This is a genomic window from Burkholderia dolosa (genome assembly GCF_902499135.1).
In the GTDB taxonomy this organism is placed as follows: Bacteria; Pseudomonadota; Gammaproteobacteria; order Burkholderiales; family Burkholderiaceae; genus Burkholderia; species Burkholderia dolosa.
On sequence record NZ_CABVPR010000020.1, the window covers coordinates 1 to 56,091 of the forward strand.

Genomic DNA, 56,091 nt, shown 5'->3' on the forward strand with positions numbered 1-56,091 from the left:
CGAGCCGCGCGTCGCGCTCGGGCTCGCGCTCGCGGGCATCGCGCACGCGGCGCTCGACGTTTCGGACGGCCTCGCCGGCGATCTTCGGCACATCCTGACGCGCTCGAACGTGCGCGCGGAAATCGATGCGGACGCCGTGCCGCGCTCCGCCGCGCTCGCGACGCTGCCGCCCGACGTGCAGCGCCGCTGCACGCTCGCGGGCGGCGACGACTACGAACTGTGCTTCACCGCGCCCGCGGCCGCGCGCGCGGCCGTCGAAGCGGCCGGCGCGAAGGCCGGCGTGCCGGTCACGCGAGTCGGTACAATACGCAGCCTGTCCTCGCCGTCGGAGCAGCCCGCGATCGCGTGGCGCGACGCCGCCGGCGCGCCCCTCGCTCTGACGTTGCAGGGTTTCGACCACTTCCATGACTGATCCGACGCCCGCGCAGACCGCCGCCGAACCGCACGCCGCGCGCCCCGTACCGGCGCGCGCGAGCGCACGCTTCATGCTGTCGCATCCGGCGCACATCGTGTCGCTCGGCTTCGGCAGCGGGCTCGCGCCGTTCATGCCCGGCACGTTCGGCTCGCTGCTCGGCTGGCTGACGTTCGTCGCGCTGAACCGCTACCTGACCGTGCCCGAATGGTGGGCGCTGATCGCGGTCGGATTCGTCGCCGGCATGTGGGTCACCGGTTTCACCGCACGCAAGATGGGCGCGGCCGATCCCGGCCCGATCGTCTGGGACGAGATCGTCGCGATCTGGCTCGTGATGCTGTTCGTCACGCCGGCAACGTTCGTCGGCCAGCTATGGGCGTTCGTCGTGTTCCGCTTCTTCGACATGCTGAAGCCGCCGCCGATCCGGCATTTCGAGCGCCGGCTCACAGGCGGGCTCGGCATCATGGTCGACGATCTGATCGCCGCGTTCATGACGCTGCTCGTGATCGCGCTGTGGCGCTCCGCCGCCGGCTGACCGTTTCCCGACTTCCGTTTCCCGATCCGCATGCCAACCGATTCCGTCGTCCATCAGCTTGCGATCCGCGCAGGCAACAAGCTGCGTGACGAGCACCTGATGCTCGCCACCGCCGAATCCTGCACCGGCGGGATGATCGCCGCGGCGATCACCGACATCTCCGGCAGCAGCCAGTGGTTCGAGCGCGGCTTCGTCACGTATTCGAACCAGGCGAAGAGCGAGATGATCGGCGTGCCGCCCGATCTGATCGAAAAGCACGGCGCGGTCAGCGAACCGGTCGTGCGCGCGATGGCCGAAGGCGCGCTGCGCAACAGCCGCGCGCAGGTCGCGCTGTCCGTCACCGGCATCGCAGGGCCGGGAGGCGGCAGCGAGCACAAGCCGGTCGGCACCGTGTCGTTCGCGTGGAGCAACCGGCTGCATACCGACGCCGAGACGCTCGTGTTCAAGGGCGATCGCGAGCAGATCCGCACGCAAGCGGCCGCGCACGCGCTGCGCGGGCTGCTGAAGCTGCTCGACGAACGCGAAGGCTAACGGCCGGCCCGCGCGGCTTACTGGATCGCGTCGGGCTTCACGACGATCCAGTTCTTGTCGGCCGTCACCGGCAGCCCGAGCGACTCCTGCTTCGCGGCCGATTCGTCGGACCACGCGCGGATCTGCGTCATCTGCTTGTCCTTCTTGTTCACCCACACGCGCACGCCGCCGCGCGCGACGTCGGTCGCGTTCAGCAGCATGTAGCCGTCGGACGCCGGCGTGTCGCCCGCGACGAGCACCGGCTTCTTCCACTGGTCGATCCAGCCGACGATCGAGCCGAGCTTGCCTTCGTACCACGTCATCGGGTTCATCAGGAACGGCGTGATCACGAGCTTGCGGTTCGCGGCTTCGTCGTACTTGCCGGCCTTGATCTGCAGCCGCGACGTGGTCAGCGCGCCGGTCGCCGGATCGCGCAGCAGCGTCGTCACGCCGATCACGTTCTGCGGCTTCACGTTGTAGCCGTACTTCGGATCGGCCAGCACGAGCCGCGCGAGCTCCTCGTGCGCGGCCGTCATCACGTACACGTCGATCCCGTTCTCGCGCAGCGCGTTGTACAGCTCCTGCATTCCGCGGAAGAAGCGCGGCGGATTCACGGTGCCGTCGACGACCTTGTCGCCGTGCCAGTAGCGGATCGGAATCGGCTTGCCGTCGGCGAGCATCGCGTCGACGTGGCGCTTCAGCTCCGCGAGCGACAGCCCGGCGAACGCCTGCGCGATCCACGGATAGCAGACGAGGTCGTCGATCTCGCAGAGCCGGTAGTAGTAGCTCGTCAGCGATTCCTTGTAGTCGGCCGAATCCTTGAACGGAATCAGCTTCAGCGACGCGTCGAGCGTGTCGCGCGTCAGCACGCCGCGGTTCTCCAGATACGGCAGCAGCGATTCCTCGAGGTCGTAGCGGTAGGTCGTGTTGTCGGCGTCGAATACCGCGTAGTCGCCGCGATGCGCGTGTGCGGCGATCATCGCATTCAGCGCCTTCGCGCTGTCGGCCGGCCAGTGCGCGAGATCCGCCGCGTGCGCGAAGCTCATGCACAGCGACGCGGCGAGCGCGGTCAGTAGACGTCGGGACAGCTTGGGCATGGCGTCGCTCCTTTTCTCGGCTTGCCGGTGACGGATCGGTGACGGATCGGTGACAAGCGGCAGCATCGCGCGATTGCCGCGCGGCCATGCAGACGAAAGCGACGGGAACTTGTTCGCGCGCGCCAACCGCGGCGGGCGTCGGAGGAGCGGCGCGCCCGCGGACGCGGGCTGCGGAAATCGGCCGCCCGCGCGGGCGGCCGTCATGCTTCAGCGATGCGCGTTGATCGCGTCGCGCGTCTTCTGCGCGGCGAGCGCCGCGGCTTCGGCGAAATCGTCGCCGTTGCTCGCGTACAGGATCGCGCGCGACGAGTTGATCATCATTCCGGTGCCGTCGGCCGTGCGGCCCGCGTGCACGGTCGCCTGCACGTCGCCGCCCTGCGCGCCGATGCCCGGAATCAGCAGCGGCATGTCGCCGACGATCCCGCGCACGATCTCGATCTCCTTCGGGAACGTCGCGCCGACCACGAGCGCGAGCTGGCCGCTCTTCGCGTTCCACCGGTTCGCCGCGAGATCGGCGACGACCTGGTACAGCGGGCGGCCCGGCTGGCCGGCCGCGTTCGTTTCGAGGAACTGCAGGTCGGAGCCGCCGGGGTTCGACGTGCGGCACAGCACGATCACGCCCTTGCCTTCATGTTCGAAGTACGGCTCGACCGAGTCGAAGCCCATGTACGGGTTCACCGTCACCGCATCTGCGCGATAGCGCTCGAACGCCTCGCGTGCGTACTGCTCGGCCGTGCTGCCGATGTCGCCGCGCTTCGCGTCGAGGATCACCGGCAGGCCCGGATGCTGCAGATGGATGTGCGCGATCAGCCGCTCGAGCTGCTCTTCCGCGCGATGCGCGGCGAAATACGCGATCTGCGGCTTGAACGCGCTCGCGTATTGCGCGGTCGCATCGACGATCTGCCGGCAGAATTCGAAGATCGCGTCCGGCTGGCCGTCGAACTGCACGGGAAAGCGCGACGGCTCGGGATCGAGGCCGACGCACAGCAGCGAATTCGTGCGCTGCCAGGCGGCGCGCAGCGATTCGATGAAAGTAAGCGGGGAAGACATGGCGGATACTCGCGGCAAACCGTTGATAGGCCGCGTATTTTACCCGCGTCGGCGCTTCGCCTCGCGTGCGGCGGCTTCGCTGCGCGCACCGGCGCGCTCGACGGTGAACGCGAAGCGCCGCGTGAGCCGCTCGCCCGGCGCGAGCAGCGTCATCCCGTTGGCGGCCGCGCCGCCCGGCAGATTCACCGCGTTGATCGGATGATCGACCGGCTCGAAGCAGAAGAAATCCTCGCCCGGCGGCGTATACAGCACGTACGCATCGGCATCGGCCGCGACCGTCAGCGTGAGCCCGCGGCGCGGCCAGCTCACCGTCGCACGGCCGCCCCAGCCGGTGAACGCATGATTGACGAGCGTCGCCGGCAGCGGATACGCGACGCCGAACTGCCACGCGGGCGGCACGCTCACGTGCCGCACCGGCAGGAAATCGGCGCCCGACAGCCACAAGCCGTCCGCCGCAGCCGCCAGCTCGGTCGCATCGTCGCGCACGACGAACGGATGCACGCCGAGCCCGAACGGCAGCCGCGCGCGGCCCGCATTCTCGATCGTCAGCACGATCGACAGCGTCGTGTCGTCGAGCTCGAACGACTGAATCGCGCGGAACGCGTACGGCGCGCCGCTCGCGCGATCGAGCGACAGCTGCAGCGTCGTGTCGGTCGCATCGTCCACCTGCCACCGCGCGAGCCAGCCGTCGCCGTGGATCGGCAGCGCTTCGTCGCGGCGATTGCGCGGCACCGCGATGCTGCGCCCGTCGCATTCGAAGCGGCCGCCGCCGATCCGGTTCGAGTAAGGCAGCAGCGGATAGCACGCGAGCGCGTTCGGGTCCGTCGCAGTCTCCGGATGCTCGCAGCGGCGAAACACCGGCACGAGCGCGCCGTTGTCGCCGCGCCAGTCGAAGCGCGCGATGCCGCCGCCCAGATGCGGCAGCACGTCGAGCCGCAGCGACGCGTTCGACAGCGTGACGGCCGCCGCATGCGCGGCGCCGACGCCCTGCGCGAGCGCGGCGGTCTGCGGGCCGGGACTGACCGGCTGCGCGGCCGCCGCGAGACGCGCGCGGCGAGACTGGGTCGTGGACGACGATGCGCGCGAGGACGTGGCGGTCATGATCGGCTCCCTTCCTTCGTCGAAGAAACGATGCAATCGGCGCGAACGCTCAGGCCCACCCGCCGTCGACGATCACGTCCTGAGCGGTGATCATCCGGCTGTCGTCGGCCGCGAGGAACAGCGCCATCCGCGCGAGATCGGCGGGCAGCAGCTCGGCGTCGAGGCACTGGCCGGCCTTGATCGCCGCGCGGCCCGCGTCGTCGAGCCACAATCGGCGCTGCTTGTCGGTCATCACCCAGCCGGGCACCAGCGAGTTCACGCGGATGCCGAACGGCCCGAGGTCGCGCGCGAGACCGCGCGTGAGCCCCTGCACGGCCGCCTTCGCCATCACGTACACCGGATAGCCGCCGTTCTTCAGCATCCAGCTGATCGAACCGAGGTTGATGATCGAGCCGCCGCCGCGCTGCTTCATGTCGTCGATCACCGCCTGCGCGGCGAAGAACTGGTGGCGCAGGTTCACCGCGATGCCGGCGTCGAACGACGCGGGCGTCACGTCGGTGATCGCATGGCGCACGTCGTTCGCCGCGTTGTTCACCAGCACCGCGATCGCGCCGATCCGTGCGCGCGCCGCATCGATCGCGCCGCGCAGCGCGTCGATGTCGGTCAGGTCGCACGGGATGAACAGCGGCGCGTGACGCGATTGCGCGAGCCGTTCGGCGAGCGCGCGGCCCGCGTCGACGTCGAGATCGACGAACGCGACGCGCGCGCCCTGCTGCGCGAAGTGCTCGACGAACGACGCGCCGATGCCGGTCGCGCCGCCCGTGATCAGCACCGCGCGATCCTCGAGGCTCGGATAGCGCGCAAAGCGCGCGTGCGGATCCTGCGCGGAAGTGTCGATGGTCATGCGGTTCGTCTCCGTGGAATCGGTCAGTCGCGTACGCCGCGGTTCTTCAGCTGGTCGAGCAGCACGGCAGCGAGCAGGATCGCGCCGCGCACGAGGTACTGGTAGAACGCGTCGATGTTCAGCAGGTTCATCACGTTCTCGACGGTGCCCATGATCAGCACGCCGATCACGACGCCGGAGATCGTCGCGCGGCCGCCCATCAGCGACACGCCGCCGAGCACGCACGCGGAGATCACGTTCAGCTCGAAGCCCTGCGCGGCGTTCGGCTGGCCGGACGTGATCCGCGATGCGAGGATCACGCCGGCGAGCGCGGTCACCGCACCCTGGATCAGGAAGATGTACACGCGCGTGCGTTCGACGTTGATCCCCGCGAGGCGCGATGCCTCCGGGTTGCCGCCGATCGCGAGCGTGTTGCGGCCGTACACGGTCTGGTTCAGCAGCACGCCGAACACGATGAAGCACAGCAGCGTGACCCAGATCGGCAGCGATACGCCGAACAGCGACAGCCCGCCGAGCGCGATGAACGTGTCGGACGACACGCCGACCGCCTGCCCCTTCGACACGATGAAGCCGAGCCCGCGCACGATCTCCATCGTCGCGAGCGTCGTGATCAGCGCGTTGATCCGCAGGTACGCGATCACCGCGCCGTTCACGAAGCCGATCACCGCGCCGGCGGCGACCGCCGCGACGATCGCGACGAACGTGTTGTCGGTCGCGTTGAGCACCATCGCGCACAGCACGCCGGCGAACGCGACGGTCGAGCCGATCGACAGGTCGAAGTCGCGCGACGCGAGACAGAACATCATCGTGCACGCGACCATCCCGATCTGCGAGATCGACAGCGCGAGGCCGAGCATGTTGTCGATCGAGAAGAAGTGATCGACCGTCAGCGACATCGTGATGAACATCACCGCGAAGATCGCGATCAGGCTGTATTCGGTGAGCTGCTGCCACCACTTCTGACGGTCGCTCGGCTGTGGAACCAGCGCGTCGGCCGACTGCTTCACGGCTGCGCCGGCAAGGTTTTCCCGGACTTGCATGGTATGTCTCCTGCTCCTGCATCGCGCGGCCCGCGCCGCGCTCGTTCGATTCGAATCGCGTATCCCGCGTCAGGCCGCTTGCGCGACGCTCGTCTGCGGCAACGCGAGGTTCAGCACCGCATGCTCGTTCGCCTGCTCGCGCGGCAGTTCGCCCGCGATGCGGCCTTCGCGCATCACGACGATGCGGTCGGACACGCCGAGCACCTCCGGCAATTCCGACGACACCATCACGATCGCGCAGCCGCGCTCCGCGAGCCGGTAGATCACGTCGTAGATCTCGTGCTTCGCGCCGACGTCGATTCCGCGCGTCGGCTCGTCGAGAATCACGACCTTCAGGTCGGGCTCCGCGAGCCAGCGCGACAGGATCGCCTTCTGCTGGTTGCCGCCCGACAGGAAGCGGATCTTCTGCCGCCGGTTCGGCGTCTTGATCTTCAGCCGCTGGATGAAGCGGTCGGCCGTTTCGGTTTCCACCTTGCGGTCGATGAACAGCCCCGCGCGCAGCGAATGACGGCGGCAGCTGATGTTGATGTTCTCCGCGACCGACGCCATCGCGATGATCCCTTCTTCCTTGCGGTCCTCCGGGCACAGCACGATCCCGTGGCGGATCGCGTCGCCGGTGCGCTTCACGTCGATGCGCGCGCCGTCGAGCGTCAGCACGCCCGCGCGCTTGCGATCGGCGCCGTACACGAGCCGCATCAGCTCGCTGCGCCCGGCGCCGACGAGGCCGAAGAAGCCGACGATTTCGCCGGCGCGCACCGAGAAGCTCGCCGGCTCGCGCAGCGCCGGGCCGTCGATGCCTTCCGCGGAAAACCGCACGTCGCCGAGCGGACGCGGCGCGTAATGGTAGATGTCGGCGATCTCGCGCCCGACCATCTCCGCGACGAGCCGCTCGCGCGGCACGTCGGCCAGCGACGCATGCGACGCGATCTTGCGCCCGTCGCGAAAGATCGTGCACGCATCGCACAGCCGGTAGATCTCGTCCATCCGGTGCGAAATGTAGATCAGCGCGCGGCCTTGCGCGCGCAAGTCGTCGACGAGCTTGAACAGCACCTCGGTCTCGCGGTGCGACAGCGAGCTCGTCGGTTCGTCGAGCGCGATCACGCGCGCGTTGCGCATCAGCGCCTTGCAGATCTCGACCATCTGCCGCTGCGCGATCGACAGCCGGCCGAGCCGCGCGTCGGGGTCGAGATCGACGCCCATCGTGCCGAGCCATTCGCGCACGTGACGCTTCGCGTCGCGCTTCCTGACCCAGCCGAACGCGTTCGGCAGCCGCCCGAGCAGCAGGTTCTCCGCGACCGTCAGGTCCGGCACGTACTGCAGTTCCTGGTGAATCACCGCGATGCCGGCCGCGATCGACGCCGCCGCATTCGCGAAATGCACGGGCCGGCCGTCGACCAGCACGCTGCCCGCATCGGGCTGGTATTCGCCGCCGAGAATCTTCAGCAGCGTCGACTTGCCCGCGCCGTTCTCGCCCATCAGGCCGTGCACCTGGCCCGCATGCACGTCGAACGAAATGCCGTCGAGCGCGCGCACGCCGGGAAATACCTTGCCGATATTGTCAAAACGCAGTGCCGCTGACACGTCGCCTCTCCACTTCCAGAATCCGATCGACCGCCGGCTGCCGCCGCGTTGCCGCGGCAGCCGCGCGGGCCGCTTACTTCGACGCGAGCCCCATCTCCTCGCGCACCTTCGTCACGTTGTCGCGCGTCGCCAGCATGCCGGTGGTCAGCGTCAGCGGCGGCGGCGCCTTGCCTTGCGTGATCCATGTGTACATCAGCTCGGAGGTTTCCTCGCCGTGGCGCTTCGGGCTGATGATCACGGTGCCGAAGAAGCCCGTCGGTTGCGGCTTCTTGAACTCGTTGAGCGCCGAATCGGAGCCGCCGATGCCGATGCCGATCATGTCGGCCGCCTTGAAGCCGCGCCCTTCGGCCGCGCGCACCGCGCCGAGCACGGCCTCGTCGTTCAGGCCGTATGCGACCCAGTGCTTGAACTGCGGGTTCTTCGTGAGCGCGATGTTCGCCGCGTTGAACGCGTTCTCGGTGTCGGTCTTCGCCTGCGGCGCCGCGATCACGTTCGCCTTCGGAAAGCCCGCGGCCACCAGCGCGTCGGTCGCGCCCGTCGTGCGGTCGTGCGCGGTCGGCAGCTGCTCGTACGTGATGTCGATCGCGCCGACTTCCTTCATGTTCCAGCCGCGCTTCTTGATCTCGGCCGCGATGCCGTCGCCGACCTGCTTGCCGATGTTGTACGCGGAGATCCCCATGTGCGGCACCGACTCGATCGGCTTGCCCGCGCCGTCGACGAGGCGATCGTCGACCGTCATCATCTTCAGGTTGTGCGACTTCGCCTTCGCGACGATGCCCGGCCCGAGCTTCACGTCCGGCGTGCAGATGATGAAGCCCTGCGCCTTCTGCGCGGCGAGGTTGTCGATCGCGCTCATCACCTTCTCGCCGGACGGCGCGCCGATCTTCACGAGCGTGAAGCCCTTGTCCTTCGCGGCGATCTCGGCGAACTTCCACTCGTCCTGGAACCACGGTTCTTCCGGCTGCTTCACCAGAAAGCCGATCTTGACCGGATCGGCCGCGTGCGCGACCGGGCTCCCCATCACCACCGCGGCCGCGGCGGCCAGCGTTACGAACGTTCTGCGTTTCATCTCCAGTGTCTCCTTGTTTTCATCGAACAGGATGCAAGCCGCTTGTTGGTTTCGACGCGGCGTGCGCGCGGCCGTCGCACGTGCGGTCTTTCGAATCGTTACGTCGATCGTGTCAGTCGTGATACAGCGCCGCGCGCCCGCCGTCGACGGTGATGCACGCGGCATTGATGAACGGCGCCTCGTCGGACGCGAGGAACACGGCCGTCATCGCGACTTCGTCGGGCCGGCCGATCCGCTTCATCGGCTGCAGCGCGAGCGTCTCGGCGCGCGCAGCGTCCGGATCGGGCTGCGCGTCCCACCAGTCGTGCGTGAGCTGCGTCTCGATGTAGCCGGGCGCGATCGCGTTCACGCGCACGTTGCGCGCCGCGTACTCGATGCCGAGCGCGCGCGTGAGGCCGAGCACGCCGTGCTTCGCGACCGGGTACGGAAAGCAGCCCGGAATGATGCGGAACGCATGCGTCGACGCGATGTTCACGATGCTGCCGCGGCCGCGCTCGACCATTCCCGGCAGCGCCGCGCGGCAGCCGTGCCATACGCCGTCGAGATCCACCGCGAAGCAGCGGCGCCAGTCTTCGTCGGTCATCGTCAGCGGATCGGCGAACACGTTGATGCCGGCGTTGTTCACGAGCACGTCGAGCGGGCCGAACGCCGCTTCGGTCTGCGCGAGCGCGTCGCGCACCGCGTCCTGCCGCGTGACGTCCGCCTGCACCGGCAGCACGCGGGCGCCGTCGATCGCGCCCGCGATCTCGGCTGCCGTGCGCTGCGCGTGCGGGAAGTCGACGTCGGCAAGCGCGACCGCCGCGCCTTCGCGTGCGAACGCGAGCGCGATCGCCGCGCCGATTCCGCGGCCCGCGCCCGTCACCATCGCGACCTTGCCGGCAAGACGGTCCATCATGCGGCTCCGTCGCGCGCCGCGCGCAGGCCGGCCACGAACGCGCGCGCATTCGCGGCGGTCGTGTCGGCGGACTGGCCGGGCCGGTACAGCGCCGAACCGAGGCCGAAGCCGTTCGCGCCGGCCGCGAGGAACGGCTGCATGTTGTCCGGCGCGATCCCGCCGACCGGAATCAGCGGCACCGCGCGGTCGATCACCGCGCGCCACGCCTTCACGACCGGCACGCCGAGCTGCTCGGCCGGGAACATCTTCAGCACGTCGGCACCGTTCGTCAGCGCCGCGAACGCCTCGGTCGGCGTCGCGACGCCCGGCGCGCTCGCAAGCCCGCGCTCGCGCGCGCGGCGAATCACCGCCGCGTCGCTGTGCGGCATCACGATCAGCGCGCCGCCCGCGTCCTCGACACGGTCGACGAATTCCGCACGCAGCACGGTGCCGGCGCCGACGATCATGTCGTCGGGCAGCGCGCGGCGCAGCGCCGCGATGCTGTCGAACGGCTCCGGCGAGTTGAGCGGCACTTCGACGATCCGGAAGCCGGCTTCGTAAAGCGCGTGGCCATGATCGACCGCTTCGGCCGGCGTGATCCCGCGCAGGATCGCGACCAGCGGGCACGCGTCGAGCGCGCGCATCAGCGCGGCGTGCGGCGAGTACGGGGCGGGCAGCGTAAGGTCGGACGGCATGAAAGGGTTCCTCCGCAATCGGTTCATTGGTCGGCGCAGACGGGCTCGCCGTCCGCGCGCACGAGTCCGGCGCGCGACGCGATCTGCCACAGTCCGCGCTCGGTCGCATGCGCGACGATGCGCGCATGCGTGCAGCCGAAGACGCGCAGCGCATCGACGTAGCGCGCGCACAGCGCACCGTCGCCGATCAGCAGCAGCGGCTGATTCGCGAGCGCGACGCCGCGCTCGGCGAGCATCGCGTCGAGCGCGTTCAGTTCGTGGCCGATCAGCAGCCCGGACAGGTAGTCGCCCTGCGCGTCCGGCGTGAGCCGGTCGGTCAGCCCGAGCGTGCGCGTGCTGAAGATCGTCGCGAGCAGCCCGGTGCGCTGCGCGCCGCGCGCGACCGACACGCCGCGCTCGAATGCCGCGCGATCGGGCGACGCGCCGGCACGCATCGTGCGGCCGAGGATCGTGTGGTCGCGCAGTGCGGCGAACAGCTCGCCGGTCATGAAGGTCTGAAACCGCTCGATCAGGCCGCCCTTCACCCACGCCCACTTCGCATGCGTGCCCGGCAGCCCGATGAGGATCCCCGAAGAATCGGCATCGAGCGTGGCGTCGCCTGCGAGCGCGCCGAAGATCTGCGTTTCCTCGCCGCGCATCACGTCGGGCAGCTCGCCCGTCGCGATCACGCCGGGCACGATCGACACCGTCGTGCCGCGCGCGGTCGTCACCGTGACGAGGCCCGCGACGAGCGCGTCGGCGCCGGCCGGCACCGCGACGTACGGTGCCTCCCGCCAGCCCTGCGCGCTGCCGACCATCCCGGCCGCGAGCACCGGCACGCCGGGCGCACGATCGAGCCAGTCGCCGCAGGCGTCCTCGAACACCGCGTCGAACGCGCGCGCGCCGCCGGCCGGCACGTGCATCACGCCGGCCGCGCGGCCGCGCGTGTCGATGAGCGCGCCGTGCGCGTCGTACAGATACGCACGCAACGACGTCGTGCCCCAGTCGAGCGCGATCAGCGCCGGGGCGGCCGTGCTGGCTTCCGGAGCGGGCCGGGTCGGATTCGTCATCGTTTGATCCTGCGGGTACCCTGCGGCGGGCTCCAGCCCAGTTCCGCGGAAATGGCTCGCGCCTCGCGCTGCACGAGCGGAATCAGTTCGTCCATCCGGTCGCGCGGCATGTACGGAATCGTGCTCGCGACCGACACGGCCGCGACGATCGCGCCCGACGCGTCGCGGATCGGTGCAGCCACGCAGCGGATCGACGCCTCGTTCTCCTCGAGGTCGAACGTATAGCCGCCGGCCGCGTAATGCGCCATGCGCTGCAGGAACGCGTTCGTTTCGGGCCGGTTGTCCGGCTTGAAGTTGACGCCGGCCAGCGCGCGCCGCGCCGCCTCGAACAGCGAGCGCCACAGCTCGGGATCGAGGTCGAGCATCATCGCCTTGCCGATGCCGGTCGACGCAAGCGGCATCCGGTGGCCGACGCGCGAGCGCATCTCGAGGCCGCGTGTGCCGGGAATCTTGTCGATGTACAGCACGTCGTCGCCGTCGCGCACGCCGAGATGGATCGTGTCGAGCGTCGCTTCCGCGAGCGCTTCGAGATGCGGGCGGGCGACCGCCGTCAGCGGCATCTGCTCGAGCGCGATCGTGCCGAGCTCGATCAGCTTCGGGCCGAGCAGGTAGCCGCCCTGCACCTGACGCAGGTAGCGCGCCTGCACGAGGCTGCTGACGAGCCGGTGCGTCGTGCTGCGCGTCGTGCCGAGCGCGGCGCCGATCGAGCGCATGTCGCGCGCGCCGTTCGCGATCGCTTCCAGAATCGCGAGACCGCGCAGCAGCGTCTGCGTGCCGGCCTGCTGCGCGGCCAGATCGAGCGGCGTGCTCGTCGCGCCGATGCTGTCGGTCAGCGACGCGGTATCGTCCGGCGTCGCACGCCGGCCGTCGAGGGCGAGGGAATCGGGCATCTTGGTCATGGGCGGATGGCTTCAACGGAATCGGTGAAACCGCTCGCGCGCGGCCGGAACCGCGTCCGGCGTCGCGACGAGGCGGCAGTCGATGCACCGAGGAAGGCGCCCGGCGAACTTCATGGAATGTGTCTCCGTGTGCGTCGGGCGCCGCGCGATGCGTGGGTCCGAAGCTGTCGATGTGCTTCGGATTGTAGGAGCGCATGCACGCGTCTCCAATATTTGAAGGCGTTGTCCAGATATTGAGAAGAAATGCGGTAGGCGGCCGGCGCCGCGGCCCGCGCGACGTGCGCGGGGGCGGAGCCCGCGTTGCCGCAGGTTCCGCCCCCGTCGAGCGCCGCACGCGCTTACTGCCGGTTCGCGCTGCGCGCCTGCATGTAGCGCTGCACGTCGGCGAACGACACGCGGCCGCTGCCGCTCGCGTCGATCTGCCGGAAGTGGTTCGCGACGTAGCCAAGGCCGGCCGCGCGCGCCTGCGCCTCGGTGATCGAACCGGTGTTCTGCGTGTCGGCCGCGCCGAACTGCCGCGCGAGCTTGCGCACCACCTGCGCGTGCAGCGCGGCGCCGGTCGTCTGCGTGCCGGCGGTCGGCTTGCGCGCGGCCGGCGGCACGTACGGATCGCCGAGCTGCGCCTGGCGCGCGCGTGCCGGCGTGTCGGCGGCGCTGGCCTGCGCGAACGCGGAAACGGAGACGGCAATGCCCGCGCACGCGAGCGCCGCGGCAAAGGCGAGGAAACGTTTCGTCATATCAGGCTCCAGTCTGGAATGAGGCGTCGACGGCCGGCGACGCGCCGCACGCGCGTCGGGCTCGCATGCATCAGTGCGCGGCCGCGTTGTAGAAGGTCACGAGATCGGCCTTCTCCTGCGGACGCGACGTATCGTCGAGATACACCATGTGTCCGCCCTGATAGTCCTTGATCGTCAGGTTCGGTTGCGAGCCGAGCCGCGCGAGGTCGAGCTCGGTCTGATAGAACGGCGTCGCGATGTCGTGATACCCGTTCAGCGACAGCACTTTCAGCGACGGATTCAGCGTCAGCGCCGCCGCGAGATCGGGAATCGTGTCGGGCATCGACAGCCCGTCGTGCGTCCAGTCCCACGTCTGGATCGCGTTGCTGCTGACCGAATAGGCCGACTGCGCGCTGTACTTCAGCACGTTCGGCAGGTAGCTGCCGATCGTGTCGGTGAACGGCTTCGTGATGAACGTGCTCGACGGGTCGCCGTCCGCCGCGAGCGGGCTCGATATCGGCACGTTCACGCGCGCGTCGTAGCGGCCGATCAGCGTGCCCGGAATCAGCGACACCTGGAAGCTGTTGTCGAAGAACGTCGGCACCACGTTGAAGTCGGCGTTCCACAGCGCCGGCTTCACGCCCGTCGCGTTCGCCATCGTCGTCACGAGGCTCGGCGACGGCGGCGTATGGCTCGCCAGATATGCGTTCACCGCAGGCGCGTAGCTGCCCGACGTGAGCGCGCGCATCTGGTCTGCATACTGCGGCAGGTTCGACGGATTCGGATTGTCGAGCTGGTAGTACGCGCCGACCGTGCCGTACGACGGCACGAAGCCCGCGCAGCTGACCGGGCTCGCGCCGTTGTTCGAGTTGCCGACGTAGTCGCTCGCCATGTCGCAGTTCGTGTTGTAGTTCAGGATCGACGACTGCAGCACGATGCCGGCCAGATTCACGCCGGCCGTCTCGAGCAGGTTCGCGAGCACGTCGGTGCGCGGCGTGCCGTACGACTCGCCGAACAGGTATTTCGGCGAAGCGTTGCGCTGGTTCGCGTTCAGATAGCGGACCACGAAATCGCGGAATGCGCCGGCGTCCTGATCGACGCCCCAGAACGTCTGGTTCGTGTTCGGCGCGATCGCCTCCGAATACCCGGTGCCGATCGCGTCGACGAACACGAGGTCGGTCGTATCGAGCAGGCTTTCCGCGTTGTCGACGAACGGAAACGACGCCGTGCCGGCAATCGGATCGCCGGTCTGGATCCGCTTCGGCCCGAACGAACCGAGATGCAGCCAGACCGATGCCGAGCCCGGCCCGCCGTTGTACAGGAACGTGACGGGCCGCTTCGCGGCCGGCTGGTTGTCGGCGGTATAGGCGACGTAGAAGAACGACGCTTCGGGCGCGCCCGTTTGCGGATCGCGCGCGACGAGATGGCCGGCCGTCGCCGTGTAGCGGATCGTCTGCCCGTTCAGCGTGATCTGGTGATGCGTGACGGCGGCTTTTTCGACCGCGGCGGACGGATCGAGCGACGCGGTCGCGCTCGACGAATAACGGTTGGGATCGTTGTACGGCCTGTCGGTCTGGCCGCCCGGATCGGCCGAATCCGCGACGCTTGCCGGAGCCGACGACGTCACGTCGTCGTTGCAGGCCGCGAGAATCAGCGAAGAAAACACCACCCCCAACAACAGCTTCGCTTTGTTAGCTGGCATCGTTGCGTTCCTTCTCTCGATGTTGTCGTGTCGAGCAGGCCTGATGAGCCGCCCCCCGCCCCGATCGGCCGATGAGCCGAGGCGCCGGCCAATATACGCGAGCGGGTCGGCTTTGAAAAATTTGGAAATATTCGCGCGGCACGCGGTGCGGCGCACACCTTTCACGCGGGCTTCGAATCGCGAAACGTCGTATTTCGCGTGCCTTTCAATTGCTTTCTTGTTTAGTTTTCGAAACTAAAAATACGCGATCGCGACGTCATGCCGGCGAACAAAGCCGCGCGGCCGGCGGCATTGCTCAGCGAAGCGAAATAGACGATTTCGTCTAAAGGATCGGGCGCTTGATGCGCGCGACACGCGCGCGCTGCGCCGCACCAAGCGGCGTGCCGGCGGAGAAACGGACGATACGGCAGCGTGGCCGCGCCGCTCACTGCGACTGCGGAAGCTCGGCCGTACCCATCCGGCGCGCGATCACGGCCGCGCGCTGCGCCTGATACGCGGAGCCGCGATGCGCGTCGAACCACCGCGGCTTCGGCAGCATCACCGCGAGGCGCGCCGATTGCCACGCGCCGAGCCGGCTCGCGGGCACCTTGTAGTAATAGCGGGCGGCCGCCTCGGCGCCGTACACGCCGCGCCCCCACTCGACCGAGTTCAGATAGATCTCGAAGATCCGCTCCTTGTCGAGCACGGTTTCGAGCATCCACGTGATGATCAGCTCCTGCCCCTTGCGGATGTAGCTCTTCTCGCGGGACAGGAACAGGTTGCGCGCGAGCTGCTGCGTGATCGTCGAGCCGCCCGCGACGATCCGCCCGCGCGCCTTGTTCTTCTCCCACGCCTGCAGGATCGCGTCGACGTCGTAGCCGTTGTTGGTCGCGAAAGTCGCGTCTTCCGACGCGATGATCGCGCGCTTCAGATTCCGCGAGATCTGGTCGTACGGCACCCACTGATGCTGAATCCGCGCGGGCGGCTCCGCGCGCGACAGCCACCACGCGTCGGTGCGCATGAACGCGGTCGAAGCCGGGTTCACGAACGACCACAGCGCGATCTGCACGAGATAGAACAGCTGCGTCGCGAGCCATGCGCCCGCGAACACCGCGGCAGCGTACGCGAGCCAGCGCGTTGCGCCGACCGCCTGCGTACGCCGCGTGCCGCTCACCGCCGCCACGTGCCGCGCTCCGTTCAGCCCGCCGCGAGCGCGCGGCGCAGCGCCGCGAGCACCGGCGCGCCGTCCGGCCGCACGCCGCGCCAGATATAGAACGATTCGGCCGCCTGCTCGACGAGCATCCCGAGCCCGTCGGCCGTGCGCGCGCCGAGCGACGCCGCGTGCTGCATGAACACGGTCGGCTGGGCGCCGTACATCATGTCGTACGCGAGCGTGTGCGGGCCGAACGCCGCCGCGTCGCATTCGGGCAATGCCGCATCGAGGCTGCCGGCCGTCGCATTGACGATCACGTCGTACGGCTGCGCGCGCACCTCGGTCGGGCCGCCGCCCGACAGCACACAGCCCGCGTCGTGCGCGGCCTGCATGAACTGTCCGACGAGCGTCTCCGCCTTGCTCGCGGTGCGGTTCACGATCGTGATCGACAGCGGCGCGCGCTCGAGCATCGGCAGCACGACGCCGCGTGCGGCGCCGCCCGCGCCGAGCAGCAGGATGCGCGCGCCGGCGAGCGACACGCCGAGATTCGTTTCGATGTCGCGCACGAGGCCGGCGCCGTCGGTGTTGTCGCCGTGGATGCGGCCGTCGGCGTCGATGCGCAGCGTGTTCACCGCGCCGGCCGCCGCCGCGCGCGGCGACAGCGTGTCGGCGAGCGCATGCGCGTCCAGCTTGAACGGCACCGTCACGTTCGCGCCGCGCCCGCCTTCGGCGACGAACGCGCGCACGGCCGCGTCGAAGCCGTCGAGCGGCGCGAGCCGGTGCTCGTATACGATCGGCTCGCCGGTCTGCGCGGCGAACTGCGCATGGATGAACGGCGACTTGCTGTGCGCCACCGGGTTGCCGAACACCACGTAGCGGTCGGCGCCGCTCGTCGACGCGGCCACGCTCACGATGCGCGCCCCTCGCCGCCAGCGCCGTCCGCGCCGTTCGCGCCGCGGTCGCCTTCAGCGCCTTCGCCGGCGGACGCGCCGTCCGCTTCGGCAAGCGCTTCCGCTTCGGTCTCGGCCGTTTCGTCTTCCGCGTCGATCAGCGTGCCGTCGCGATCGTCGGCGCCTTCGGCATCGTCTTCGTCGTCGGACGCGTCGCCGCCCGTCACGGCCGGCGCGTCGAGCACGTTCAGCAGCCGCACCGACGCCTCGATCGTCAACTCGTCGAGCGACATCACCTCGAGCAGCACGTGCGTGCCGCGCGCATGCACGCCGAGCGCCGGCACGTGCAGCAGCAGCGGGATCTCTTCGAGGCGCACGAGATCGCCCTTCACGACGGTCGCGACGACCTGCTTCTTCTGCTCCTGCGCGAGCCAGCGCAGGCACCAGAAATATTCCATCCGGCGCTGATGGTCGGCGTACGCGCTGTACGTGTCGTCGAAGCCCTGCACGACCGCGTACAGGTCCGCGTCCTTCGGCTTGAACGGCGCGGCGAGCTTCGCGGTGACGCCGTGCTGCACGCACGCGAGCAGCTGCCACTGGTTCACGAGGTCGACGTAGCGGCGCAGCGGCGACGTGCTCCACGCGTACTGCGCGACGCCGAGCCCCTCGTGCGGTGCGGCGGTCGTCTGCATCCGCGTGCGCTTCGGCCCCGGCGCGCCGAAGCCGCGCTGCGTGCGGTAGATGCCGGGCACCGTGTGGTCGTGCAGGAACGCGCCCCACGTCGAGTTCGCGAGAATCGCGAGCTCGGACACGATCAGGTCGAGCGGCGAACCGCGGCGGCGCGGCGTGATCGTCACGTGCTCGCCTTCGACGTAGAAGTTGTAGTCGGTGTTGCGCTGCACTTCGCGCTTCAGCCCATAGCCGGCGCGCGCCTGCTGGCGCTTCTCGAACAGCGCCTGCGCGAGCGGCCACAGCACCGCGATGTCGTCCTTGTGCGGATAGTCGCCGGTGCCGGCCGCGAGCGTCTCTTCCGTGACGAGCTCGTCGAGCGTGTTGTGGCGCAGGTTGTTCTTCACGAACACGAGCTCGGCGCGCGTCTCGTTCGCGACGATCTCCTGCGTGTCGCGGTCGACGATGATGTACAGCGACAGCGCCGGCCGGTAGTCGCCTTCCTTCAGCGTGAACACGTCGACGACGTTGTCCGGCAGCATCGTGATCTTGTCGCCCGGCATGTAGACGGTCGACAGGCGTGTGCGCGCGATCGCGTCGATCGCGTCGCCGCGCGCGATGCCGAGCGCCGGCGCCGCGATGTGCACGCCGACCCGCACGCGGCCGTCGGTCAGATGCTCGACCGAGAACGCATCGTCGATTTCGGTCGTCGTGATGTCGTCGATCGAGAACGCGTCGACGTTCGCGCGCGGCAGATCGTCCGGCAGGCTGCCGACCGTGACCGGCGGAAAGCCGGTGCCGTGCGGGAAGAATTCCGCGAGAAAGCGCGCCTCGTGCAGCGCACGCGCGGACGGAATCCCGCCGCAATCGAGCATCAGCCGGGCGGGCGACACGCCGCGCGCGCCGGCCGCGGCCTCCAGCGCCTTGTATTCGATCGAATTCTTGTCCGGCCGCGTGAGCAGCCCGATCACCTTGCCGGCGAACGCTTCCGGCAGCTTGCCGGCCTTCAGCTCCTCTTCATACTGCGCCTGCACCAGCGCCTGCTGGCGCTTGCGCTCGAGCGACGCGAGCGCCATCTTCAGCTGCTCTTCCGGCGCACGCTGGTACTGACCGCGCCCCTTGCGGCGGAAATAGACGGGCGAGCCATGCAGCCGCAGCACGAGCGCCGCGCGCTGGACCGGGCCGGACGCCGCGCCGTAGTACTCGTCGGCCAGCGCCGTATACGCGAATTCCTCGGTCGGCGCGCATTCCCACAGGAAATCCAGGTCGATCTGCTGCGCGGCCGCATCGGCCTCCTGCATCAGTTCGCCCGCGGCCGGCTTCTCGAATTCGATCAGCACGTCCTTCGCGCGGACCTTCGCGCGCCGCCCGCCGGGCAGCTCGACCTGAAACGCGTCGCCCTGGCGCGACAGCACGCTGCCCGCCTTGAAACTGCCCGATTCCTCGAAGAAAACGTTCACTCAGTACTCTCGTTCAGAACTGCCGGGCGCCGCGTCGGCGGCGCCGCATGATGATGGGAATTCGTTCGGCACACGGCCGGCTTATGTCGCTTTACCGTCGCAAAACGCGAGAACGTCGTCGACATAGTCGGCAAATTCGCTGATTCCGTGATCGCTGCCTTCGATCACGCGCGTTTTTGCACCCGGGTAATGCGCGAGCATCTCGCGGTAGTCGAGCACCTCGTCGCCGGTCGCCGCGAACAGATAGTAGCGTTCGGGACGCGTGATCGCCGGCACGCGCAGCGCATCGAGTTCGTGCAGATGACGACGCTCGACGACGATCGTACCGCCGCCGTGCCACAGCGGCTGTTCGCCGAGATACCGTTCGAGATCGCGCTGCGGAACGATGGCCGGATTCAGCAGCACCGCCTTCCAGCCGTGCCGCTCCGCGAGCCACGTCGCGTAATAGCCGCCGAGCGAGCTGCCGACGACCGTCACGTCGGTCGCGCCGGCGACTTCGGCCTGCGCGACGGCGATCGCGTCGAGCGGCGACACCGACAGCGACGGGCAGCGCCATTCGTCCGAGCGGCCGAGTTCGGCCATGCGCGCGGCGAGCAGCCGCGCCTTCTGCGACTCCGGCGACGACCGGAAGCCGTGCAGATACAGGATCACGCGCGGCTCCCGAGCGCGTCGAGCAGCTTCTGATGGACGCCGCCGAAGCCGCCGTTGCTCATCACGAGCACGTGATCGCCGGGGCGCGCGGCTTTGACGACGGCCTTCACGAGCAAATGGAGATCGTCGAACGCGCGCGCCTTGGCGCCGAGCGGCGCGAGCGCGTCGGCGAGGTTCCATCCGAGCGCGTCGCGGCCGGTCGGCGCGCCGTAGCCGAACACGAGGTCGGCGTCGGTGAGGCTCGCCGGCAGCTGGGCCTTCATCACGCCGAGCTTCATCGTGTTCGAGCGCGGCTCGAGTACCGCGAGGATGCGGGAATTTTGCCGGCCGATGCGCGCACGAAGGCCGGCGATCGTGGTTTCGATCGCGGTCGGGTGATGCGCGAAGTCGTCGTAGACCGTCACGCCGTCGATGCTGCCGCGCACTTCCATGCGCCGCTTCACGTTGCGGAACGACGCGAGCGACGCGGCCGCCTGCGCGGGCGGCACGCCAACGTGGCGCGCGGCGGCGATCGCCGCGAGCGCGTTCATCCGGTTGTGCTCGCCCTGCACCTGCCACGCGACTTCCCCAACCCGCTCGGCCTGCCGATACACGGCGAAGCGCTCGTCGACCGGCACGCCGTCTTCCGCCGGGAGCGCCTGCCAGCCGCCGTCGACGCCGAAGCGCTCGACTTCGCTCCAGCAGCCGCGGGCGAGCACGCGCTCGAGCGCGCCGGCGCGACCGTTCGTGACGATCCGCCCGACGCCCGGCACGGTGCGCACCAGATGATGGAATTGCGTCTCGATCGCCGCGAGATCGGGGAAGATGTCGGCGTGATCGAATTCGAGATTGTTGAGCACCGCGGTGCGCGGCCGGTAATGGACGAACTTCGAGCGCTTGTCGAAGAACGCGGTGTCGTATTCGTCCGCTTCGATCACGAAGAAGCTCGAATCCGTGAGCCGCGCCGATATGCCGAAGTTCAGCGGCACGCCGCCGATCAGGAAACCCGGATTCAGGCCGGCGTCCTCGAGCAGCCACGCGAGCATCGACGACGTGGTCGTCTTGCCGTGCGTGCCGGCGACCGCGAGCACCCATTTGCCGGCCAGCACGTGTTCGCCGAGCCACTGCGGACCGGAGACGTACGGCAACCCGCGATCGAGGATCGCCTCCATCAGCGGATTGCCGCGCGTGACGACGTTGCCGACGACGAACAGGTCCGGCTTCAGGTCGATCTGGTCGGCGCTGTAGCCCTCGATCAGCGTGATGCCCTGCGCTTCGAGCTGCGTGCTCATCGGCGGATAGACGCCCGCGTCGCAACCCGTCACCGTGTGGCCTGCCTCGCGCGCGAGCACGGCGAGTCCGCCCATGAAGGTGCCGCAGATGCCAAGAATGTGGATGTGCATAGATGAATGCTTTCGCGCCGCCGGGCGCCGTCGATTCGGAAAGAAAGGTCTGCGGCGCGCCGGACAGCCCGCACGGCCGGCGTTCGCCGCCGCGACACAGACCGCCATTGTAACTGACGGTCCGCCTTACCCGCCGGCCCGAGCGCCCGCGCGGATGCCGTGCGGCGCGCGGCCGCCGCGCGTTCGGGCGCCGCGGCGATCGAGTATGATTGCCGGATCATGTCTCGCAAACCTCTTGTCGACCCGCGGCGCGTCCGCGAGGAAATCGCCCAGTCCGCTGCGCGCCTAATCGCGGAGGACGGACTCGATTACGCCGCCGCGAAGCGCAAGGCCGCGCGTCAGCTGCTCGGCGACTCGCGCGTTGCCGGCGAATGGCTGCCGGATAACGACCAGATCGAGGAAGAACTGCGCGAATATCTGGCGCTGTTCCAGAGCGACACGCAGCCGGACGAACTGCGCCAGCTGCGCGAGATCGCGCTCGACTGGATGCGCCGGCTCGCCGATTTCAATCCGTATGTGACGGGCGCGGTGCTCAACGGCACCGCGAACGCGCATTCGGACATTCATTTGCAGATCTTTACCGACAACCCGAAGGACGTCGCGATCTACCTGCTGAACCAGAACGTCCAGTACGACGTATCCGAGACGCGGCATTTCGCCGGCCGCGGCGACGTCGAGACGCTGAGCTTCCTGTGGCGCCCGCGCCGCGACGTCGACGCGATCGGCGTTCACGTCGCGCTGTACGCAAGCGACGATCTGCGCGGCGCGGTGAAAGCCGATGCGCGCGGCCGCGTCGCCCGCGCCGACGCCGCCGCGCTGCGGGCGCTGGTCGACGCAGGCAGCGCCCCTTCCGCACCGCAATGATTTCGACACGATGATGATCAAACGCATGTTGGCGCTCGCGGTGGTCGCGGCCGCCGCCGTCGCCGGCGGAATCGCCGCCGGCCATTGGTTCCGCGGCAGTCACGACGACGCAACCGCCGTCGCCGCCCCGGCCCAGCGCAGCCCCGTCGAGCAGCTGTGGGCCGCGTCGCTGACCGGTGTCGACGGCAAGCCCGTCACGCTGGCGTCGTTCAAGGGCCAGAAAGTCGTCGTCAATTTCTGGGCATCATGGTGCGGCCCGTGCGTCGAGGAAATGCCCGAACTCGTCGCGTTGTCGCATCAATACAAGCAGAAGGGAATCCGTTTCGTTGGAATCGGCGTCGATTCCGAGCAAAACGTGAAGACGTTCCTGCAGAAGGTGAAGGTCGACTATCCGGTTTTCATCAGCGGATATGCGGGCGCAGATCTGGCCCGCAATTTCGGCAATACGGCAGGCGCGCTGCCGTTCACGGTCGTCATCGACGAGACCGGCAAGGTTCGCGAGACAAAATTAGGACAAATCCAACCGGCCGAACTGAAAAAGACGCTCGACGTGCTGTAAGCTGCGGGATCGGCATCGCGCGCGTTGACGGCAATTGGCATGTCGATCGCGCGCGTTCCGCGCAAATTCGCCGGCACTTCGCGCTCATACCGGTAATTCTTGCAGCCCGCGCGCACCTGGCCGTTCGGCAAAACTAGACAAATTTCTCTAAATAGCGCTAAAGTGCGCGCAATTCCGCAGAATTAGAAGCGACCATGACACGATTGCTGGTGCTGCACGGCCCGAACCTGAACCTTCTCGGCACCCGGGAACCGGAGGTGTACGGCCGCGTCACGCTCGCGCAGATCGATCAGGCGCTTGCCGCGCGGGCGCACGAAGCCGGCGTCGAACTGTCGTCGTTCCAGAGCAACCACGAAGGCGCGCTCGTCGATCGCATCCAGGCGGCGCGGGAGGAACAGACCGATTTCATCCTGATCAACCCGGCCGCGTACACGCATACGAGCGTCGCGATCCGGGACGCGCTGGCCGGCGTCGGCATTCCGTTCGTCGAGATTCATCTGTCGAACGTGCATCGCCGCGAAGCGTTCAGGCACCACTCCTACTTTTCCGACCAGGCCGAAGGCGTGATCTGCGGGCTCGGCTGGAAAGGTTATCTGTACGCGCTCGAGTACGCGCTGGACAAGCTGGCAGGCGCGCCGCGCGGCTGATTCCGCGATCTAGATTCAGCGCCGGCCCGACCGGCGCCTTCACGTATTGAAAGGGGAATTCCCGATGGATCTTCGTAAGCTGAAAACTCTGATCGACCTCGTCTCCGAATCCGGCATCTCCGAGCTGGAAGTGACGGAAGGCGAAGGCAAGGTGCGCATCGTGAAGAACGCACCGCCGGTCTACGTGCAGCCGACGGGCGGATTTGCCCCGCAGGTCAGCGCGCCCGCGCAGTCGGTCGCGCTGCCGGCCGAAGGCGCGGCAGCTGCCGCACCGGCCGCCGGTGCCGCCGCAGCGCCGGCCGCGCCGCAAGGCCACGTCGTGACGTCGCCGATGGTCGGCACGTTCTACCGCGCACCGTCGCCCGGCGCGGATCCGTTCGTCCAGGTCGGCGACTCGGTGAAGGAAGGCCAGACCCTCTGCATCATCGAAGCGATGAAGCTGCTCAACGAGATCGAGTCGGACAAGACCGGCGTGATCAAGGAAATCCTCGTCGAGAACGGCCAGGCCGTCGAATACGGCCAGCCGCTGTTCGTGATCGGCTAAGCCCGCCGCGCGGCGCCGCTGCGCGCCGCCGATGCTCGCCAGGCGCCGTTCGCGCGCCCCTCGAAGAGACGAATACTCGCTATGTTTGAAAAAATCCTCATTGCCAACCGCGGCGAAATCGCTCTGCGCATCCAGCGCGCGTGCCGCGAGCTCGGCGTCAAGACGGTGGTCGTCTACTCGGAAGCCGACAAGGAGGCCAAGTACGTGCGCCTCGCGGACGAAGCCGTCTGCATCGGCCCGGCCCCGTCGAACCTGAGCTACCTGAACATGCCCGCGCTGATCAGCGCGGCGGAAGTCACCGACGCCGAGGCGATTCACCCCGGCTACGGCTTCCTGTCGGAAAACGCGGACTTCGCGGAACGCGTCGAGCAGTCGGGCTTCACGTTCATCGGCCCGCGTCCGGAGACGATCCGCCTGATGGGCGACAAGGTCACCGCGAAGCAGACGATGATCAAGACCGGCGTGCCGTGCGTGCCGGGTTCGGAAGGCGCGTTGCCGGACGATCCGAAGGAGATCGTGAAGATTGCGCGCGCGATCGGCTATCCGGTCATCATCAAGGCCGCGGGCGGCGGCGGCGGCCGCGGGATGCGCGTCGTGCATACCGAGGCCGCGCTCGTCAACGCGGTGAACATGACCCGCGAGGAAGCCGGCCGCGCGTTCGGCAACCCGCAGGTATACATGGAGAAGTTTCTCGAGAACCCGCGCCACATCGAGATCCAGGTGCTGTCCGACGCGCACAAGAACGCGATCTGGCTCGGCGAGCGCGACTGCTCGATGCAGCGCCGCCATCAGAAGGTGATCGAGGAAGCGCCGGCGCCCGGCATTCCGCGCCGGCTGATCGACCGGATCGGCGATCGCTGCGCGGACGCGTGCAAGAAGATGGGCTACCTCGGGGCCGGCACGTTCGAATTCCTGTACGAAAACGGCGAGTTCTACTTCATCGAGATGAACACGCGCGTGCAGGTCGAGCATCCGGTGTCGGAAATGATTACCGGCGTCGACATCGTGCAGGAGCAGATCCGCATCGCGGCCGGCGAGAAGCTCGCGCTGCGCCAGCGCGACATCCAGTTCCGCGGACATGCGATCGAATGCCGGATCAACGCGGAAGATCCGTTCAAGTTCACGCCGTCGCCGGGCCGGATCACGTCGTGGCATACGCCGGGCGGCCCCGGCGTGCGCGTCGATTCGCACGCGTACAACGGCTATTTCGTGCCGCCGAACTACGATTCGATGATCGGCAAGCTCATCACCTACGGCGCGACGCGCGAGCAGGCGATCAGCCGGATGCGCATCGCGCTGTCGGAAATGGTGGTCGAAGGCATTCAGACCAACATCCCGCTGCACCGCGAACTGATGATCGACTCGAAGTTCGTCGAAGGCGGCACCAGCATCCACTACCTCGAAAACCGGCTCGCGCAGAAGCAGCAGGTCGCGCCGGAAGAAGCGTAAGCATGAGCTATCGCGAACTCGTCGTCGAACTGGCCCGCGAGCATGCGGAGGCGCTGTCCGACGCGCTGCTCGAACTCGGCGCGCTGTCGGTGTCGGTCGAAGACGCCGACGCCGATACGCCCGACGAACAGCCGCTCTTCGGCGAGCCGGGCCTCGAGCCCGAACGCACCGCGTGGCAACACTCGCGCGTGATCGCGCTGCTGTCGCCCGATCACGAGCCGGGCGTGCTGCTCGCGGCGGCCGCGAACGAGATCGGCATCGCCGACACGCCGAAGTTCGACGTACGCGAGGTCGAGGAACAGGACTGGGTGCGCGTCACCCAATCGCAGTTCGAGCCGATTCCGATCGGCGAGCGGATCTGGGTCGTGCCGTCGTGGCACGACGCGCCCGATCCCGACGCGCTCGTCCTCGAACTCGACCCCGGCCTCGCGTTCGGCACCGGCAGCCACCCGACCACGCGCCTGTGCATGGAGTGGCTCGAACAGACGGTGAAGCCGGGCCAGTCGGTACTCGACTACGGCTGCGGCTCCGGCATTCTCGCGATTCTCGCGAAGAAATGCGGTGCGGATCCCGTCGTCGGCATCGACATCGACCCGCAGGCCGTCGAATCGGCGCGGCAGAACAGCGAGCGCAACCGGGCGGAAGTCACGTACGCTCTGCCCGATGCATGCCCCACCGGCGAATTCGACATCGTCGTCGCGAACATCCTGTCGAATCCGCTGAAGCTGATGGCGTCGATGCTCGCATCGAAGGTGAAGCCGGGCGGGCGCATCGCGCTGTCGGGCGTGCTCGCGCGCCAGGCGGACGAAGTCGCGGCCGTCTACGCGCGCTATGTCGACATCTCGGTGTGGCGCGAACACGAAGGTTGGGTATGCCTCGCCGGAACCCGGCGGGAAAGCCATTAGAATAGCGCTGTCCTTCACTCTGGCCAGCAGGCCGCCCGGCTCGACATGCTTCTTGCGACGCGCTGCCCTCATTGCGAAACCGTCTTTCGGCTGCAACAGGAACAGTTGTCGCTGCACGAAGGACTCGTGCGTTGCGGGCACTGCGAGCAGATCTTCAACGCGTCGCAGTCGCTCGTTCCCGAATTCGTGCAGCAATCCGGGCCGGTGCCGGCCGAGCCGACGCTCACCGAGTCGGCACGGGCGGAGCCGCCGTTGACCGAACGGCCAACGCAGATCGAATCGACGCAGGCCGAACACGCGACGCACCCAGCGCCCACAGCGGCCGAAGCCGCAGTACCAGAACCAGAGCCCCGCGCGAATCACGCACCGCAACGGCCCGCTTCCCGTCCACGGCTCTTTACCGACGATACGCCGGCGCAGCTGCCATCCCGCGCCGACTACAAGCCGGAAGGCTGGGACATGTTCGCGCCGTGGCTGGACGGCGGCGTCGATCCGTCCCTGGAGCACAACGGCCGCACCGTGCGCACGACGCCGCTGGTGCCGCTGCCCGCCCCGACGACGCACGCCGGCGTCGTTCGTCTGGCCGGCACATCCGTATCGTCGACGGCGGCCGCGTCGCAACCGGACCCGGTCGATTCAGCCGACGCGCCGGTCGACGGTTCCGCCACGTCGCCGGCCGCCGCGGACGAACCGGTGCTGCGCGCTGCCGCGACGCCGTCCGTCGCACCGCCGCCGTCCGCGGACGATCCGCGCGAACCGCGCTTCGTCGCACACGTTCCGGACCTTGACGCCGACCGCGATGCCGAAACCGGTCGCGACGATGCGGCGCGCGTCGAATCCAGCGACAGCGACCGATACGCCGCGGCCGACGCTTCCGAAGCGCCGCGCGAGCCTCGTTTTGCGCGCGGCGCCGAACCGGCCGCCACTTCGCATGCGTCCACGCCGGCTGCAAATGCCGGCGACACCGACGACGCCGAAGCAGTCGCCGCACCGCCGGCATCGACCGCCGGCGCATCGTCGAGCCCGTTCCCCGCTGCACTGTCCGACGACGACCGTCCGCACTTCGCCGTTACGCGCGAAGCGCGCGTGACGCCGCGACGCGGAATGCTGGGCGGCTTTTTCGGCGGCCTCGTCGCTGCGGCGCTCGCAGTGCTGCTCGTCGCGCAGCTCGCATGGTGGCAGCGCGAATCGCTGATGATCTACTGGCCGATTACGCAAAGCTGGTTCCGGCACGCATGCGCGCCGCTCGGCTGCACGGTCGCGCCGCCGCGCGCGATCGACGGACTGCGCCTCGACGCAACCGACCTGCGCCAGCTGGACGGACCGCGCGTGCTCGAGCTGAAGGTGCCGCTAACGAACCGTTACCGCGTCGCGCTCGCGTACCCGTCGCTCGAGCTGACGCTGCTCGACGATGCCAGCCGCGTAACCGCGCGTCGCGTGCTTGCCCCGCGCGACTACGTACGGCCGGGCATGCCGATCGACGCCGGGCTGGCGGCCGGCACGACGCAGACGATGATCGTCCGCGTCGAGACGAACGGCGCGCCCGCATCGAATTTCCGCGTCCAGATCTTCTATCCGTGACGCATCGCGGCGCGCGCGTGCGCGCCCGTCTCAACCCGCGCGCCCGAGCGGCGCGCTACTTCGGAGCACGAACATGAGCAAAGTTACGCTGGGTGGCAACCCGATCGATCTCGCCGGCACGTTCCCGGCCGTCGGCTCGCAGGCGCCCGACTTCAAGCTGGTCGGCAAGGACCTCGCCGATCTGACGCTCGCCAGCTTCGCCGGCAAGCGCAAGGTGCTGAACATCGTACCGAGCCTCGACACGCCGACCTGCGCGACGTCGACCCGCAAGTTCAACGAAGCGGCTTCGTCGCTCGACAACACCGTCGTGATCGTCGTGTCCGGCGACCTGCCGTTCGCGGCCACGCGCTTCTGCACGACCGAAGGGCTCGCGAACGTCGTCACCGCTTCGACGTTCCGCGGCGGCCGCGCGTTCGCGAATGCGTACGGCGTCGACGTGACGAGCGGCCCGCTGAACGGGCTGACCGCGCGCGCGGTGGTCGTGCTCGACGAGCAGAACAAGGTGATCCATTCGCAGCTCGTCGGCGAGATCAAGGACGAACCGAACTACGACGCGGCGCTCGCCGCACTGAAGTAACCCGCTGCCGCCGGGCCGCGCGCGCTCGAGTCCGACGCGCGCGCCGGGCGGCCGCTTCCCATTGCTCTCTACAGGAACGCACGCCTTGACTACGCTGATCTGCGGCTCGCTCGCCTACGACAACATCATGACTTTCGAAGGCCGGTTTCGCGAGCACATTCTGCCCGACCAGGTTCACCTGCTCAACGTGAGCTTCCTCGTGCCGACGATGCGTCGCGAGTTCGGCGGCTGCGCGGGCAACATCGCGTACGCGCTGCACATGCTCGGCGGCGACGCGCGGATCATGGCGACGGTCGGCGCGAACGACGCGGACCGCTACCTCGAGCGCCTCGACGATCTCGGCCTGTCGAAGGAAAACGTGCGCGTGGTGCCCGATTCGCACACCGCGCAGGCGATGATCACGACCGATCTCGACAACAATCAGATCACGGCCTTCCATCCGGGCGCGATGATGCAGTCGCACCTGAATCGCGCGGACGAAGTGCCCGGTGTGAAGCTCGGCATCGTCGCGCCGGACGGCTTCGACGGGATGGTGCAGCACGCCGAACAGTTCGCGAAAGCCGGCATCCCGTTCGTCTTCGATCCGGGCCAGGGGCTGCCGCTGTTCGACGGCGCGACGCTGCGCCGCATCATTGAACTCGCGACGTTCGTCGCGGTCAACGACTACGAAGGCAAGCTCGTCAGCGACAAGACGGGCTTGTCCGAACAGGAAATCGCCAGCCGGGTTCAGGCGTTGATCATCACGCGCGGCGAGCACGGCTCCACCATTCTTCACAAAAACGGCGAAGAACATATTCCCGTCGTGCGCGCCGAGCGCGTCGTCGATCCGACCGGCTGCGGCGATGCCTTCCGGGGCGGGCTGCTGTACGGCATCGAGAACGGTCTCGACTGGGCAACCACGGGCCGCCTCGCGAGCCTGATGGGTTCGCTGAAGATCGCTCACCAGGGGCCCCAGACTTACGCACTGACGCGCGCCGAAATCGACGCGCGCTTCGAGGCTGCATTCGGTTACAGTCTCAAATGAATATTGTTGGAGAGCAAAGATGCTGACGAAAAAAACCCTCACGCTCGCGGCCATGGTCACCGCCACGCTGACCCTCGCCGGCTGCTTCACGCCGCCCGGTTCGGCGGACGTCTATAGCGTCGGCCAGGCACAGCGCGAACAGACGGTACGCATGGGGACGGTCGAAAGCGTTCGGGCGGTGCGCATCCAGTCCGACGGCGGCGGCAGCGCGATCGGCACGCTCGGCGGCGGCGCGCTCGGCGCGGTGGCCGGCAGCGCAATCGGCGGCGGCCGGGGGTCGATCCTGACCGCCATCGCAGGCGGTCTCGCGGGCGCTGTCGCAGGCAATGCGATCGGCGAAAACCTGAGTACCGCGAACGGCGTCGAAATTACGGTGCGCCTCGACAACGGCGACCTGCGCTCGATCACGCAAGCGGCGAGCGGCGAGGTGTTCCGCGCCGGCGAACGCGTACGCTTGCTGTCGAGCGGCGGCGTCACGCGCGTCACGCACTAACGGGCATCCTCAGCACGCGGCACAAGCCGCGGTCGAACGCATGTGCGAAGCTGCACATGCGTTTTTTTTCGTCCGTACGCATCGTGCGGGCTGCCGCGCGGATAAAAAAATCCCGCCATCTGAGCCAGATGGCGGGAGCGATTGAGTAGCGCTACTCAACCCACGGACACCACGCGAGTGTCCGGGTACGGGTCAGCCGCGATTACGGACGGCTGCCGGTCGGGAACGGCCATGCAGCTGCCGGGTTGAGCGCGGTCTTCACGCCCGCGGCCGGTGCGACCGATGCGGTCGACGCGGTCGTTGCCGGCGCAGCCTTCTTCACGACGGCCTTCTTCGGCGCAGCAGCTTTCTTCGCCGGTGCGGCCTTCTTCGCAGGCGCGGCTTTCTTCGCGGCAGCCTTCTTCGCCGGCGCGGCCTTCTTCGCAGCGGCCTTCTTCGCCGGTGCCGCCTTCTTCGCAGCGGCCTTCTTCGCCGGTGCGGCCTTCTTCGCAGCAGCCTTCTTCGCCGGCGCGGCCTTCTTCGCAGCAGCCTTCTTCGCCGGTGCGGCCTTCTTCGCAGCGACCTTCTTCGTCGCGACCTTCTTTGCTGCGGCCTTCTTCGCCGGTGCCTTCTTCGCGGCAACCTTCTTCGTTGCGACCTTCTTCGCTGCAGCCTTCTTCGCCGGCGCCTTCTTCGCAGCAACCTTCTTCACGGCGACTTTCTTCGCAGCGACCTTCTTCACTGCTGCGGTCTTCTTCGCCGGAGCAGCCTTCTTCGCAGCGGTCTTCTTGGCAGCAGCCTTCTTAGCAGCCGGTTTCTTCTTGGCAGTAGCCATGTTGTTCTCCTTCAGGTTCAGATGAGAGTCAGTTCAAACTACACCCTTCGTCAAAACCCGCTTCCCGCGGACGCTGTTCAGGACGTGCGCTTCGAAGCGGGCTATTCATCGGCGTACGCAGATACCGCGCGCTTACGCTAATGAATACGGTATGGCGCGCGAAGCCGCCCGGCCTCGCGCGCCAAATCAAGTCGGCAGCCGGCGCACCTCGCGCCGCCACCGCTAATCGCTTGATCAAGCGGACAGCCACACGGCTGCCCGCTTTTTCCGGAGGGAAGTTTGCCCATCCCACTGAAGGGTTCGCAAAGTGCCTGTCGTGTCGTTGGGCCGTTAAGGCACCGGGCATGCTTTGCATCAGGCGTTCTTGCTCCTAAACCTTGGGCCGGCGCCCGAGAGGCGGCCGGCTGCTCCATCGTGTAACGGGTTCGCTGCTGCGGGTCATTCCCAGGACAGCGCGCCCCCGGTCTGATACTCGATCACACGCGTCTCGAAGAAGTTGCGCTCCTTCTTCAGGTCGATCATCTCGCTCATCCACGGGAACGGGTTTTCCTCGTTCGGGAACAGCGGATCGAGGCCGATCTGCTGGCAACGGCGGTTGCAGATGAAGCGCAGATAGCTCTTGAACATCGACGCGTTCAAGCCCAGCACGCCGCGCGGCATCGTGTCCTCGGCGTAGCGGTATTCGAGCTCGACAGCCTGCTTGAACAGCTCGCGAATTTCCGCGCGGAATTCCGGCGTCCACAGATGCGGATTTTCGAGCTTGATCTGGTTGATCAGGTCGATGCCGAAATTGCAGTGCATCGACTCGTCGCGCAGGATGTACTGATATTGCTCTGCAGCACCCGTCATCTTGTTCTGGCGGCCGAGCGCGAGGATCTGCGTGAACCCGACATAGAAGAACAGGCCTTCCATGATGCAGGCGAACACGATCAGCGACTTCAGCAGCTTCTGGTCGGCTTCGAGCGTGCCGGTCTTGAAGGCCGGATCCGTCAGCGTATGAATGAACGGGATCAGGAATTCGTCTTTCGCGCGAATCGACGGGACCTCGTGGTACGCGTTGAAGATCTCGCCTTCATCGAGACCGAGCGATTCGACAATGTATTGATAAGCGTGCGTGTGGATCGCCTCTTCGAACGCCTGGCGCAGCAGGAACTGCCGGCACTCGGGCGCCGTGATGTGACGATACGTGCCGAGCACGATGTTGTTCGCGGCGAGCGAGTCGGCCGTCACGAAGAAGCCGAGGTTGCGCTTGACGATGCGACGCTCGTCCTCGGTCAGACCGTTCGGATCCTTCCAGAGGGCGATGTCGCGGGACATGTTGATTTCCTGCGGCATCCAGTGGTTCGCGCAACCGGCCAGGTACTTCTCCCACGCCCACTTGTACTTGAACGGCACCAGCTGATTGACGTCGGTCTGGCCGTTGATGATGCGCTTGTCGGCGACGTTGACCCGCGCTTCCGAACCGCCTGCGGGAATAGCCGATGCTTGCGGCGGCACCGCAAGATCGCCTTCGAAAATGTCGCGGACCTGATGGGCGGCAGGCGTTGCAGCCTGCATTCCGACAGCCATCCCTGCGGAGGTGCGCGTCGCGTTTTGCTGCGCTCCGCTCGCGGGAGTTACGGCGGTCATCTCGTCATCCCAGTTGAGCATAAATTCTCACCATCAATTTAGAACGGTTTGTACCATCTTTTCCTGAGCGATAAAAGGGTTCGCTCACGAAAAATCCTTTTTTCGATTCGCGTTGCGACCTCGATACAACACTTTGAGCAACGCATCGTCGTTCGTGCAGCACGCGACGTGTGTCGCGCATGGTTCGTGAGGTGCGCTCGACGCATCGAACGTCGATCGAAACGCGACGTCGTCGGGGATGTTTCGATCGTTTGTCACTGCCTGCAACGCAGGTGTCGCGTTACAGATTCCTTATCATTTTTTTAGTAGAGAGCGACGCACACTTCAACCTCGATCGGTCGTCGTGCGCGCCGCTCGCATCCGCTTCGGCTACGCGCGCTGCGTTACTGGCACGCTTCGCACTCGTCGAAGCCCGGGTCGCCCGGACGCATCGTGCACACCGGACCGTCGGCTTCGACCGGCGCCAGCGCCGGTGCGGCATTGAGTGCGCCCGACGATGCTTCGCCGCCTGCCGCACCGAAGCCGCCCGCTGCGCCTTGCGCGCCGCCGCTGCTCGAGCCGCCGCCGGTCGGCACCGCATTCAGCGCGCCGTGTGCGACCGTCGACTTCTCGACGTGCGTCGCCGCCATCGTGCGCAGATAGTAGGTCGTCTTCAGACCGCGCAGCCAGGCGAGCTTGTAGACCTCGTCGAGCTTCTTGCCCGACGCGCCCGCCATGTAGATGTTCAGCGACTGCGCCTGGTCGATCCACTTCTGGCGACGCGATGCCGCCTCGACTAGCCACTTCGGATCGACCTCGAACGCGGTCGCGTAGATCGCGCGCAGGTCGGCCGGGATGCGGTCGATGCGCGACAGCATGCCGTCGAAGTACTTCAGGTCGGCGACCATCACCTCGTCCCACAGGCCGCGCTCCTTCAGGTCGCGCACCAGGTACTCGTTTACCACCGTGAACTCGCCCGACAGGTTCGACTTCACGTACAGGTTCTGGAAGGTCGGCTCGATGCACGCCGACACGCCGATGATGTTCGAGATCGTCGCCGTCGGCGCGATCGCGACGCAGTTCGAGTTGCGCATCCCGTGCGTCGCGATGCGCGCACGCAGTGCCGCCCAGTCGAGCGTCTCGGACATGTCGACCTCGACGTAGCCGCCGCGCGCTTCGGCCAGCAGCTTCAGCGTGTCCTGCGGCAGGATGCCGCGATCCCACAGCGAGCCGCGGTAGCTCGAGTAGCGACCGCGCTCCTCGGCCAGCTCGGTCGACGCGTAGTACGCGTAGTAGCAGACCGCCTCCATCGAGCGATCGGCGAACTCGACCGCCGCCTCCGACGCATACGGCGTGCGCAGCAGGTGCAGGCAGTCCTGGAAGCCCATGATGCCCATGCCGACCGGACGGTGCTTCAGGTTCGAGTTACGCGCCTTCGGCACCGCGTAGTAGTTGATGTCGATCACGTTGTCGAGCATCCGCATCGCGACGCTGATCGTGCGCTTGAGCTTGTCGTGGTCGAGCGCGTAGCTGCCGTCCGGCTGCTTCACCAGGTGCGCGACGAGGTTCACCGAGCCGAGGTTGCAGACCGCGATTTCGGTGTCGCTCGTGTTCAGCGTGATTTCCGTGCACAGGTTCGACGAGTGGACGACGCCGACGTGCTGCTGCGGCGAGCGCACGTTGCACGGATCCTTGAACGTGATCCACGGGTGGCCGGTCTCGAACAGCATCCCGAGCATCTTGCGCCACAGCTGCTGCGCCGGGATCTTCTTGAACAGCTTGATCTCGCCGCGTGCGACCTTCTCTTCGTAAGCCGTGTAAGCCGCCTCGAACTCGGCGCCGAACTTGTCGTGGAGATCCGGGCAGGTCGACGGCGAGAACAGCGTCCAGTCGGCGCCTTCCATCACGCGCTTCATGAACAGATCGGGAATCCAGTTCGCCGTGTTCATGTCGTGCGTGCGGCGGCGGTCGTCGCCGGTGTTCTTGCGCAGCTCGAGGAACTCCTCGATGTCGAGGTGCCACGATTCGAGGTATGCGCACACCGCGCCCTTGCGCTTGCCGCCCTGGTTCACCGCGACGGCCGTGTCGTTGACGACCTTCAGGAACGGCACCACGCCTTGCGACTTGCCGTTCGTGCCCTTGATATGTGAGCCGAGCGCGCGCACGCGCGTCCAGTCGTTGCCGAGACCGCCGGCGAACTTCGACAGCAGCGCGTTTTCCTTCAGCGCTTCGTAGATGCCGTCGAGATCGTCCGCGACCGTCGTCAGGTAGCACGACGACAGCTGCGAGCGGTGCGTGCCCGAGTTGAACAGCGTCGGCGTCGAGCTCATGAAGTCGAAGCTCGACAGCACGTTGTAGAACTCGATCGCGCGCGCCTCGCGGTCGATCTCGTTCAGCGACAGGCCCATCGCGACGCGCATGAAGAACGCCTGCGGCATTTCGATGCGCGTGCCGTCGACGTGCAGGAAATAGCGGTCGTACAGCGTCTGCAGGCCGAGATAGCCGAACTGCAGATCGCGGTTCGCGTCGAGCGCCTCGCCGAGGCGCTTCAGGTCGAACTGCAGCAGCTTGTCGTCGAGCAGGCCGGCTTCGACGCCGCGCCTCAGGAACTGCGGGAAGTATTCGGCATAGCGGGTCGACATCTCGGACTGCACCACTTCCTCGCCGAGGATCTCGCGGCGGATCGTGTGCAGCAGGATGCGCGCCGTGACCTGGCTGTAGGCCGGGTCCTTCTCGATCATCGTGCGTGCGGCCAGGATCGCCGAGTCGTAGACCTGGCTCATCGGCACGCCGTCGTACAGGTTCTTCACCGTCTCCGCGACGATCGGCTCAGGGTTAACCGCAGCGCCGAGGCCGTCGCACGCCGACACGATCAGCGCGCGCAGCGCATTCAGGTCGAGCGGACGCGTGACGCCGTTGTCGACGACGTTGATGCCGCTGCTCGCCTCGCCGCCCGCTGCGGCCGCTTCCTCGCCCGCGTGCTGGCGCTCGAGGTGACGCTTCTCGCGATACAGCACGTACGCACGCGCGACGTTGTGCTCGCCGCCGCGCATCAGCGCGAGCTCGACCTGATCCTGGATGTCCTCGATATGGAACGTGCCGCCGTTCGGGCGGCTGCGCAGCAGCGCGCGCACGACGTTGCGCGTCAGCTGCTCGACCTGCTCGCGCACGCGCGCCGATGCCGCGCCCTGCCCGCCGTTGACGGCCAGGAACGCCTTGGTCACCGCGATCGCGATCTTCGAAGGCTCGAACGACACCACGCTGCCATTGCGGCGGATCACCTTGTAGTCGGCGAACGTAGCCTGCGGCGCGAGCGCCTGCGCGCCGTGTTCGGCCCCGCCGAGAGGGCGGCTCGAAGCGCTCTCGTACTGGGACGTCGCGTTGTCGGTGGTTTGCATGTGCAAAGCTCCTGGTGTTGGATGGTGCGGAGAGAACCGCGGATTAAAACGAACGCTGCGCAACGCGGTGCGCGAGCGGTAAGACGCGAGCGATGCGTCGGGGAAGCCGGTTCGGTCGATGCGCGACAACCGATCCGGTCGTGTGCTTCGTCATGTCTGCCCCTGCCCCGTCGAAGATCGCTGCGCTGGATTTGCGACGCCCGGACCGCCCCCGGCCTGACGCGCCGCTCTGAGAACCCCGTGCGCCGGCGTTGCCCGCCGGCCGGTGCCGCTGGGGTTTTCCCTGCGACACACACTATATCTAGTGCAGAACTGCTCAGCTGGCACCAAGTATAGTGGACATTCGGACGACGTCCAAACGCTTAATTTGCGCGCGAGGGCTTGACATCGCACTCGCGCCGCGAATGTCCCGACGCGACAAGGCGTCGGTCCGCGAAAAAAATTTCGCGGCTCAAAAAAACCTGCGCTCAGTGCTGACGGAAAGGAAAGTATTCGGCGGAAAAGCCGGCTTCGTACGCGAAGCGTGGCCAATCGAAATGCGGGCCCGGGTCGGTCTTGCGGCCCGGCGCGACGTCCGAGTGCCCGGCGAGCGCGTCGATCGGATAGCGCGCGGCGAGCGTGCGCGCGAGTGCGGCGAGCGTCGTGTACTGCGCGTCGTCGAACGGCACGTCGTCCGCGCCTTCGAGCTCGATGCCGATCGAGAAATCGTTGCAGCGCGGCCGGCCGAAGAACTCGGACGAGCCCGCATGCCACGCGCGCTGGTCGCACGACACGAACTGCACGAGTTCGCCGTCGCGGCGGATCAGGAAGTGTGCGGATACGCGCACGCCGCGCAGGTGGGTCTGGTAATACGGGTGTGCATCGCAGTCGAGGCGATTGAGGAACAGCGCTTCGATCGCGTCGCCGCCGAACTCGCCGGGCGGCAGGCTGATGTTGTGGACGATCACGAGCGTCGGCACCGCGCCCGCGGGCCGCGCCTCGAAGTTCGGCGACGGCGCGTGGCGCGCTTCGCTCACCCAGCCGCGCGCGTCGACCGACAGCAGCCGTGCGTCGCTCATCGTGCGTCGTCGCCGCCCGCACGCGCCGCATGGCGCTGCGCATGCTCGGTGCTGCAGAAGTAGTCGCCGCCCGCGACGACGGCATCGCCCTTCGGCGCGTGCACGCCGCACTCGGCGCAGCGCACCATCGGCTCCGGCAGCGAGCGGGCGCCGCCGTTCGTGCGCGCGGACCCGGCGCCGTATCCGGGCGAGCCGCCTTCGCCCGCGCCGCGGCCAGTGCGCGCCTGCGCGTGCTCCTGTGCGTGGCGCAGCTTGCGCGCGATCCACGAGCCCGCGAAAAAGAGAAGAATCAGGAGAAGAATCTGTCGCATCGGCAACCTGCGTTCAAACCACGGAACGGTGCAGCAGCACCTCGAAAACGAATCGGCTGCCGACATACGCGAGCAACAGCGCGGCAAACGATACGAGCACCCAGCGCGCCGCGCCGCGGCCCCGCCAGCCGGACGTCTTGCGGGCCACCAGCAGCCCGCCGAACATCAGCCACGACAGGATCGCGAATACCGTCTTGTGGTCGAGCCGCAGTGCGCGTGCATCGACCTGCTCGCTGAACAGGATGCCCGATGCCAGCGTCAGCGTCAGCAGCACGAAGCCGGCGCCGATCAGGCGGAACAGCAGCTTCTCGAGCGTGAGCAGCGGCGGCAGCGTTTCGAGCCAGCTCGCGATCCATCCGGTCGAGCCGTCGCGCCCGCCGCTGCGCAGCGACTGCAGCCGCCGCTCGACCATCAGCATCAGGATTGCGTGCAGCGCCGCGATCGCGAACAGCCCGTACGCGATGTTTGCGATCAGGAAGTGCAGCTTGAACAGCGGCGCTGCGGCATACGGCAGCACCCTTACGCCGCCGAACGCGAGCGGCAGCAGCGACGCGCCGCACGCGAGCGGCAGCACGAGCAGGCGCAGGCTGTCGAGCGGGAAGAAGAAGCTCTCGATCCAGTAGATGCCGGCGCCGAGCCAGAACATCGCGGACAGCGCGAACGCGAAACCGAAGATCATCGCGTCGTGCGGAAAGATCGTCATGTGCAGCAGCACGCCGTGCGCGACGAGCGCGGCGAACAGCAACGCGCGGCCGGCCCCGCTCATCCCGGACGCGGCGGACGCCGGAACCGGCACGGCCGGCACGCTCGCGACGAGCGGCGCCGCGCCCTGGCGGTGCGCGCGCCAGCCCGCGACGGCGAGGCCGCCGTACAGGAATGCGGTGAGGGCATACAGTACAATATCCATGTTCGAAGTTTACACTAGGCCCCTGCGCCGCGACGGTCCGCTTTGTTCGGTCCCGCCGCGCCTTCGGGCCCCACTGTCCACCGCTCCCCATGCTCGACAATCTCACTCAACGGATGGCGCGCGTCGTCAAGACGCTGCGCGGCGAGGCCCGCCTTACCGAAGCGAACACGCAGGAGATGCTGCGCGAGGTGCGTCTCGCGCTGCTGGAAGCCGACGTCGCGCTGCCCGTCGTGCGCGAATTCATCGCGAAGGTGAAGGAAAAGGCGCTCGGCGAGGAGGTGATCAGCAGCCTGTCGCCGGGTCAGGCGCTCGTCGGCGTGGTCCAGAAGGAACTGACCGCCGTGATCGGCGGCGACTACGAAGGCAAGGCGGCCGAGTTGAACCTCGCGGTCACGCCGCCGGCCGTGATCCTGATGGCCGGCCTGCAGGGCGCGGGCAAGACCACGACCGTCGGCAAGCTCGCGAAGCTGCTGCGCGAGAAATACAAGAAGAAGGTGCTGACCGTGTCGTGCGACGTGTATCGCCCGGCCGCGATCATGCAGCTCAAAACGGTGAGCGAACAGGTCGGCGCGGACTTCTTCCCGTCGACGCCGGACCAGAAGCCGGTCGACATCGCGGTGGCCGCGGTCGACTGGGCGAAGCGCCACTACCATGACGTGCTGATCGTCGATACGGCCGGCCGCCTCGGCATCGACGAAGCGATGATGCAGGAAATCGCCGCGCTGCACGGCACGCTGAAGCCGGCCGAAACGCTGTTCGTCGTCGACGCGATGCTCGGGCAGGACGCGGTCAACACGGCGAAGGCGTTCAACGACGCACTGCCGCTCACCGGCGTCGTGCTGACCAAGCTCGACGGCGATTCGCGCGGCGGCGCCGCGCTGTCCGTGCGTCACATCACCGGCAAGCCGATCAAGTTCGTCGGCGTCGCCGAGAAGCTCGACGGCCTCGAGGTGTTCCATCCGGACCGGATGGCGAACCGGATTCTCGGGATGGGCGACATCCTCGCGCTCGTCGAGGAAGCGCAGCGCGGCGTCGACGTGCAGGCCGCGCAGAAGCTCGCCGACAAGGTCAAGAAAGGCGGCGACTTCGACCTGAACGATTTCCGCGCGCAGATCTCGCAGATGAAGAACATGGGCGGCCTGTCGTCGCTGATGGACAAGCTGCCCGCGCAGTTCCAGCAGGCGGCCGCCGGCGCCGACATGAGCCAGGCGGAAAAGCAGATCCGCCGGATGGAAGGGATCATCAGCTCGATGACGCCCGCCGAACGCGCGAAGCCCGAGATCATCAAGGCGACCCGCAAGCGCCGCATCGCGGCCGGCGCCGGCGTGCCGGTGCAGGAAGTGAACCGGATGCTGAACCAGTACGACCAGATGCGCACGATGATGAAGAAGCTGAAGGGCGGCAACATGCAGAAAATGATGCGCGGCCTGAAGGGCATGATGCCCGGCCTGCGCTGATCGCGCCGTCGGCCGGCGCGCGGGTTTTCGCCGTAGCGCGCACCGGCCGTTCTGCTTCATTCTTGTTTGTATACCGACTGCACGCCACGACACATGAACCGCGAAGAAGCCCTCCACATTTTCGACCACTCCGAAGAGATCGTTTCGGCCGACGCCGTCAATGCGTCGATCGCGCGGATGGCCGACGCGATCCGCGCCGACATCGGCGATGCGTTCCCGCTCGTGCTCTCGGTGATGGGCGGCGCCGCGGTGTTTACCGGGATGCTGCTGCCGCATCTCGACTTCCCGCTGGAGTTCGACTACATCCACCTGACGCGGTACCGCAACACGACGCAGGGCAGCCCGGAAATGCACTGGCGCGTCGCACCGCGCGAATCGGTGAAGGACCGGATCGTGCTCGTGCTCGACGACATCCTCGACGAAGGCGAAACGATGGCCGCGATCCGCGACCGCATCCTCGACATGGGCGCGAAGCGGTTCATGTCGGCCGTGCTGTGCGAGAAGACGCTCGCGAAACCGAAACCGCTGCATCCCGACTACTGCGGTTTCTCGGTGCCGGACCGTTACGTGTTCGGCTGCGGCATGGACGCGAAAGGCTACTGGCGCAACCTGCCGACGATCCGCGCGCTCACCGCGGACGTCTGACGCCGCTCGCTGCACTATATAAATAGAAAGCGGCGCGCCGGGAACCCGGCGCGCCGCTTTTTTTCGTTCGCCGCATGCGCGACGAGCGCCCGCTACAGCTGGTGCACGAACGCGCGGATCCCGGCCAGCAGCATCTCGACCGAGATCGCGACGAGCACAAGCCCCATCAGCCGCTCGAACGCCGCGACCGTGCGCTCGCCCAACCAATGCTGGATCCGCTCGGCCAGTACCAGCGTGACCGCGCAGACGATCATCGTTACCGTCAGCGCGCCGACCCACTCGAACATCTTGCCTGGCGCCTGCGACGTCAGCAGCATCACCGTCGCGAGCGCGGACGGCCCCGCGAGCGCCGGAATCGCGAGCGGCACGATGAACGGCTCGCCGCCCGCGCGCGGATCGCTGCCGAGCGCGCCGTCCGGATGCGGGAAAATCATCCGCAGCGCGATCAGGAACAGCACGATCCCGCCGCCGAGCCGCAGCGACAGATCGGTCAGGCTCATCATCCGCAGGAAGCGGTCGCCGACGACCATGAAGAACAGCAGGATCACGAACGCGATCCCGACTTCGCGCAGGATCAGCTTCACGCGCCGCTCGCGCGGCACGTCGCGCATCGCCGTGATGAACAGCGGAATGTTGCCGAGCGGATCCGTGATCAGCACGAGCAGCACGGTGGCCGACAGGAACGTGTATTCCACCGTGCCTCCCTGTCGACGCGCTTAGCGTGCGAGCGCGGCGCGGACCTTCTCCGCGACCGTCGCCGCGGCCGCGTCGGCCGGCAGCAGCGTCGCTTCGGTGTCGCGGCGGCCTTGGTACTCGATCTTGCCTTCCTTCAGCCCGCGCTCGCCGATCACGACGCGGTGCGGCACGCCGATCAGCTCCCAGTCCGCGAACATCACGCCCGGGCGCTCGCCGCGATCGTCGAGGATCACGTCGATGCCGGCCGCGACGAGCTCCGCGTACAGCTTGTCGGCGGCCTCGCGCACCGCGTCGCTGCGGTCGTAGCCCATCGGGCACAGCACGACCTCGAACGGCGCGATCGACTCCGGCCAGATGATGCCCTTGTCGTCGAAGTTCTGTTCGATCGCCGCGCCGAGAATCCGCGTGATGCCGACGCCGTAGCAGCCCATCAGCATCGGCTGCGGCTTGCCCGATTCGTCGAGGAACGTCGCGCCCATCGCTTCCGAATACTTGGTGCCGAGCTGGAACACGTGGCCGACTTCGATGCCGCGGCAGATGTCGATCACGCCCTTGCCGTCCGGCGACGGATCGCCCTTCTTCACGTTGCGCACGTCGGCGACGTCCGGCTCCGGCAGATCGCGGCCCCAGTTCACGCCTGCGATGTGATAGTCGACCTCGTTCGCGCCGACGACGAAGTCGCTCATGTTCGCCACCGTGCGATCGGCGATCACCTTCACCGGCTTCTTCGTGCCGATCGGGCCCAGATAGCCGGGCGGCGTGCCGAACCACTCGACGATTTCCTGCTCGGTCGCGAAGCGATGGTTCTTCAGCCCAGGCAGCTTCGACACCTTGATCTCGTTCAGGTCGTGATCGCCGCGCAGCATCACGAGCCAGATGGTCGGCTCGGTGCCTTCGTTGTCGGTTGCGAGCACGATCGACTTGATCGTGCGCTCGAGCGGGATGTTCAGCAGCTCGGCGACGGCTTCGCACTTCGCCTTGCCCGGCGTTGCGACCTTCTGCAGCGCTTCGACCGGCGCCGCGCGCTCGGCAATCAGCGGCAGCGCTTCGGCCGCCTCGACGTTCGCCGCGAAATCGGACGTCGGGCAGTACGCGATCGCATCCTCGCCGGTGTCGGCGATCACGTGGAATTCGTGCGAGAAGTTGCCGCCGATCGAGCCGCTGTCGGCCGCGACCGCACGGAACTCCAGCCCGAGGCGCGTGAAGATGCGCACGTACGCGTCGTACATCTTGCGATACGACTCGTCGAGACCCGCCGCATCCTTGTCGAACGAGTACGCGTCCTTCATGATGAATTCGCGGCCGCGCATCACGCCGAAACGCGGACGAATCTCGTCGCGGAACTTCGTCTGGATCTGGTAGAAGTTCACCGGCATCTGCCGGTAGCTCTTGATCTGGTTGCGCGCGATGTCGGTGACGACTTCCTCGTGCGTCGGCCCGATCACGAAGTCGTTGTCCTTGCGATCCTTGAAGCGCAGCAGCTCGGGACCGTACTGCTCCCAGCGGCCCGACTCCTGCCACAGCTCCGCCGGCTGCACGGCCGGCATCAGCAGTTCGATGGCGCCCGCCCGGTTCATTTCCTCGCGCACGATTGCCTCGACCTTGCGAATCGAACGCAGGCCGATCGGCAGGTAGTTGTAGATGCCGCCGGCGACGCGGCGGATCATGCCGGCGCGCACCATCAGCTTGTGGCTGACGATCTCTGCGTCGGCGGGTGCTTCTTTCAGGGTGCCGATAAAGAAACGGGAAGCTTTCATGCGGACGGTTCCAAAAACGGCGCCCCAGCGCGGGGCGCCCGAAAAAGTTTCAAGGTGAAAAAGCTGCGCGCGACGAACGGCGATGGCGCAGATGACGTAGCAGACTAATCAGGGACAATTCAGCCGGCGCGCCCCGCGCGGATTCGCTCCGTCACGGTGCGCAGCGCCCGTTATCTGTTTATAATCAAAGCAATTTTAAAGGATTCGAAGGTGGTTGTATGCTGGATCGTGAAGGCTTTCGCCCGAACGTCGGCATCATCCTCTTGAACGCGCGCAACGAGGTGTTTTGGGGCAAACGGCTCCGCGAGCATTCCTGGCAGTTTCCTCAAGGCGGGATCAAGTACGGCGAGACCCCCATGCAGGCGATGTACCGGGAACTGCACGAGGAGACGGGCCTGCTGCCGGAACACGTCAAGATAATCGGTCGTACTCGCGACTGGTTGCGTTACGAGGTGCCTGACAAGTTCATCAAACGCGAAGTACGCGGTCATTACCGCGGCCAGAAGCAGATCTGGTTCCTGCTGCGGATGGTCGGACGCGATTGCGACATTTGCTTGCGCGCGACCGATCACCCGGAGTTCGATGCGTGGCGCTGGAACGAGTACTGGGTGCCGCTCGATGCGGTAATCGAGTTCAAGCGGGATGTCTATCAGTTGGCGCTGACGGAACTGTCGCGCTTCCTGCGCCGCCCAGCGCAGCGAGCCGACAAGCCGCGTGGGCCGCGTCCGCCGCGCTATCCGCGCGTGCTGGGCGCGCAGCCTCCGCAGACGTTAACGAATGTCGACACATCGGTCGTCTGCTCCGAGGTCGAAGTGGAAGCGAGCACGCTCGACGAGATGCCGCCCCGCGTGATCGTCGGAAAGTGACGAGTCGAACTGCAAGACCGGGCGCGACCTTGGTGTCGCGCCCTTTTTTTACGAGGAATGCATATTGAAAGCGATTGCTCTCGCGCTCGCATCGATCGCAGCGGCGGCCGCCCTGGCCGGCTGCGCGAATTCGAAGGCGCCGACGAACAAGGATGACAGCGCGTTCGTGTATCTGCTCGATCGTCAGGGCACGTGGAAGGAAAACGCCGTCGATACGCTGCCTCCGCTGCCGCAGCCCGGCGATTTGCTGCCGTTCAACGTGTCGCAGAACACGCCGCTCAAGTTTTTCGTCGATGCGAAGTCGCTTGCAGTGGGCAGCGACGGCGTCGTGCGCTATACGGTCGTCGTCACGAGCCCGGCGGGCGCGCGCAACGTGATCTACGAGGGCATTCGTTGCGATACGTACGAATGGCGTCAGTATGCGGGGCTGAATTCCGACCACGACGGCTGGGATCGCACGGTCGAGAACGACTGGCGGCGCATCGAAAACGGCGAACTGAACGCATATCACGCGGCGCTGTACCAGGACTACTTCTGCGCGAACAAGATGCCGCAGGGTACGACGCAGCAGATTCTGGAAAACATCCGGTTCCATCGCACCGCGATGAGTCAGCTGCGTTGACGTCGCGGCGCGGATCATTCGCGCTGCATGCGACAAAAAAGCCCGCATCGTGCGGGCTTTTTTGTCGTCGACCGGCACGACACCGGCGGCTCACACGAGCACGAGGTTGTCGCGATGGATCAACTCCGGCTCGAGCATATAGCCGAGCACGGTCTCGATCTCGCCGCTCGGTTTGCGCTGAATCAGCTTCGACTCCGCGCTGCTGTAGTTCGTGAGGCCGCGCGCGACTTCGCGGCCGTCCGGCCCGACGCACGCGATCACCTCGCCGCGCGCGAACACGCCTTGCACGTCCGTCACGCCGATCGGCAGCAGGCTTTTGCCTCCGGCCGTCAGTTTCTCGACCGCGCCGGCGTCGATGACGACGTGGCCGCGCACCTGCAGGTGATCGGCCATCCATTGCTTGCGCGCGGCCATCCGCGCGGTGCGCGCGATCAGCTGTGTGCCGATCGCCTCGCCTGCCGCCAGCCGCACGAGCACGTCGGCCTCCCGGCCGCTCGCGATCACCGTGTTCGCGCCGCTGTGCGCAGCACGCTTCGCTGCGAGGATCTTCGTCAGCATCCCGCCGCGGCCGAGGCTCGAGCCCGCACCGCCCGCCATCGCCTCCAGCTCGGGTGCGCCCGCATTGGCCTGCTCAACGAGCGTCGCGTTCGGATCCTTGCGCGGATCGGCGGTGAACAGCCCGGACTGGTCGGTCAGGATGATCAGCGCATCGCCTTCGATCAGATTCGCGACGAGCGCGCCGAGCGTGTCGTTGTCGCCGAACTTGATCTCGTCGGTGACGACCGTGTCGTTCTCGTTGATGATCGGCACGACGCCGAGCCGCAGCAGCGTAAGCAGCGTCGAGCGCGCATTGAGGTAGCGTTCGCGGTCGGCGAGATCGGCATGCGTGAGCAGGATCTGCGCGGTACGGATGTCGTGCTCGGAGAAACGGCTTTCGTAGACCTGCGCGAGGCCCATCTGACCGACTGCTGCAGCGGCCTGCAGTTCGTCGATCTCACGCGGCCGCTTGCTCCAGCCGAGCCGCTGCATCCCTTCCGCGATGGCGCCCGAGCTGACGAGCACGACTTCCTTGCCTTGGGCGCGCAGCGCGGCAATCTGCGCAGCCCAGCGGCCGATCGCAGCATGATCGAGCCCTTTGCCGTCGTTGGTTACGAGGCTGGAGCCCACCTTCACCACCAATCGCTTCGAATCCGCGATGATCGAACGCATCGTGCGCTGTCTCCTGTGTGATGCGCGATTGAAAATTCAGTGCGCCAGACCGCTCGTCCGGCGCGTTCCGCAGCCGCTCACGCACCGCCGCCGGGCGCCGCCCCGTCGTCGACAGGCGGCGTGTCGCGGAAGCGCACGTCAGCCGCGAGATCTTCCTCCTCGGCCGCGCGATGCGCGTCCGAATGCTCGGCCAGGTAGTCGTAGATCGCATAGCACAGCGCTTCGCAGCCCTGGCCGGTGAGCGCCGATATTTCGAATACGGGGCCGTCCCAGCCGAAGCGCTCGAGGAAATCGGCGACGCGCGCTTCGCGTTCGTCGTCCGGCACCATGTCGAGCTTGTTCAGCACGAGCCAGCGCGGCTTGTCGTAGAGCGCTTCGTCGTATTTGCGCAGTTCTCCGACGATCGCCGTCGCTTCGGCAACCGGATCGACACCCTCGTCGAACGGCGCGAGGTCGACCAGATGCAGCAGCAGGCCCGTGCGCTGCAGATGCCGCAGGAACTGGTGGCCGAGACCCGCGCCTTCGGCGGCACCTTCGATGAGGCCGGGGATATCGGCGATCACGAAGCTCTTGCTCGGGCCGACACGAACGACGCCGAGATTCGGCGCGAGCGTCGTGAACGGATAGTCGGCGATCTTCGGCTTCGCGTTCGACACCGACGAAATGAACGTCGACTTGCCCGCGTTCGGCATGCCGAGCAGCCCGACATCGGCGAGCACCTTCAGTTCGAGCTTCAGCATGCGCCGCTCGCCCGGCTTTCCGTCGGTCTTCTGCCGCGGCGCACGGTTCGTGCTCGACTTGAAATGCAGGTTGCCGAGGCCGCCGGCGCCGCCTTTCGCGAGCATCACCTGCTGGCCGTGCTCGGTGAGATCGGCGATCAGTTCGCCGGTGTCCATGTCGGTAATGACCGTGCCGACCGGCATGCGCAGCGTGATGTCGTCGCCGCCCCTGCCGTAGCAATCGGAGCCGCGGCCATTTTCGCCGTTGCGCGCGAGATGCTTCTTCGCGTAACGGTAGTCGATCAGCGTGTTGATGTTGCGATCGGCAATCGCATAGACGCTGCCGCCCCGGCCGCCGTCGCCGCCGTCCGGCCCGCCGAACGGAACGAATTTCTCGCGGCGCATCGACGCGCTGCCATCACCTCCATCTCCGGCGATGACTTCGATTCGTGCTTCGTCAATGAACTTCATTCGTTACTCCGTCCAGTATTTCCGCTATTGTGCCGCGCGCCGGCGAGCTTGAACAATCGGCCATTCGGCCATCGTTCGCCGGATACGCGGCGGCCGCCGCCACGCACATGCGTGCGACGACCAAATAAAAAAGGCCCCGCGTAGACTGCGGGGCCTTTCGGCTACGAAGCCCGGGATGCCTGAATTCAGGCAGCTGCCGGGACGACGATGACCGTATGCTTCTTGTCCGCGCCCTTCGTCGCGAACTTCACGTGACCGTCGACCAGCGCGAACAGGGTGTGATCCTTGCCCATGCCGACGTTCTCGCCAGCGTGCATGCGCGTGCCGCGCTGACGCACGATGATGCCGCCTGCGTTGATCGCTTGGCCGCCGTACACCTTCACGCCGAGACGTTTCGACTCGGAGTCGCGGCCGTTCCGGGACGAGCCGCCTGCCTTTTTGTGTGCCATCTGATTGCTCCTTTACCGAGGCGCTTACGCGTTGATCGCGTCGATGCGCAGCTCAGTGTAGTTCTGGCGGTGGCCGCCGTGCTTTTGGTAGTGCTTCCGGCGACGCATCTTGAAGATGGTGACCTTGGCGTGACGACCGTGCGACACGACGGTGGCCTTGACGGAAGCCCCACTGACCAGCGGCGTACCGAACTTAATCGATTCGCCTTCGCCCACTGCGAGAACCTGGTCGAGCGTGATTTCAGCGTCAATGTCAGCCGGTATCTGTTCTACTTTGAGTTTTTCGCCAACGGCAACCTTGTACTGCTTGCCGCCGGTTTTTATGACCGCGTACATTGAGAACCTCACTCTGGATCCATTTTTCCGCACACCACGCGCGGAAAACACGTGATTATACAGAGGGTTAGCATCGAAGTCAAAGCCGATCCGCGATTGCCGGATGCGCGCTTCGGCCGAACGGCCAAAATCGCGGCCCGGGCACGTCCGACAGACCGGGATATCGCCGATTCGACTTATAATCCGCGGCATCACCCAATTCCATCATCATGTCGTCGTCCACCGCCTCCCCCACCCTCAGCGCCGCCCATCTGCTCGCCCCGATCGCCAGCGACATGGAGCAGGTGAATCGCGTCATTCGGCAAAGCCTCGCGTCGGACGTGCTGCTGATCAACCAGATCGCCGAATACATCATCGGCGCGGGCGGCAAGCGGCTGCGTCCGGCATTGTTGCTGCTGGTCGCCGGCGCGCTCGGCGAAACGTCTCATCAGCGGCACGTGCTCGCCGCGGTCGTCGAGTTCATTCATACGGCGACGCTGCTGCACGACGACGTCGTCGACGAATCCGAATTGCGGCGCGGTCGCCAGACGGCCAATGCGCTGTTCGGCAATGCGGCCAGCGTGCTGGTAGGCGACTATCTGTATTCGCGATCGTTCGAGATGATGGTCGGCGTCGGCAAGATGCGCGTGATGGAGATCCTGTCCGAAGCGACGACGATCATCTCCGAAGGCGAAGTGCTGCAACTGCTGAACATGCACGACGCCGACGTCGACGAAACGCGCTACATGCAGGTGATCCGCTACAAGACGGCGAAGCTGTTCGAAGCGTCGGCCCGGCTCGGCGCGGTGCTCGCAGGCGCGGACGCGCCGACCGAAGCGGCGGCGGCCGAATACGGTCGCCGGATCGGCACCGCGTTCCAGATCATGGACGACTGGCTCGATTACGCAGGCACCGCCGAGGCAATGGGCAAGAACGCCGGCGACGACCTGCGCGAAGGCAAGCCGACGCTGCCGCTCATCTATCTGATCGAACGCGGCACGCCGGAACAGTCGGCGCTTGCGCGCGAGGCGATCGAACAGGGCGGCACCGATCGCTTCGACACGATTTTCGATGCGATCACGCGCTCGGGAGCGCTGGATCACACGCTCGAATGCGCACGGCAGGAAGCCCAGGCCGCAGCTGCGGCAATCGCCGCGTTCCCCGATTCGATCTATAAGGAAAGCCTGCTCGGATTGTGCTCGTATTCGACGTCGCGGCAGTCGTAATGCGCCGCGCGCGTTCGGTACGAACGCCCGGCGGCGACCTGCCCCGAAAAATTTCTTCGCCGAGGTATTCCATTTTCGAAGAAACGCCGCTATAGTTATGTTCTTGCTCGACGACGCAGCAGTCTTCAAGAAGATCGTGAAATCGTCCGAGTCCAAATCGGGGTGTAGCTTAGCCTGGTAGAGCGCTACGTTCGGGACGTAGAGGCCGGAGGTTCGAATCCTCTCACCCCGACCAGATTTGCAAAAAACCGTGCACGCCGTGCACGGTTTTTTTTTGCCCGTACACGCTGTCGACACGTGCCGCGCACGACACATCGCGGCCGCCGGCCTCTGCTATATTCGCTCCATCCCTGTCCTTCACTCCCTTTCCGCCGCGTGGACCAAATTCCCTTATGGGCGCAAATCGGCGCCGTCTTCCTGCTTCTCCTCTGTTCCAGCTTCTTTTCGATTTCCGAGACCGCGATGATGGCGCTCAACCGTCATCGGCTGAAGCATCTCGCCGGTCAGGGCGCGCTCGGCGCAAAAACCGCGCAGGGCCTCCTTACTCGCACCGACTTGCTGCTCAGCGTGATCCTGATCGGCAACAACCTGTTCAACACGATCATTCCGGTGCTCACGACGTCGATCGCGCTCCATACGTTCGGCCGTAACAATCTCGCGCTGTCGATCGCGACCGGCATCGTCGCGTTCCTGATCATCGTATTCGCCGAAATCGCGCCGAAGATCGTCGGCGCGACGTTTCCCGAGCGCATCGCGCTGCCCGCGAGCCTCGTGATCGCGCCGCTGATGCGCGTGTTCAAGCCGGTCGTCTGGTTCGTCAACGCGCTCGCGAACGGCGTGCTGTGGGTGTTGCGCATCAACACGAAGAAGGGTCGCGATCAGCGCATGTCGGCCGACGAGCTGCGGGCGATCGTGCTCGAGTCGAGCAGCTTCATGCCGACCAAGCACCGCAGCATCCTGCTGAATCTGTTCGACCTCGAGAACATTACCGTCGACGACGTGATGGTGCCGCGCCGCCAGATCGAGTCGCTGAACTTCTACGCGCCGCTCGACGACATCCTGCATCAGCTCGAAACCTGCTATCACAACCGTCTGATCGTCTATGAAGGCGATATCGACAAGGTGCTCGGCGTGCTGCACGTACGCAAGACGCTCACCGCGTTGCACAACCAGGAATTCGATCGCGAAACGCTGCGCGCGCTGCTCGCCGAGCCGTATTACGTGCCGTCCGGCACGCCGGTCGTTCAGCAACTGCAGTATTTTCAGGAAAGCCGGCAACGCACCGCGCTCGTCGTCAACGAGTACGGGGAGCTCGAAGGCCTCGTGACGCCGGAAGACATCATCGAGGAGCTGATCGGCGAATTCACGACGTCGATGCCGCGCAGCGAACGTGCGGGCGGCTGGGACGACAACGGCGAATGCATCGTGGCGGCCAGCATGCCGCTGCGCGAACTGAACCGCTGGCTGCACCTGAAGCTGCCGACCGACGGGCCGAAGACGCTGAACGGCCTGATCCTCGAGATCCTCGAGGAGATTCCGGAAGGCGACGTGTGCCTGAAAATCGGCGACGTGATGCTCGAAGTGATGCGCAGCGACGATCAGGCGGTACGCACCGTCAAGCTGTTCAAGCCGCGCGGCGCGCGCGCGCGCGCCGCGGCGCGCTAGCCGAACGGCCGACTGCCGGCGCCGGCCGCGATGCGCGACCATCTGCAGGTCACGGATCAACGCGCGGCCGACGCGCCGGCTCACATGAACTTCCCTTCTTCCGCGCCGCCGCCGCGCATGCACCGCCCGCCGCCATCGCTGTCCGATGCGGCGCCGGCCACCGCGCGGCGTTCGCTCGATGCTGCGCAGCTCGACGATTCGCCCGCCGTGCGGCTGCTGACGGACACGCTGCACGCGGCTCGCGTACGCGATGCGTCCGATATCCATATCGAACCGTTCGACGTCGGCTGGCGCATCCGCCTGCGCATCGACGGCGTGCTGCACGAGCATATGCGGCCGCCCGCTCATCTGCGCGACGCCCTCGTGACGCGCATCAAGGTACTCGCGCGCATGGACATTGCCGAGCGCCGGCTTCCGCAGGACGGGCGGCTGCGCATCGCGGTCGACAGCGGTACGCGAGGCGACTATCGAGTCAGTTCGCTGCCGACGCTATTCGGCGAAAAGCTCGTGCTGCGCCGCCTCGAAACGCTGCCGCACGACCTGACGCTCACGCGACTGGGCTTCGATGCGCAGCAGGCCGCGGCGATGGAGACCGCCATCCGCGCGCCGCACGGGCTCGTGCTCGTGACGGGGCCGACCGGCAGCGGCAAGACCTTGTCGCTCTACTGCGCATTGCAGATGCTCGATCGCGACGCGCACAACGTCTGCACGGTCGAAGATCCGGCCGAAATCCAGCTCGACGGCATCAACCAGGTCGGCGTCGCCGAGAAGGCCGGGCTCACGTTCGCGACCGCGCTGCGTGCGCTGCTGCGACAGGATCCGGACGTGATCATGGTCGGCGAAATCCGCGATGCGGAAACGGCCGACGTCGCGATCAAGGCCGCACAGACCGGGCACCTCGTGCTGTCGACGCTGCACACGAACGACGCGCCGGCGGCCGTCGCGCGGCTGCTCGACATCGGCGTCGCGCCGTACAACCTTGCGGCCGCGTTGCGGCTCGTCACCGCGCAGCGCCTCGTTCGGCGGCTGTGCGGCGCATGCCGCGTACGCTCGGACGCGTCGGCGCAGTTGCTGCGCGAAGCCGGATGCGACCCGGCGGCGCTCGAGTCCGGCTGGCGACCGTACGTGCCGCGCGGCTGTCCCGCTTGTCATGGAATCGGTTATCGAGGCCGCATCGGTCTGCATCAGACGATGCCGGTTTCGCCCGCACTCGCCGAACGCATCGTTGCGCGGGCGAGCGTGGGCGAACTTGAACGATGCGCGGCAGCGGACGGCATGCGCAGTCTGCGCGATGCGGCGCTCGCGCACGTTCGCGACGGCACGACGAGCGTCGCGGAGGCCATCGCCGCGACACCGGACGCATGACCGCCATGCGCACGCCCACGCGCGAAACCCGCTTCGCATGGCGCGGCCGCTCACGGGACGGCACACCGCGCCGCGGAACCGTCGTCGCGTTCGACGCGGCGGCGGCGCGCGCGGCCCTCGCACGCGACGGCATCGCGGTACTGTCGCTCGATGCGCGCGGGCCGGCCCGACCGCCGGCGGCCGATACGCGGGACGTCACGCGCTTCACGCGCCAGCTCGCGAGCCTGCTGCAGGCCGGATTGCCGCTCGCGCCGTCGCTCGAGATGCTCGCGCGCACTCGGACGAGCGACGGCCTGCCGCGGATCGCCGCGGGCCTCGCGCGCGAAATCGTCGGCGGCCAGCGCTTTGCCGCCGCGTTGGCGCGTTATCCGTCGCAGTTCGGCACGCTGTATCGGCAGCTGATCGAGGTCGGCGAAGCCTCGGGTTCGCTCGGCACCGTGCTGACGCGCGTCGCGGAGCATCGCGAGCGTGCGGATGCGCAATGGCGCAAGCTGCGCGCGGCGCTCGCGTATCCGGCGGCCGTCATCCTGTTCGCGCTCGCGATCTCGGCCGCGTTGATGGTGTGGGTCGTACCGACGTTCCGCCAGATCTTCGACGGATTCGGCGCCGAACTGCCGGCGCCGACGCGCGCGCTGCTCGCGCTGTCGTCCGCGACGTCGGCGTGGGGCGGCGCATTCGCTGCGGGCGCCGCGGCGGCAGCGCTTGGCACGCATCATGCACTGCGGCGCTCGCCGCCGCTGCGCTACGCGTTCGCGCGACGCTTGCTCGGCGCACCGCTCGTCGGCAGCGCACTCGCGCGGTTCGCCGCCGCACGCTGGTGCCGCTCGCTCGCCACGCTGCTGGGCGCCGGCGTACCGCTCGCCGATGCATTCACGACGCTCGAGCGCGCGGCCGGTCATCCGGTGTTCGAGCAGGCCACTGCGCAGATTGCGGCACGCGTACTGCGCGGTGCGCGGCTGGCCGACGCAATGCATGCGGCGGGCTGCTTCCCGGACGACGTCGTACAGCCGATCGCCGTCGCCGAGGAAACCGGCACGCTCGACACGATGCTTGCCGACATCGCCGCGCTATGCGAACGGCAGCTCGACGCACACCTCGATGCACTCGCCGCGCTCGGGGAGCCGCTGATCGTGATCGTATTGGGCGCACTGGTCGGCGGACTCGTAATCGCGATGTATCTGCCCATCCTTCAATTGGGCAACGTGGTGTAGCATCGCAACCGATTCTGTCGCCTTTTAAGCCTGAACCGGAGCCTCATGACGTCCGCGCCGCTGTCCGCCGTTTTCGAATCGCCCGAGAGCGTGCTCGTCGCGCTCGCGATGCTGCCGCCCGCCGCGCAGTATGCGTTCGCCGTCGTGCTCGGCCTGTGCGTCGGCAGCTTTCTGAACGTGGTCGTGCACCGCGTGCCCGTGATGATGAACCGCGCATGGCAGGCGGAAATCGCGGAAGCCACCGGCAACGAGGCCGCCGTCCCGGATGACGGTTATCCGCCGCGCTACGATCTTTGGCGACCGCGAAGCGCATGCCCGCATTGCGGTCATGTGCTGCGCGCGTGGGAGAACATCCCGGTCGTCAGCTACGTGGCACTGCGCGGACGCTGCCGGCAATGTGGACACACGATCGGGGCGAGCTATCCGCTTGTCGAGATCGCCGCGGCGCTGCTCGCAGCCGGCTCGCTCGCGGTGTTCGGCCCGACCGTTGCCGCGCTCGCTGCGTTCGGTCTGTGCGCGGCGCTGCTCGCAATGAGCGCAATCGACATCCGGACCAGCTATCTGCCCGACTCGATGACGCTGCCGCTGCTCTGGGCCGGGCTCGCCGCGAACCTCGGCGGCACGTTCACGTCGCTGCGTTCGGCCGTGATCGGCGCGATGGCGGGCTATCTGTTCCTGTGGGCGATCTACTGGCTATTCAAATGGCTGCGCGGCATCGAGGGCATCGGCTTCGGCGATCTGAAGCTGCTCGCCGCGCTCGGCGCGTGGATGGGCTGGGCTGCGCTGCCGCAAGTCGTGCTGTTCGCCGCGGTCACCGGTGCAATCGTCGGCCTCGTCGCGATGTGGCGGGGCCGCATGCGCTTCGAGGAACCGATCCCGTTCGGCCCGTTCCTCGCCGCCGGCGGCGTGGCGACGCTGTTTTTCGGGACCCCTTTCTATCTGGCGCTCGGCACGTGACATGAAACGCCACCCGTATACACAGTGCCCGCTGCAGTGCCCACCGCACACCGACGAAGCATTCCGTTTGGTTGCCGCGGTGAGCGGAGGCTGACATGTTTTCGATCGGACTCACCGGCGGCATCGGCAGCGGCAAGACGACCGTCGCAGACCTGTTCGGCGTGCGCGGCGCGTCGATCGTCGACACCGACCTGATCGCGCACCGAATCACCGCGCCGGGCGGCCTCGCGATGCCGGCGATCGAGCAAGCGTTCGGCCGCGGCTTCGTCGCGCCCGACGGCTCGCTCGAGCGCGCCAGGATGCGCGCACTGATTTTCAGCAACGACGACGCCCGCCGGCGCCTCGAAGCGATCACACACCCGCTGATCCGGGCCGAGACCGAGCGCGAGGCCCGCGAAGCGCAGGGAGCGTACGTGATGTTCGTCGTGCCGCTGCTCGTCGAGTCCGGCACCTGGAAGGCGCGCACCGACCGCGTGCTCGTCGTCGACTGCGCGGTGGAAACCCAGATCGAGCGCGTGATGCGCCGCAACGGATTCACGCGCGAGCAAGTCGAGGCGATCATCGCGAGACAGGCGACGCGCGAAGCGCGGCTCGCCGCGGCCGACGACGTGATCGTCAACGACGCGACGACACCCGACACGCTCGCCGCGCAGGTCGATGCACTGCACCAACGGTATCTCGGGCTTGCCGCCGCCGCGCGCTGAGCGCACCGCATCATCGTGATGGCGTACGAAATTGGCGCGTTGCTAGGGTAGAGCGCGAGCATTAGAATGTCCTGAATTGTCTGAATCCCTACCCCGAGAGGCGAGCGCGCTTGATTCTTTACGAGTATCCGTTCAACGAGCGAATTCGCACGCTGTTGCGCCTCGAAGACTTGTTCGAGCGCTTCACGTTCTTTTTGGCTCAAGAGGACCCGCGTGAGCACCACGTCGCGCTGACGACGCTGTTCGAAATCGCCGAGGTGACGGGCCGCGCGGATCTGAAGTCGGATCTGATGAAGGAGCTCGAACGTCAGCGTCAGACGCTCGCCCCGTTTCGCGGCAACCCGGGCATCGAGCAGAACGCGCTCGAAGCCGTGCTCGGCGAGATCGAGCAGACGCTTGCCAATCTCGCGCAAATGCAGGGCAAGACCGGGCAGCACCTCGTCGACAACGAATGGCTCGCGAGCATTCGCAGCCGAGCGGTGATTCCCGGCGGCACCTGCAAGTTCGACCTGCCGTCGTACTACGCGTGGCAGCAATGGCCGGCCGAGCAGCGGCGTCAGGATATCGCGAAGTGGATCATGCCGCTGTTGCCGTTGCGCGATGCTGCGGCGATCGTGCTGCGCCTCGCACGCGAATCGGGTCAGGCTTCGAAGGTCATGGCGATGCAGGGCAGCTATCAGCAGATGCTGTCCGGCCGCAGCTATCAGCTGATGCAGGTGTGCGTCGCGCCCGAGCTGCACGTGATCCCCGAAGCGAGCGCGAACAAATACATGCTGTGGGTGCGGTTCACGATGCAGGACGGCGACGTACGGCCGCGCGCGGTGGACATCGACGTGCCGTTCCAACTGACACTGTGCAATCTGTAACGGCCGCGGGCCGGTTTGATGCTTTCGTATGACGACCGTTGTGAAATGCCCATCGTGCGGCGCAGAAGTGCGCTGGACGCCTGAAAGTCAATTCCGCCCGTTCTGCTCGGCCCGCTGCAAACAACTGGACCTCGGCGCGTGGGCGGCCGAAAAGTACCGGATCGGCGGCACGTCGGACGAGGGCCCCGCATCGGAAGAGGACGGCACGGACGGCCGCCGCGACAGCTGAACAGCGCGCGGCTACCGCCCGCGATATGACGGCCGCCGCAATTTGCTCGCGGCCGCACCACGGCGTCAGCGCGACGCCGCTTCCTTCTCGAGCAGTTCGAGTACCGGCAGCGCCGCCGGCAGCAACGGCGCGACGTCGACCGGAAGCGACTGCCACACGAATGCCTGCCCTTCCTTGCTGTGCGGCTCGCCCGTCCAGCCCGTCACCTTGCAGAAATAGAGCCGCACGTATGCGTGCGGATAATCGTGCTCGAGCGTATGCCAGCGGTGGCTGGCCGTGACGACGATGCCGAGTTCCTCGTGCAGTTCGCGCGCGAGCGCATCCTCGACGCTTTCCCCGGCTTCCAGCTTGCCGCCCGGAAACTCCCAGTAGCCTTCGTACGGCTTGCCCTGCAGCCGCTGCGCGAGCAGATAGCGTCCGTCCGGCTGCACCATCACGCCGACCGCGACTTCCGTCACCTTGCGGCCGTCGGGTGCGTTCGTGTCGCGCGGCTGTGCGAGCTCGTCGGCGCTCATGCCTGCTCCTTGCGGCCGGACCAGTCGCGTGCGAACTGCCAAGCGACGCG

58 protein-coding genes and 1 tRNA gene (1 of these 59 only partly in view) are annotated in these 56,091 nt (G+C 67.1%); 26 read left to right on the forward strand and 33 right to left on the reverse strand.

Features of this window, described 5'->3' with window-relative positions; translation table 11 throughout:
* The 3 genes from BUB20358_RS11335 to BUB20358_RS11345 form a co-directional block, all read left to right on the forward strand.
* A partial coding sequence (locus BUB20358_RS11335; RefSeq protein WP_254593967.1) for an AIR synthase-related protein occupies positions 1–412 on the forward strand: 412 nt, incomplete at its 5' end.
* Positions 405–947 carry a phosphatidylglycerophosphatase A family protein gene (locus BUB20358_RS11340; protein ID WP_006765204.1) on the forward strand — a complete coding sequence of 181 codons (543 nt, stop codon included), beginning with the start codon at positions 405–407 and terminating at the stop codon, positions 945–947. The genes BUB20358_RS11335 and BUB20358_RS11340, both read left to right, overlap by 8 nt.
* Before the next feature lie 30 nt (positions 948–977).
* Positions 978–1,478: a CinA family protein gene (locus tag BUB20358_RS11345; RefSeq protein ID WP_006765205.1), complete on the forward strand. Its 501-nt coding sequence runs from the start codon at positions 978–980 to the stop codon at positions 1,476–1,478.
* Between the two features lie 17 nt (positions 1,479–1,495).
* Here BUB20358_RS11345 and BUB20358_RS11350 read toward each other — a convergent pair whose 3' ends face one another.
* The 18 genes from BUB20358_RS11350 to mpl all read right to left on the reverse strand — a co-directional run bounded on the left by BUB20358_RS11350 (position 1,496) and on the right by mpl (position 21,358).
* Positions 1,496–2,554 carry an HAD family hydrolase gene (locus BUB20358_RS11350; RefSeq protein WP_006765206.1) on the reverse strand — a complete coding sequence of 353 codons (1,059 nt, stop codon included), beginning with the start codon at positions 2,552–2,554 and terminating at the stop codon, positions 1,496–1,498.
* A 207-nt stretch (positions 2,555–2,761) separates the two neighbouring features.
* A complete protein-coding gene (gene pyrF / locus BUB20358_RS11355; RefSeq protein ID WP_006765207.1) occupies positions 2,762–3,604 on the reverse strand; it encodes an orotidine-5'-phosphate decarboxylase in 843 nt (280 codons plus the stop codon).
* Positions 3,605–3,643: 39 nt separating this feature from the next.
* Positions 3,644–4,705: an aldose 1-epimerase gene (locus BUB20358_RS11360; protein ID WP_006765208.1), complete on the reverse strand. Its 1,062-nt coding sequence runs from the start codon at positions 4,703–4,705 to the stop codon at positions 3,644–3,646.
* A gap of 49 nt (positions 4,706–4,754) precedes the next feature.
* Positions 4,755–5,549 (reverse strand): SDR family NAD(P)-dependent oxidoreductase, encoded by a 795-nt coding sequence (locus BUB20358_RS11365; RefSeq protein ID WP_006765209.1) that lies wholly within the window; start codon positions 5,547–5,549, stop codon positions 4,755–4,757.
* Between the two features lie 23 nt (positions 5,550–5,572).
* The gene (gene araH, locus BUB20358_RS11370) at positions 5,573–6,589 is read right to left on the reverse strand and encodes an L-arabinose ABC transporter permease AraH (RefSeq protein WP_006765210.1); all 1,017 of its coding nucleotides are present in this window, start codon (positions 6,587–6,589) and stop codon (positions 5,573–5,575) included.
* 69 nt (positions 6,590–6,658) lie between these two features.
* A complete protein-coding gene (araG, locus tag BUB20358_RS11375; protein ID WP_006765211.1) occupies positions 6,659–8,170 on the reverse strand; it encodes an L-arabinose ABC transporter ATP-binding protein AraG in 1,512 nt (503 codons plus the stop codon).
* A gap of 73 nt (positions 8,171–8,243) precedes the next feature.
* Entirely contained in the window at positions 8,244–9,239 is a 996-nt protein-coding gene (locus BUB20358_RS11380; protein WP_006765212.1) for an arabinose ABC transporter substrate-binding protein, read from the reverse strand.
* Between the two features lie 112 nt (positions 9,240–9,351).
* On the reverse strand, positions 9,352–10,131 hold the full coding sequence (locus BUB20358_RS11385; protein ID WP_035973430.1) for an SDR family oxidoreductase: 780 nt from the start codon (positions 10,129–10,131) through the stop codon (positions 9,352–9,354).
* Complete coding sequence (locus BUB20358_RS11390; protein ID WP_035973072.1) at positions 10,131–10,808, reverse strand: 2-dehydro-3-deoxy-6-phosphogalactonate aldolase; 678 nt, start codon at positions 10,806–10,808, stop codon at positions 10,131–10,133. Before BUB20358_RS11390 ends, BUB20358_RS11385 begins: the two co-directional genes overlap by 1 nt.
* Positions 10,809–10,831: 23 nt before the next feature.
* Entirely contained in the window at positions 10,832–11,857 is a 1,026-nt protein-coding gene (locus tag BUB20358_RS11395; RefSeq protein ID WP_035973073.1) for a 2-dehydro-3-deoxygalactonokinase, read from the reverse strand.
* A complete protein-coding gene (locus tag BUB20358_RS11400; protein WP_035973074.1) occupies positions 11,854–12,756 on the reverse strand; it encodes an IclR family transcriptional regulator in 903 nt (300 codons plus the stop codon). Before BUB20358_RS11400 ends, BUB20358_RS11395 begins: the two co-directional genes overlap by 4 nt.
* Before the next feature lie 338 nt (positions 12,757–13,094).
* A complete protein-coding gene (locus tag BUB20358_RS11405) occupies positions 13,095–13,493 on the reverse strand; it encodes an EF-hand domain-containing protein (protein WP_006765217.1) in 399 nt (132 codons plus the stop codon).
* A 70-nt stretch (positions 13,494–13,563) separates the two neighbouring features.
* Complete coding sequence (locus BUB20358_RS11410; protein WP_035973075.1) at positions 13,564–15,174, reverse strand: S10 family peptidase; 1,611 nt, start codon at positions 15,172–15,174, stop codon at positions 13,564–13,566.
* A 424-nt stretch (positions 15,175–15,598) separates the two neighbouring features.
* The gene (gene mtgA, locus BUB20358_RS11415; RefSeq protein WP_006765219.1) at positions 15,599–16,336 is read right to left on the reverse strand and encodes a monofunctional biosynthetic peptidoglycan transglycosylase; all 738 of its coding nucleotides are present in this window, start codon (positions 16,334–16,336) and stop codon (positions 15,599–15,601) included.
* Between the two features lie 14 nt (positions 16,337–16,350).
* Entirely contained in the window at positions 16,351–17,217 is an 867-nt protein-coding gene (gene aroE / locus BUB20358_RS11420) for a shikimate dehydrogenase (protein ID WP_035973078.1), read from the reverse strand.
* On the reverse strand, positions 17,214–19,325 hold the full coding sequence (locus tag BUB20358_RS11425) for a ribonuclease catalytic domain-containing protein (protein WP_006765220.1): 2,112 nt from the start codon (positions 19,323–19,325) through the stop codon (positions 17,214–17,216). The genes aroE and BUB20358_RS11425 overlap by 4 nt, the downstream gene beginning before the upstream one ends.
* An 81-nt stretch (positions 19,326–19,406) precedes the next feature.
* Complete coding sequence (locus BUB20358_RS11430; RefSeq protein ID WP_006765221.1) at positions 19,407–19,976, reverse strand: YqiA/YcfP family alpha/beta fold hydrolase; 570 nt, start codon at positions 19,974–19,976, stop codon at positions 19,407–19,409.
* Positions 19,973–21,358, reverse strand: coding sequence for a UDP-N-acetylmuramate:L-alanyl-gamma-D-glutamyl-meso-diaminopimelate ligase (mpl, locus tag BUB20358_RS11435; RefSeq protein ID WP_035973079.1), 1,386 nt, complete (start codon positions 21,356–21,358; stop codon positions 19,973–19,975). Before mpl ends, BUB20358_RS11430 begins: the two co-directional genes overlap by 4 nt.
* Before the next feature lie 219 nt (positions 21,359–21,577).
* On the opposite strand from mpl, the gene BUB20358_RS11440 reads away from it, so the two are divergent.
* The 10 genes from BUB20358_RS11440 (at position 21,578) to BUB20358_RS11485 (ending at position 30,001) form a co-directional block, all read left to right on the forward strand.
* Entirely contained in the window at positions 21,578–22,222 is a 645-nt protein-coding gene (locus BUB20358_RS11440; RefSeq protein WP_006765223.1) for a hypothetical protein, read from the forward strand.
* 10 nt (positions 22,223–22,232) lie between these two features.
* Positions 22,233–22,781, forward strand: a complete 549-nt coding sequence (locus BUB20358_RS11445; protein WP_006765224.1) for a TlpA family protein disulfide reductase — start codon at positions 22,233–22,235, stop codon at positions 22,779–22,781.
* A gap of 194 nt (positions 22,782–22,975) precedes the next feature.
* Positions 22,976–23,428: a type II 3-dehydroquinate dehydratase gene (gene aroQ / locus BUB20358_RS11450; protein WP_006765225.1), complete on the forward strand. Its 453-nt coding sequence runs from the start codon at positions 22,976–22,978 to the stop codon at positions 23,426–23,428.
* A 64-nt stretch (positions 23,429–23,492) separates the two neighbouring features.
* Positions 23,493–23,972 carry an acetyl-CoA carboxylase biotin carboxyl carrier protein gene (gene accB, locus BUB20358_RS11455; protein WP_006765226.1) on the forward strand — a complete coding sequence of 160 codons (480 nt, stop codon included), beginning with the start codon at positions 23,493–23,495 and terminating at the stop codon, positions 23,970–23,972.
* A gap of 81 nt (positions 23,973–24,053) precedes the next feature.
* Positions 24,054–25,421, forward strand: coding sequence for an acetyl-CoA carboxylase biotin carboxylase subunit (gene accC, locus BUB20358_RS11460; protein WP_006765227.1), 1,368 nt, complete (start codon positions 24,054–24,056; stop codon positions 25,419–25,421).
* A gap of 2 nt (positions 25,422–25,423) precedes the next feature.
* Positions 25,424–26,326, forward strand: coding sequence for a 50S ribosomal protein L11 methyltransferase (prmA, locus tag BUB20358_RS11465; protein ID WP_006765228.1), 903 nt, complete (start codon positions 25,424–25,426; stop codon positions 26,324–26,326).
* A gap of 45 nt (positions 26,327–26,371) precedes the next feature.
* The gene (locus tag BUB20358_RS11470; protein WP_035973080.1) at positions 26,372–27,907 is read left to right on the forward strand and encodes a zinc-ribbon and DUF3426 domain-containing protein; all 1,536 of its coding nucleotides are present in this window, start codon (positions 26,372–26,374) and stop codon (positions 27,905–27,907) included.
* Positions 27,908–27,980: 73 nt separating this feature from the next.
* The gene (tpx, locus tag BUB20358_RS11475; protein ID WP_006765230.1) at positions 27,981–28,484 is read left to right on the forward strand and encodes a thiol peroxidase; all 504 of its coding nucleotides are present in this window, start codon (positions 27,981–27,983) and stop codon (positions 28,482–28,484) included.
* A gap of 85 nt (positions 28,485–28,569) precedes the next feature.
* Positions 28,570–29,508 carry a carbohydrate kinase family protein gene (locus BUB20358_RS11480; protein ID WP_006765231.1) on the forward strand — a complete coding sequence of 313 codons (939 nt, stop codon included), beginning with the start codon at positions 28,570–28,572 and terminating at the stop codon, positions 29,506–29,508.
* A 19-nt stretch (positions 29,509–29,527) separates the two neighbouring features.
* A complete protein-coding gene (locus BUB20358_RS11485; RefSeq protein WP_006765232.1) occupies positions 29,528–30,001 on the forward strand; it encodes an outer membrane lipoprotein in 474 nt (157 codons plus the stop codon).
* 202 nt (positions 30,002–30,203) lie between these two features.
* Here BUB20358_RS11485 and BUB20358_RS11490 read toward each other — a convergent pair whose 3' ends face one another.
* The 7 genes from BUB20358_RS11490 to BUB20358_RS11520 form a co-directional block, all read right to left on the reverse strand.
* Entirely contained in the window at positions 30,204–30,815 is a 612-nt protein-coding gene (locus tag BUB20358_RS11490; protein ID WP_035973081.1) for a histone H1-like DNA-binding protein, read from the reverse strand.
* A gap of 28 nt (positions 30,816–30,843) precedes the next feature.
* Positions 30,844–31,170 carry a hypothetical protein gene (locus BUB20358_RS11495; RefSeq protein WP_081293612.1) on the reverse strand — a complete coding sequence of 109 codons (327 nt, stop codon included), beginning with the start codon at positions 31,168–31,170 and terminating at the stop codon, positions 30,844–30,846.
* Between the two features lie 83 nt (positions 31,171–31,253).
* Entirely contained in the window at positions 31,254–32,465 is a 1,212-nt protein-coding gene (locus tag BUB20358_RS11500; protein ID WP_006765233.1) for a ribonucleotide-diphosphate reductase subunit beta, read from the reverse strand.
* Between the two features lie 362 nt (positions 32,466–32,827).
* Positions 32,828–35,821, reverse strand: a complete 2,994-nt coding sequence (locus BUB20358_RS11505) for a ribonucleoside-diphosphate reductase subunit alpha (RefSeq protein ID WP_035973083.1) — start codon at positions 35,819–35,821, stop codon at positions 32,828–32,830.
* A gap of 467 nt (positions 35,822–36,288) precedes the next feature.
* Positions 36,289–36,879, reverse strand: a complete 591-nt coding sequence (gene ampD / locus BUB20358_RS11510) for a 1,6-anhydro-N-acetylmuramyl-L-alanine amidase AmpD (RefSeq protein ID WP_035973084.1) — start codon at positions 36,877–36,879, stop codon at positions 36,289–36,291.
* Positions 36,876–37,190 carry a PP0621 family protein gene (locus BUB20358_RS11515; RefSeq protein WP_035973086.1) on the reverse strand — a complete coding sequence of 105 codons (315 nt, stop codon included), beginning with the start codon at positions 37,188–37,190 and terminating at the stop codon, positions 36,876–36,878. Before BUB20358_RS11515 ends, ampD begins: the two co-directional genes overlap by 4 nt.
* 13 nt (positions 37,191–37,203) lie before the next feature.
* Positions 37,204–38,097: a cytochrome C assembly family protein gene (locus tag BUB20358_RS11520; RefSeq protein ID WP_006765236.1), complete on the reverse strand. Its 894-nt coding sequence runs from the start codon at positions 38,095–38,097 to the stop codon at positions 37,204–37,206.
* An 89-nt stretch (positions 38,098–38,186) separates the two neighbouring features.
* Here BUB20358_RS11520 and ffh point away from each other — a divergent pair, with 89 nt between their 5' ends.
* Both ffh and BUB20358_RS11530 read left to right on the forward strand, forming a co-directional pair.
* Entirely contained in the window at positions 38,187–39,554 is a 1,368-nt protein-coding gene (gene ffh / locus BUB20358_RS11525) for a signal recognition particle protein (protein WP_006765237.1), read from the forward strand.
* A 93-nt stretch (positions 39,555–39,647) separates the two neighbouring features.
* Complete coding sequence (locus tag BUB20358_RS11530; RefSeq protein ID WP_006765238.1) at positions 39,648–40,199, forward strand: hypoxanthine-guanine phosphoribosyltransferase; 552 nt, start codon at positions 39,648–39,650, stop codon at positions 40,197–40,199.
* Positions 40,200–40,291: 92 nt separating this feature from the next.
* On the opposite strand, the gene BUB20358_RS11535 is transcribed toward BUB20358_RS11530, so the two are convergent.
* Together BUB20358_RS11535 and BUB20358_RS11540 are read right to left on the reverse strand one after the other, a co-directional pair.
* Positions 40,292–40,894 carry a MarC family protein gene (locus BUB20358_RS11535; RefSeq protein WP_006765239.1) on the reverse strand — a complete coding sequence of 201 codons (603 nt, stop codon included), beginning with the start codon at positions 40,892–40,894 and terminating at the stop codon, positions 40,292–40,294.
* A 21-nt stretch (positions 40,895–40,915) separates the two neighbouring features.
* A complete protein-coding gene (locus BUB20358_RS11540) occupies positions 40,916–42,652 on the reverse strand; it encodes a proline--tRNA ligase (RefSeq protein ID WP_006765240.1) in 1,737 nt (578 codons plus the stop codon).
* A gap of 218 nt (positions 42,653–42,870) precedes the next feature.
* Between BUB20358_RS11540 and BUB20358_RS11545 the strand changes: the two genes are divergently transcribed.
* Both BUB20358_RS11545 and BUB20358_RS11550 read left to right on the forward strand, forming a co-directional pair.
* A complete protein-coding gene (locus tag BUB20358_RS11545) occupies positions 42,871–43,518 on the forward strand; it encodes an RNA pyrophosphohydrolase (RefSeq protein WP_006765241.1) in 648 nt (215 codons plus the stop codon).
* Between the two features lie 64 nt (positions 43,519–43,582).
* Positions 43,583–44,140 (forward strand): CNP1-like family protein, encoded by a 558-nt coding sequence (locus BUB20358_RS11550; protein ID WP_035973088.1) that lies wholly within the window; start codon positions 43,583–43,585, stop codon positions 44,138–44,140.
* A 90-nt stretch (positions 44,141–44,230) separates the two neighbouring features.
* On the opposite strand, the gene proB is transcribed toward BUB20358_RS11550, so the two are convergent.
* The 4 genes from proB to rplU form a co-directional block, all read right to left on the reverse strand.
* Positions 44,231–45,349 (reverse strand): glutamate 5-kinase, encoded by a 1,119-nt coding sequence (proB, locus tag BUB20358_RS11555; protein WP_006765243.1) that lies wholly within the window; start codon positions 45,347–45,349, stop codon positions 44,231–44,233.
* 77 nt (positions 45,350–45,426) lie between these two features.
* Positions 45,427–46,539, reverse strand: a complete 1,113-nt coding sequence (cgtA, locus tag BUB20358_RS11560) for an Obg family GTPase CgtA (protein ID WP_006765244.1) — start codon at positions 46,537–46,539, stop codon at positions 45,427–45,429.
* A 185-nt stretch (positions 46,540–46,724) separates the two neighbouring features.
* Positions 46,725–46,988 carry a 50S ribosomal protein L27 gene (rpmA, locus tag BUB20358_RS11565; protein ID WP_006400419.1) on the reverse strand — a complete coding sequence of 88 codons (264 nt, stop codon included), beginning with the start codon at positions 46,986–46,988 and terminating at the stop codon, positions 46,725–46,727.
* A 24-nt stretch (positions 46,989–47,012) separates the two neighbouring features.
* Positions 47,013–47,324, reverse strand: a complete 312-nt coding sequence (gene rplU, locus BUB20358_RS11570; protein ID WP_006025184.1) for a 50S ribosomal protein L21 — start codon at positions 47,322–47,324, stop codon at positions 47,013–47,015.
* Positions 47,325–47,533: 209 nt separating this feature from the next.
* Here rplU and BUB20358_RS11575 point away from each other — a divergent pair, with 209 nt between their 5' ends.
* The 9 genes from BUB20358_RS11575 to BUB20358_RS11615 all read left to right on the forward strand — a co-directional run bounded on the left by BUB20358_RS11575 (position 47,534) and on the right by BUB20358_RS11615 (position 55,526).
* A complete protein-coding gene (locus BUB20358_RS11575) occupies positions 47,534–48,529 on the forward strand; it encodes a polyprenyl synthetase family protein (protein ID WP_006765245.1) in 996 nt (331 codons plus the stop codon).
* A gap of 158 nt (positions 48,530–48,687) precedes the next feature.
* Positions 48,688–48,764 (forward strand) — tRNA-Pro (locus BUB20358_RS11580).
* A 140-nt stretch (positions 48,765–48,904) separates the two neighbouring features.
* Positions 48,905–50,194, forward strand: coding sequence for an HlyC/CorC family transporter (locus BUB20358_RS11585; protein WP_006765246.1), 1,290 nt, complete (start codon positions 48,905–48,907; stop codon positions 50,192–50,194).
* Positions 50,195–50,278: 84 nt separating this feature from the next.
* Positions 50,279–51,559: a GspE/PulE family protein gene (locus BUB20358_RS11590; RefSeq protein ID WP_035973431.1), complete on the forward strand. Its 1,281-nt coding sequence runs from the start codon at positions 50,279–50,281 to the stop codon at positions 51,557–51,559.
* Positions 51,556–52,770, forward strand: coding sequence for a type II secretion system F family protein (locus tag BUB20358_RS11595; protein WP_035973091.1), 1,215 nt, complete (start codon positions 51,556–51,558; stop codon positions 52,768–52,770). The genes BUB20358_RS11590 and BUB20358_RS11595 overlap by 4 nt, the downstream gene beginning before the upstream one ends.
* A gap of 45 nt (positions 52,771–52,815) precedes the next feature.
* Complete coding sequence (locus tag BUB20358_RS11600; RefSeq protein ID WP_006765248.1) at positions 52,816–53,727, forward strand: prepilin peptidase; 912 nt, start codon at positions 52,816–52,818, stop codon at positions 53,725–53,727.
* 95 nt (positions 53,728–53,822) lie between these two features.
* Positions 53,823–54,431, forward strand: coding sequence for a dephospho-CoA kinase (gene coaE, locus BUB20358_RS11605; RefSeq protein WP_006765249.1), 609 nt, complete (start codon positions 53,823–53,825; stop codon positions 54,429–54,431).
* 110 nt (positions 54,432–54,541) lie between these two features.
* A complete protein-coding gene (zapD, locus tag BUB20358_RS11610; RefSeq protein WP_035973093.1) occupies positions 54,542–55,297 on the forward strand; it encodes a cell division protein ZapD in 756 nt (251 codons plus the stop codon).
* 28 nt (positions 55,298–55,325) lie between these two features.
* Complete coding sequence (locus BUB20358_RS11615; RefSeq protein ID WP_035973094.1) at positions 55,326–55,526, forward strand: DNA gyrase inhibitor YacG; 201 nt, start codon at positions 55,326–55,328, stop codon at positions 55,524–55,526.
* 65 nt (positions 55,527–55,591) lie between these two features.
* Here the strand turns inward: BUB20358_RS11615 and BUB20358_RS11620 are convergent, their stop codons facing one another.
* Together BUB20358_RS11620 and BUB20358_RS11625 are read right to left on the reverse strand one after the other, a co-directional pair.
* Positions 55,592–56,041, reverse strand: a complete 450-nt coding sequence (locus BUB20358_RS11620) for an NUDIX domain-containing protein (protein WP_035973095.1) — start codon at positions 56,039–56,041, stop codon at positions 55,592–55,594.
* On the reverse strand, positions 56,038–56,091 hold the final stretch of the coding sequence (locus BUB20358_RS11625) for an ATP-binding protein (RefSeq protein ID WP_035973096.1). 816 nt of this gene lie beyond the right edge of the window; only the last 54 of its 870 coding nucleotides appear in the window; its start codon lies beyond the right edge, outside the window; the stop codon is at positions 56,038–56,040. Before BUB20358_RS11625 ends, BUB20358_RS11620 begins: the two co-directional genes overlap by 4 nt.

Bases quoted from the DNA above. Each gene is read 5' to 3' on its own strand.
- BUB20358_RS11340 (WP_006765204.1), top strand. From the start codon at position 405: ATGACTGATCCGACGCCCGCGCAGACCGCCGCCGAACCGCACGCCGCG.
- BUB20358_RS11345 (WP_006765205.1), top strand. From the start codon at position 978: ATGCCAACCGATTCCGTCGTCCATCAGCTTGCGATCCGCGCAGGCAAC.
- BUB20358_RS11350 (WP_006765206.1), bottom strand. From the start codon at position 2,554: ATGCCCAAGCTGTCCCGACGTCTACTGACCGCGCTCGCCGCGTCGCTG.
- pyrF (WP_006765207.1), bottom strand. From the start codon at position 3,604: ATGTCTTCCCCGCTTACTTTCATCGAATCGCTGCGCGCCGCCTGGCAG.
- BUB20358_RS11360 (WP_006765208.1), bottom strand. From the start codon at position 4,705: ATGACCGCCACGTCCTCGCGCGCATCGTCGTCCACGACCCAGTCTCGC.
- BUB20358_RS11365 (WP_006765209.1), bottom strand. From the start codon at position 5,549: ATGACCATCGACACTTCCGCGCAGGATCCGCACGCGCGCTTTGCGCGC.
- araH (WP_006765210.1), bottom strand. From the start codon at position 6,589: ATGCAAGTCCGGGAAAACCTTGCCGGCGCAGCCGTGAAGCAGTCGGCC.
- BUB20358_RS11380 (WP_006765212.1), bottom strand. From the start codon at position 9,239: ATGAAACGCAGAACGTTCGTAACGCTGGCCGCCGCGGCCGCGGTGGTG.
- BUB20358_RS11385 (WP_035973430.1), bottom strand. From the start codon at position 10,131: ATGGACCGTCTTGCCGGCAAGGTCGCGATGGTGACGGGCGCGGGCCGC.
- BUB20358_RS11390 (WP_035973072.1), bottom strand. From the start codon at position 10,808: ATGCCGTCCGACCTTACGCTGCCCGCCCCGTACTCGCCGCACGCCGCG.
- BUB20358_RS11395 (WP_035973073.1), bottom strand. From the start codon at position 11,857: ATGACGAATCCGACCCGGCCCGCTCCGGAAGCCAGCACGGCCGCCCCG.
- BUB20358_RS11400 (WP_035973074.1), bottom strand. From the start codon at position 12,756: ATGACCAAGATGCCCGATTCCCTCGCCCTCGACGGCCGGCGTGCGACG.
- BUB20358_RS11405 (WP_006765217.1), bottom strand. From the start codon at position 13,493: ATGACGAAACGTTTCCTCGCCTTTGCCGCGGCGCTCGCGTGCGCGGGC.
- BUB20358_RS11410 (WP_035973075.1), bottom strand. From the start codon at position 15,174: ATGCCAGCTAACAAAGCGAAGCTGTTGTTGGGGGTGGTGTTTTCTTCG.
- mpl (WP_035973079.1), bottom strand. From the start codon at position 21,358: ATGCACATCCACATTCTTGGCATCTGCGGCACCTTCATGGGCGGACTC.
- BUB20358_RS11440 (WP_006765223.1), top strand. From the start codon at position 21,578: ATGTCTCGCAAACCTCTTGTCGACCCGCGGCGCGTCCGCGAGGAAATC.
- BUB20358_RS11445 (WP_006765224.1), top strand. From the start codon at position 22,233: ATGATGATCAAACGCATGTTGGCGCTCGCGGTGGTCGCGGCCGCCGCC.
- aroQ (WP_006765225.1), top strand. From the start codon at position 22,976: ATGACACGATTGCTGGTGCTGCACGGCCCGAACCTGAACCTTCTCGGC.
- accB (WP_006765226.1), top strand. From the start codon at position 23,493: ATGGATCTTCGTAAGCTGAAAACTCTGATCGACCTCGTCTCCGAATCC.
- accC (WP_006765227.1), top strand. From the start codon at position 24,054: ATGTTTGAAAAAATCCTCATTGCCAACCGCGGCGAAATCGCTCTGCGC.
- prmA (WP_006765228.1), top strand. From the start codon at position 25,424: ATGAGCTATCGCGAACTCGTCGTCGAACTGGCCCGCGAGCATGCGGAG.
- BUB20358_RS11470 (WP_035973080.1), top strand. From the start codon at position 26,372: ATGCTTCTTGCGACGCGCTGCCCTCATTGCGAAACCGTCTTTCGGCTG.
- tpx (WP_006765230.1), top strand. From the start codon at position 27,981: ATGAGCAAAGTTACGCTGGGTGGCAACCCGATCGATCTCGCCGGCACG.
- BUB20358_RS11485 (WP_006765232.1), top strand. From the start codon at position 29,528: ATGCTGACGAAAAAAACCCTCACGCTCGCGGCCATGGTCACCGCCACG.
- BUB20358_RS11490 (WP_035973081.1), bottom strand. From the start codon at position 30,815: ATGGCTACTGCCAAGAAGAAACCGGCTGCTAAGAAGGCTGCTGCCAAG.
- BUB20358_RS11495 (WP_081293612.1), bottom strand. From the start codon at position 31,170: ATGCAAAGCATGCCCGGTGCCTTAACGGCCCAACGACACGACAGGCAC.
- BUB20358_RS11500 (WP_006765233.1), bottom strand. From the start codon at position 32,465: ATGCTCAACTGGGATGACGAGATGACCGCCGTAACTCCCGCGAGCGGA.
- BUB20358_RS11505 (WP_035973083.1), bottom strand. From the start codon at position 35,821: ATGCAAACCACCGACAACGCGACGTCCCAGTACGAGAGCGCTTCGAGC.
- ampD (WP_035973084.1), bottom strand. From the start codon at position 36,879: ATGAGCGACGCACGGCTGCTGTCGGTCGACGCGCGCGGCTGGGTGAGC.
- BUB20358_RS11515 (WP_035973086.1), bottom strand. From the start codon at position 37,190: ATGCGACAGATTCTTCTCCTGATTCTTCTCTTTTTCGCGGGCTCGTGG.
- BUB20358_RS11520 (WP_006765236.1), bottom strand. From the start codon at position 38,097: ATGGATATTGTACTGTATGCCCTCACCGCATTCCTGTACGGCGGCCTC.
- ffh (WP_006765237.1), top strand. From the start codon at position 38,187: ATGCTCGACAATCTCACTCAACGGATGGCGCGCGTCGTCAAGACGCTG.
- BUB20358_RS11530 (WP_006765238.1), top strand. From the start codon at position 39,648: ATGAACCGCGAAGAAGCCCTCCACATTTTCGACCACTCCGAAGAGATC.
- BUB20358_RS11540 (WP_006765240.1), bottom strand. From the start codon at position 42,652: ATGAAAGCTTCCCGTTTCTTTATCGGCACCCTGAAAGAAGCACCCGCC.
- BUB20358_RS11545 (WP_006765241.1), top strand. From the start codon at position 42,871: ATGCTGGATCGTGAAGGCTTTCGCCCGAACGTCGGCATCATCCTCTTG.
- proB (WP_006765243.1), bottom strand. From the start codon at position 45,349: ATGCGTTCGATCATCGCGGATTCGAAGCGATTGGTGGTGAAGGTGGGC.
- cgtA (WP_006765244.1), bottom strand. From the start codon at position 46,539: ATGAAGTTCATTGACGAAGCACGAATCGAAGTCATCGCCGGAGATGGA.
- rpmA (WP_006400419.1), bottom strand. From the start codon at position 46,988: ATGGCACACAAAAAGGCAGGCGGCTCGTCCCGGAACGGCCGCGACTCC.
- rplU (WP_006025184.1), bottom strand. From the start codon at position 47,324: ATGTACGCGGTCATAAAAACCGGCGGCAAGCAGTACAAGGTTGCCGTT.
- BUB20358_RS11575 (WP_006765245.1), top strand. From the start codon at position 47,534: ATGTCGTCGTCCACCGCCTCCCCCACCCTCAGCGCCGCCCATCTGCTC.
- BUB20358_RS11590 (WP_035973431.1), top strand. From the start codon at position 50,279: ATGAACTTCCCTTCTTCCGCGCCGCCGCCGCGCATGCACCGCCCGCCG.
- BUB20358_RS11595 (WP_035973091.1), top strand. From the start codon at position 51,556: ATGACCGCCATGCGCACGCCCACGCGCGAAACCCGCTTCGCATGGCGC.
- BUB20358_RS11600 (WP_006765248.1), top strand. From the start codon at position 52,816: ATGACGTCCGCGCCGCTGTCCGCCGTTTTCGAATCGCCCGAGAGCGTG.
- coaE (WP_006765249.1), top strand. From the start codon at position 53,823: ATGTTTTCGATCGGACTCACCGGCGGCATCGGCAGCGGCAAGACGACC.
- BUB20358_RS11615 (WP_035973094.1), top strand. From the start codon at position 55,326: ATGACGACCGTTGTGAAATGCCCATCGTGCGGCGCAGAAGTGCGCTGG.
- BUB20358_RS11620 (WP_035973095.1), bottom strand. From the start codon at position 56,041: ATGAGCGCCGACGAGCTCGCACAGCCGCGCGACACGAACGCACCCGAC.